This window comes from Paraburkholderia sp. JPY419 (genome assembly GCF_050435705.1).
GTDB lineage: Bacteria > Pseudomonadota > Gammaproteobacteria > Burkholderiales > Burkholderiaceae > Paraburkholderia > Paraburkholderia youngii.
The window spans coordinates 3033898-3091568 of record NZ_JBNDKV010000002.1 but is presented as its reverse complement, the minus strand read 5'-3'; the positions used below and the strand labels follow the sequence as shown (position 1 = coordinate 3091568).

Here is a 57671-nt window from a genome sequence, read left to right as displayed (position 1 = left end):
TGAAGCACTTCATGCCGTCGTCGGTGCTCGTCACCGGCTTCGACATCATCTTCTTCTGGGTCGCGCGCATGGTCATGATGACCACGCACTTCACGGGCAAAGTGCCGTTCGACACGGTCTACGTGCACGGCCTCGTGCGCGACGCCGAAGGCCAGAAGATGTCGAAGAGCAAGGGCAACACGCTCGACCCGATCGACATCGTCGATGGCATCGACCTCGACGCGCTCGTCGCTAAACGCACCACCGGCCTGATGAATCCGAAGCAGGCCGCGTCGATCGAGAAGAAGACCCGCAAGGAGTTTCCGGACGGCATTCCGGCGTTCGGCACCGACGCGCTGCGCTTCACGATGGCGTCGATGGCCACGCTCGGCCGCAACGTCAATTTCGACCTTGCGCGCTGCGAAGGCTATCGCAACTTCTGCAACAAGCTGTGGAACGCCACCCGCTTCGTGCTGATGAACTGCGAAGGCCATGACTGCGGTTTCGGCCAACCGGCGCAATGTGGTGAATGCGGGCCAGAAGGCCAGTTGCATTTCTCGCAGGCCGACCGCTGGATCGTGTCGCAGCTTCAGCGCGTCGAAGCGGAAGTCACCAAGGGCTTTTCGGACTATCGTTTTGATAATGTGGCCAACGCCATATACAAGTTCGTCTGGGACGAATATTGTGACTGGTACGTCGAGCTCGCCAAGGTGCAGATCCAGACGGGGCAGCCGAACCAGCAGCGTGCCACGCGTCGCACGCTTTTGCGTGTGCTCGAAACGGTGCTGCGCCTCGCGCATCCGGTGATCCCGTTCATCACCGAAGCGCTGTGGCAGAAAGTGGCGCCGCTCGCGGGACGCTACCCGGAAGGCAAGGCCGAGGGCGAGGCGTCCATCATGGTGCAGCAGTACCCCATCGCGGAGCCTTCGAAGCTCGATGAAGACGCCGAGAAGTGGGCGAGCGACCTCAAAGCGGTGATCGATGCATGCCGGAATCTGCGCGGCGAAATGAATTTGTCGCCGGCGGTGAAGGTGCCGTTGCTCGCCACCGGCAACGCGGAGTGTCTTCGTACTTTCGCGCCTTATGCTCAGGCGCTTGCGCGTCTGTCCGAAGTGCAGATCATCGCCGACGAGGCCGCGCTCGATGCTCAGGCGGATGGCGCGCCAATTGCTATCGTAGGAACGGACAAGCTCGTTTTGAAGGTCGAAATCGATGCGGCGGTCGAACGCGAACGCCTGTCGAAGGAGATCACGCGGTTGAGCGCCGAAATCGTGAAATGCAACGGTAAGCTGCAAAATCAGGCGTTCGTCGCGAAGGCGCCGGCGGCGGTCGTGGAACAGGAGCAGAAGCGGCTGGCCGATTTCGAAGCCACCGTCGGCAAACTGAAAGCCCAACTGGCTCGCTTGCCGGCCTGATCGACGCGCCCGCCGTCCTCAACGGCGGGCAAGGATTTAAACCAGAGGACTCAGGGTATTCACATGCTAAAAGTTACGAAGGCGGTTTTTCCGGTAGCAGGACTTGGCACCCGCTTCCTCCCCGCCACGAAGGCTAGCCCGAAGGAGATGTTGCCGATCGTCGACAAGCCGCTGATTCAGTACGCGGTCGAAGAAGCCATGGCGGCCGGCATCACCGAAATGATCTTCGTCACGGGCCGCAGCAAGCGCGCGATCGAAGACCATTTCGACAAGTCCTATGAGATCGAGGCCGAACTCGAAGCACGCGGCAAGGACAAGCTGCTCGAACTCGTGCGCAGCATCAAGCCGAGCCACGTCGACTGCTTCTACGTGCGCCAGGCCGAAGCGCTGGGCCTCGGCCACGCGGTGCTGTGCGCGGAGAAGCTGGTCGGCGACAACCCGTTTGCCGTGATTCTCGCGGACGACCTGTTGTACGGCACGCCGCCCGTGATGACGCAGATGATCGAGGTGTTCGATCACTATCACAGCTCGGTGATCGGCGTCGAAGAGATCCCGCCGCAAGACACGAAGTCGTACGGCATCGTCGATGGCAAGGAATGGGAAGATTCGATCATCAAGATGTCGGGCATCGTCGAAAAGCCGGAGCCGAGCGTGGCGCCGTCGAACCTCGGCGTGGTCGGCCGCTATGTGCTGAAGCCGCGCATCTTCGATCACCTGCGCTCGATCAAACCGGGCGCCGGCGGTGAATTGCAACTGACGGACGCGATCCAGTCGCTGCTCGCCGATGAACAGGTGCTCGCGTACAAGTATCACGGCACGCGTTTCGACTGCGGCAGCAAGCTCGGCTACCTGAAGGCGACCGTCGAGTTCGCGCTGCGTCACCCGGAAGTGGCCTCCGATTTCGAAGAGTACCTGCGTACCCGCTCGCCGGTGCTCGAAGGCTGACGCCAAGGTCAGGCTGAAACGAAGAAGGCGCTGTACCCCGAATAATGGGGACAGCGCCTTCTTTTTTACATCGGACGGACAGTTTTACCGGATGCCGCTCAACGGCGCCGCATCAGAAACGTAAATACCTTGTCGTGCGCCGAGCTTTCGACGATCTCGTTGCCCGTCTGCTTCGCGAATGCGGCGAAATCGCGCTGCGAGCCCGGATCGGTGGCGAGCACCTTGAGAATCTGGCCGCTTTCCATGTCGGCGAGCGCTTTTTTGGCGCGCAGGATGGGCAGCGGGCACATGAGCCCGCGCGCATCGACTTCCTTGTGAATCTGAATTTGCATCGACGATGACCTTCGGGACGAGGCGTCGCTGACGACGCCGGACAGAGGGTCAAATTCTACAGCAGGCGGCGCGGCGGCGCCGGGCAGCACACACCGCTACAGCGTCACCGCCCCGCCGCTTTGCAGCGACTCGCGCAGCGCGACGCCGATACGCGTCGCTTCGAGCGCATCGGCGAGCGTCGCGCCACTCCGTGCCGCATCACCGTTCCCCGGCCCTTTCTGCACCGATGCGACGAACGCGCGTGCCTCGTGCAGAAACGCGTCCTCGAAGCGGTCGAAAAAGTTCGGCGTGCATTCGTTGCGGATGCCGGTCGCGTCATAGATCTCGACGCGGTTCGCGCGCGGATTGCGGCCGATCGTCAATGCGCCCGCGGTGCCGAGCACTTCGCTATGCGTATCGTTGCCGTGCGCCTGCGTGCGCGACGCGTAGAACATCGCGAGCTTGCCGCCCTCGAATTCGCAGATCGCAACGCCGTTGTCGACGTCGCCGAATTCGCGCAGACCCTCGTGCAACGCAATCGTGCCCGCCGCGAACACGCGCGTCGCGCGCGGCTTGCCGAGCAGCCAGCGGGCGACGTCGATGTCGTGCACCGTGCAGTCGAGAAAGATGCCGCCCGAGGTGGCCGCGAAGCGCACGAAAAAACCGTCGTTGTCGTTTTTATCGGTGGTCTGCGAACGCACGAGGAACGGCCGGCCGATCTGGCCGGCGGCGATTTTATCGAACGCGTCGCGGTAGCTCGGATCGAAGCGGCGCATGAAGCCGAGCGTCGCTTGCAGATGCGGATAGCGCGCCGCTTCGGCCAGCACGCGCTCGCATTCGGCGACATCAAGCGACAGCGGCTTTTCGCAGAACACGTGCTTGCCGGCGCGCAATGCGTCGACGATCTGCTGCGCGTGCAGCGACGACGGTGTGACGAGCCATACCGCGTCGAGCTGCGGATCGGCGAGCAGTTCCGCGTAATCGGCGTAAAGACGCGGCTCGGGCAGCGCATCGCGCGCCCACGCGAGTTCCTCTTCGAGCGGACTGCACGCGGCCGCGAGCGTCGCACCCGGCACACGATACGCGAGATTCTCCGCATGCCGCTTGCCAAGCCGCCCAAGGCCCACCATGCCGATCCGCAAGCGCTCCGTGGCGGGCTTCATCACGCGGCCTCGCCGAGTCTGACCGCGCGGCCCTCGCGCCATGAACGCGTCGCGGCTTCCGCGAGTTCGAGCGCTTTCAGGCCATCGGCGACGGTCGTGCGCACCGGCTTGCCGTGCGTGACCGCGTCGAAGAAATGCGCGATCTCGAGCGCGTACGCCGCGCGATAGCGTTCGAGAAAGAACGCCTCGGGCACGTCGGTCGATACCTTCGTTTCCGAGTACGCGGTGACTTCGGTCGGCCGGATGTTGCCCGCTTGCAGCATGCCGGTGCTGCCGAGCACTTCGAAGCGCTGGTCGTAGCCGTATGCGGCGCGCCGCGTGGTGTTGATCTGGCACAGGTGGCCGCGCTTCGTGCGGATCGTCACCGCGGTCGAATCGATGTCGCCTGCGTCGGCGATCGCGGGGTCGGTGAGGCAACTGCCGGTCGCGTGCAGCGTGTCGGCTTCGTCGTCGAGAATCCAGCGGCAGATGTCGAAGTCGTGAATCAGCATGTCCTTGAAGATGCCGCCGGAGCGCCGGATGTAGTCGACCGGCGGCGCGCCAGGATCGCGGCTCGTGACGACGAGCATCTCGGGTGTGCCGATCTCGCCCGCGTCGAGGCGCGCTTTCAATGCGGCAAACGTCGGATCGAAGCGCCGCTGAAAGCCGATCATGCACACCACACCCGCGCGCTCCACGGCTTGCGCGCACATCCGCGCGCGCTCCAGCGTGAGATCGACCGGCTTCTCGCAGAACACGTGCTTGTTCTGCGCGGCCGATTTGACGATCAGGTCCGCATGCGTGTCGGTGCTTGAACAGATCACGGTCGCGCCAATCGAAGCGTCGCCGATCGCGCCGTCGATGTCCGCGACCTGCGCGCCATGCTGCGCGGCGAGCGCGGCGGCCGCTTCGCGATTCACGTCGACCACGTATTTGAGCCGCACGCCGGGCTGCCGCGCGAGATTCGCCGCATGGATCTTGCCGATGCGTCCCGCGCCGAATACCGCGACGTCGATCGTGCTTACCGCGTCAGTCATCGTAGCCTCCAGGGTCGTTGGATTCTTCAACGTTCAGTTCGAGCTTGTACGCGAGCGCGATGAAGAGCGCCTGGCACAGGCAGATCGTGCTGGTCAGCGAGCGAAACGCGAACGCGCTGCCCTCTTTCACGTAGAGTTGCGTGCTCGCGTAGCGCGCGAGCGGCGATAGCTGGCTATCCGTAATGACGAGCGTCTTCGCCTGATGATGATGCGCGACGCGCAGACAGTACTGCGTCTCCTTGCCGTACGGCGCAAAGCTGATCGCAATCACCACGTCGCCCTTCCTGACGCTGCGAATCTGCTCGCGATACATGCCGCCGAAGCCGGACACCAGATGCACGCGCTTGTGCGTGTGCTGCAACGCATAGACGATATAACTCGCGACCGGAAACGAGCGCCGCACGCCGATCACGTAGATGTTGTCGGCCTGCTGCAGCATCTTCACGGCGGCGTCGAACTGCTTGTCGTCGAGGCCCGCTTCGAGTTCTTCGAGGCCGCCGCGCGACGCGGCGATGAACTCGCGCGCGACCGCGCCGCCCGACAGCGTGCCGGGCTTCTCGTCGATCAGCTTGCGGATGCGCTGCTGATAGCTCGACGACGATACGCCCTGCCCCGTATACGCCTGACGAAACACCGCCTGCAGATCGGAAAACCCGGAAAAGCCGAACCGCTGCGCAAAGCGCACGACCGCCGACGGATGCACGCCGCAACTCGCGGCGATATCGCTGGTGCGATCCATCATCACGCTCGAGCGATGCTGCTCGATATACGTCGCCACGCTCTTCAACTGCCGCGGCAGCGACTCGTAGGTATCCGCGATGCGCTGCATCAATTCGTCGACGCTCGGCAACGCTTCTTCGGTGATCTGTTCCGCCATGACTGCCTCTCGGGGTTTCCTGCAATGCGACAGACGCGCCCGCGGCCCGCCGCAACGCGCATCCGACGTTGCCGAGTATAGGCGGCCGCCCGATCAAATGGAACGTATTTTCCATTTTTATTTGTCATGAAATTTTCTTTGCAAGGCTTCGGAAGATGACCTACTCTTGGTCGTGAGCGATGGCGCTTCGGCCTCGTTGTGTGGGTCATCGGAATGGCAAGCCACTCGCCAGGCGCTCCCTCAATAACGAACGACAGACCGAGAAAGGTGGAGACAATGAGACTTTGCAGAGGCAAGGCAACGCTCAGGATTCTGGTGACGGCGTTGACGTTGGCGACGGGATTTGGTGCGGCCTCGGCCGCCCGCGCGGCGGACGCTCACTTCGTGCTGGTCAGCCACGCGCCGGATTCGGACTCGTGGTGGAACACGATCAAGAACGCGATCAAGCAGGCCGACGAAGACTTCAACGTTCAGACCGACTACCGCAACCCGCCGAACGGCGACATCGCCGACATGGCGCGTCTCGTCGAGCAGGCGGCCGCACGCAATTACGACGGCGTGATCGTATCGATCGCCGACTTCGACGTGCTGAAAAGTTCGATCGGGAAGGTCACCGAGAAACACATTCCGCTCGTCACCATCAATTCGGGCACCGAGGAGCAAAGCGCGAAGCTCGGCGCGATCATGCACGTAGGCCAGCCCGAATTCGCGGCCGGCAAAGCCGCCGGCGAAAAGGCCAAGGCCGCCGGTATCAAGTCGTTCCTGTGCGTGAACCACTACGCGACGAACCCGGCTTCGTTCGAACGCTGCCGCGGTTTCGCCGAAGCGATCGGCGCCAACTTCAAGACCTCGACGCTCGACGTGGGCCAGGACCCGACCGGCGTGCAGTCGAAGGTCAGCGCGTTCCTGCGCAATCATCCGGATACCCAGGCGGTGCTGACGCTCGGTCCGCTGTCGGCCGACCCGACCTTGAAGGCGCTGCAGCAGATGGGCGTCGCCGGCAAGATCTGGTTCGCGACCTTCGACTTCGATAGCGACATCGCGAAGGGCATCCAGGACGGCACGATCCAGTTCGCGATCGACCAGCAACCGTACTTGCAGGGCTATATCCCGGTCGCCGTGCTGGCGATCGCGAAGAAGAACAACACCACCGATCCCGTGAAGATCCGCGAGGTCCTGCAGGCGAATCCGAAGTTCAAGGAGCGTCTCGCGACCTATGGGCTCGCACCGTCGTATGGGCCGCGCAATATCGGCTCGGGTCCGGGCTTCATTACCAAAGAAAATGTCGACAAGGTGCTGAAGTACGCGGGTCAGTACCGCTGAACGCGCGGCATCGCATCGCGCGATCAAGCCGCCGCGCCAGCGGCAAGGTTGAAAAGGCAGTGACCGGTGGGACGCATTGCGTCTTGCCGGCACTCGCCCGCTCAGCGGATATGCCGCTCAGCGGATATGCCGCCTAGCGGATATGCCGCCCAACGGATTCGCAAACGCCCAAGGCATTGCGCCGACTCGCCGGTCGCGGGCGTATCAGTATCAAGGAGAGCTTCAATGGGTGTCGCCGACCTGTTTCATCCCCATCACCGCAAGCAACCGCCGTCCGATCCTCAGGACCCGGCGCAGTCTGCCGCGATGAGCGCCTCGCAAGCCGCTGCCGTCGACGAACGCGTGCGCGAGGAATCCTGGTTCCGCCATCTGCTCGGCCGACCGGAATTCGCGGCGCTCGCCGGCACCGTGATGGTGTTCATCGTGTTCGGCCTGGCCGCCGGCAACTCGGGGATGTTCAACCTCGACGGCGTGATGAACTGGTCGCAGGTCGCCGCCTATCTCGGTCTGATCTCGGTCGGCGCATGCCTGCTGATGATCGCCGGCGAGTTCGATCTGTCGATCGGCTCGATGATCGGTTTTGCCGGCATGATGGTCGCGCTGCCGACCATGTACTTCCACTGGCCGATCTGGCTTGCGATCGTGTTCGCGTTCGTCGGCTCGATGTTGCTCGGCGCGCTCAACGGCTATCTGGTGATGCGCACGCGCCTGCCGTCGTTCATCGTCACGCTCGCGTTTCTGTTCATTCTGCGCGGCCTCACGCTCGCGCTGTCGGTGATGTTCGCCGATCGCACGATCATCTCCGGTGTCGGCGACGTCGCGCGTCAGGACTGGTTCGCGCACACGTTCTTCCAGGGTGTCGCGTTCCGAGGTCTGTTCGTATGGCTCGGCCACCTCGGTCTCGTGAAGATGCTCGACAACGGCGCGCCGCTCGTGCCGGGCATTCCCAAGGTGCTGCTGTGGTGGTTCGTGCTCGCCGTGGTCTGCGCGTTCACGCTCGCGAAGACGCGCTTCGGCAACTGGATTTTCGCGGTCGGCGGCGATGCCAACGCGGCCAAGAACGTCGGCGTGCCGGTGCGTCGCGTGAAGATCTCGCTGTTCGTGCTGACCGCGTTCTGCTCGGCCCTGTATGCGGTGCTGCAGGTGTGCGATATCGGTTCGGCCGCGGCCGACCGTGGTTTGCAGGCGGAGTTCGAGGCGATCATCGCCGCGGTGATCGGCGGTACGCTGCTGACGGGCGGCTACGGCTCGGTGGTCGGCGCCTGCTTCGGCGCGCTGATCTTCGGCGTCGTGCAGATCGGCATCACGTACACCAACGTCGATTCCGACTGGTTCCGCGTGTTCCTCGGCGTGATGCTGCTGTTCGCCGTGCTGTTCAACCACTACGTGCGCGGCCGCGTCGCGGCATCGCGCTAGACGGAGGTTCACGATGAGCACCCCCGAACAGAACCCGGACGACATCATCTTGTCGCTCGAAAATGTCAGCCGCTATTTCGGCAACATCATCGCGCTGAACGACATCACGCTGCGGCTCAAACGCGGTGAAGTGCATTGCCTGCTCGGCGACAACGGCGCCGGCAAATCGACGCTGATCAAGACGCTCGCGGGCGTGTATCAGCCGAGCAAAGGCACCTACCGGGTGGACGGCAAACCGGTGCATTTCACGTCGCCGAAAGACGCGCTCGATCTCGGCATCGCAACCGTCTATCAGGATCTCGCGCTGGTGCCGCTGCTGTCGGTCGCGCGCAATTTCTTCATGGGCCGCGAACCGCAGAAAAAGCTGTTCGGCTTTCTGAACGTAATGGACCTCGAAACCTGCGCCACCACCGCGCGCGACAAGCTCGCCGAAATGGGCATCAACGTGCGCGACCCGCATCAGCCGATCGGCACGATGTCGGGCGGTGAGCGTCAATGCCTGGCCATCGCGCGTGCGATTCACTTCGGCGCGCGCGTGCTGATTCTCGACGAACCGACGGCCGCGCTCGGCGTCAAGCAGAGCTTCAACGTGCTGAAGCTGATCCATAAGGCGCGCGCCAAAGGCATCTCGGTGATCTTCATTACCCACAACGTGCACCACGCGTATCCGATCGGCGATTCGTTCACGCTCCTCAATCGCGGCCGCTCGCTCGGCACCTTCACCAAACAGACGATCAGCAAGGACGAAGTGCTCGACATGATGGCCGGCGGCGCCGAGATGCAGAAGATGATCGGCGAACTCGAAGGCGCGACGATCTGACCGATTCGCGCGGTGCGACCGGCCCCGACGGGTTTCGCCAGGCCGGCTGCCGCGCACTCACCGCGCACTGTTACTCAGGACTATTCATGGCTCACTCCAGCACCTCCAGCGCTAACGCAGCGGGCAGCCGGTTCCCGCCGGGGCGCGCCCGCGACATCGTGTGCCTCGGCCGGCTGGCCGTCGATCTGTACGCGCAGCAGGTCGGCGCGCGGCTCGAAGACGTGTCGAGCTTCGCGAAGTATCTCGGCGGCTCGTCGGCGAACATCGCGTTCGGCTGCGCGCGGCTCGGGCTTGACGCAGCCATGCTCGCGCGCGTCGGCAACGATCACATGGGACGTTTCCTGACCGAGACGCTCGCGAAGGAAGGCTGCGACGTGAGCCACGTGCGCGTCGATCACGAACGGCTGACCGCGCTCGTACTGCTCGGCCTGAAGGACCGCGACACGTTCCCGCTGATCTTCTACCGGGAGAACTGCGCGGACATGGCGATCGACGAGGCCGATTTCGACGAGGCGTTCATCGCGTCGTCGAAAGCGCTGTTGATCACCGGCACGCACTTTTCCACCGCACAGGTCGATCGCACGAGCCGCCGCGCGCTCGAATACGCGCGCCGCAACGACGTGCGCACCGTGCTCGACATCGACTACCGCCCGGTGCTGTGGGGACTGACGGGCAAGGCCGACGGGGAGACGCGTTTCGTCGCGAGCGAGGGGGTCAGCGCGCATTTGCAGCGGATTCTGCCGCTGTTCGATCTGGTGATCGGCACCGAGGAAGAGATTCGCATCGCCGGCGGCAAGACCGACCTGCGCGATGCGCTCGCGATGGTGCGCGCCGTGACGCCGGCGACACTGGTGCTGAAGCGCGGGCCGCTCGGCTGTCAGATCATCGACGGCGAGGTGCCTGCATCGCTCGACGCTGCGCCGATTCATGGCGGCGTCGAAGTCGAAGTGCTGAACGTGCTCGGCGCAGGCGACGCATTCGCTTCCGGCTTCCTCTCAGGCTGGCTGCGCGATCAGCCGCTCGAGGCCTGCGCGCGCGCCGCGAATGCGAGCGGCGCGCTGGTCGTATCACGCCACGGCTGCGCCCCCGCGATGCCGACCCCGGCCGAGCTCGATTACTTCCTGCGTGAAGCGCAGGCCGATCCGCAGCGCATGCGCCGGCCGGATCGCGATGCGAAGCTCGCAAGACTGCATCGCGTGTCGCCGGCGCGTAAAGCGTGGCACGAAGTGCTCGGTTTCGCATTCGATCATCGCAACCCGTTCTTCGAACTCGCGCAGCAGACCGGCGCCGACGAAGCGCGGATTGCCTCGTTGAAGGGCCTGTTCGTCGAAGCGGTCGCGCAGACCGAGCGCGCATTGAACCTGCAGGGACGCATCGGCGTATTGATCGACGACCGCTATGGTCAGGACGCGCTGAATGCCGCGACCGGCCGCGGCTGGTGGATCGGCCGTCCGGTCGAGCTGCCCGGCTCCGTGCCGCTCGTGTTCGATCATGGCCGCTCGATCGGCACCACGCTGATCGCGTGGCCGCAGGAGCACATCGTCAAATGCCTCGTGCAGTTTCATCCGGATGAGCCGATCGAGCAGCGGCTCGAACAGGAGGCGCAACTGCGCGCGCTGTATGACGCGACCCAGGCCAGCGGCCACGAACTGCTGCTCGAAGTGATTCCGCCGAAGCATGCGTCGCTGCCGCAGGGGCCGGACATCGTGTATCGCGCGTTGAAGCGCCTGTACAACCTCGGCATCTACCCCGAGTGGTGGAAGCTCGAACCGATGGACGCCGCGCAATGGCAGGCCATCGACGCGCTGATCGCCGAGCGAGATCCATATTGCCGCGGCGTCGTGCTGCTCGGCTTGTCGGCGGCGGTCGAGCAGTTGAGCGAAGGCTTTCGTGCGGCCGCACAAGCGGCGACGTGCCGCGGCTTCACGGTCGGCCGCACGATCTTTCACGAACCGAGCCATGCGTGGCTCGCCGGCGAAATCGGCGATGACGAACTGATCGCGCGCGTGCGCCACACGTTCGAAACGCTGATCGCCGCGTGGCGCAGTGCGCGCGGCGAACCGGCGGCGCATGGCACACCTCATCACGCTCATCAGGAGCAGGCCGCATGAACGAGGGCATCATGCATGACGACAGTCCATCCACCAGCGGCGCACCGCAAGCGCCCGTCCGCACCGGCGGCACGATTCGCCTGACGATGGCACAGGCGCTGGTGCGCTATCTGGCCGCGCAACGCGTCGCCAGCGAAGACGGCACCAGCGTCGAACCGCTGTTCGCCGGCGTGTTCGCGATCTTCGGCCACGGCAACGTCGCGGGCATCGGCGAGGCGCTGTATCAGCATCGCGACGCGCTGCCCACGTTCCGGGCGCACAACGAACAGGCGATGGCGCATAGTGCGATCGCCTATGCGAAGGCCCACTTTCGCCGCCGCATGATGGCCGTGACGACGTCGATCGGCCCCGGTGCGACCAATCTGCTGACCGCGGCCGCGCTCGCGCACGTGAACCGTCTGCCGGTACTGCTGCTGCCCGGCGATATCTTCGTGTCGCGTGCGCCCGATCCGGTACTGCAGCAACTCGAGGATTTCAACGACGGCGGCGTATCCGCGAACGACGCGTTCAAGCCCCTATCGCGCTACTTCGATCGCATCGTTCAGCCCGCGCAATTGCTGAGCGCGCTGCCGCGCGCGATCCGCGTGCTGACCGATGCCGCGTCGTGTGGCCCCGTCACGCTCGCGTTGCCGCAGGACGTGCAGGCGCAGGCATGGGACTTTCCGGAGGACTTTTTCACGCCGCGCGTCGTGCGTACTCATGCACCCGCGCCGCGTAGCGACGATCTCGACGCCGCGTGCGCGCGCTTGCGGCACGCGAAGCGGCCGCTGATCGTCGCGGGCGGCGGCGTGCTGTACAGCCGCGCGGCCGATGCGCTGCACCGCTTCGCGAGCGCGCATGGCGTGCCGGTCGCGGAAACGCAGGCCGGCAAAAGCTCGCTCGCGTGGACCGATCCGCTGAATGCGGGCGCGCTCGGCGTGACCGGGTCGCCCGCCGCCAATGCGCTCGCGCATGACGCCGATTGCGTGCTCGCGCTCGGCACGCGGCTGCAGGACTTCACGACCGGCTCGAACACGCTGTTCACGCAAGCCGACGTGATCGCGATCAACGCGAATGGCTTCGACGCGCTCAAGCATCGCGGCTTCGTCGTCGAAGCCGATGTGAAGCTCGCGCTCGATGCGCTCGCCGGGCCGCTGCAAGGCTGGCACGCCGAGCGCGCGTGGACCGCGCGCGCGCACAAGCTCGCGGCCAGTTGGCGCGACACCGTGCAAACGCTCACGCATGCGCCGCAACGCGACGCGGTGCTGCCCTACGAGGGCGACGTGATCGGCGCGGTGCAGCGTTCGAGCGCCCGCTCGCCGGCCGACGACATCGTCGTCTGCGCGGCCGGCACGCTGCCCGCCGAGCTGCACAAACTGTGGCGCGCGGGCCGGCCCGGCGCGTATCACGTCGAATATGGCTACTCGTGCATGGGCTATGAGATCGCGGGCGGCCTCGGCGTGAAGCTCGCGCGGCCCGAGCGCGAGGTGATCGTGATTCTCGGCGACGGCAGCTATCTGATGATGAACAGCGAGATCGCGAGCTCGGTGATGCTCGGCGCGAAGCTGATCGTCATCGTGCTCGACAATCGCGGCTTCGGCTGCATCAATCGACTGCAACAGGCTTGCGGCGGCGCACCGTTCAACAATCTGCTCGACGATTGCGCGCACGGCCCGGAAGGCGTGCCGCGCATCGACTTCGCCGCGCATGCGCGCGCGCTCGGCGCGCAAGCCGAACATGCGCGCAATCTCGCCGAACTCGAAGTGGCGCTGCAACGCGCACGCGCGGCCAAGGGCACGTACGTGATCAGCATCGACACCGACCCGGCTCGCACCACCGAAGACGGCGGCTGGTGGTGGGAAGTCGCGGTGCCCGAAGTATCGACGCGCATCGAAGTGCGCGACGCCCGCGCGAAGTACGACGCGCAGCTCGCCGCGCGCGCGGCGCCATCCGCACCGTCTTCGCCGCCACAGGGCGCCGATCAGGACTGAGAACCATGAGGACTTCGGCATGACTGCTTTCGACGTACGCATCGGCATCAATCCGCTATCGTGGATGAACGACGACCTGCCGTCGCTCGGCGGCGAGACGCCGCTCGAAGTCGCACTGACCGAGGGTCGCCAGATCGGCTATCAGGGCTTCGAGCTCGGCAACAAGTTTCCCCGCGAGCCGCAAGCGCTGAAAACGCTGCTCGCACAATACGACCTCACGCTCGTGTCCGGCTGGTATTCGGGACAACTGGCCAAACGCAGCGTCGCGGAAGAAATCGACGCGGTCGGCCCGCATCTGGAATTGCTCGCGCAAAACGGCGCGACCGTGATGGTGTATGGCGAAGTCGCCGATTCGATCCAAGGCGCGCCGCGCCCGCTGTATCAACGGCCGCGCTTTTTCAGCGACGCGCAATGGGCCGATTACGCGGCACGCGTCGATGAATTCGCGCGCTATACGCTGAGCCGCGGCGTTCGGCTCGCCTATCATCATCACATGGGCGCGTATGTAGAAACGCCAGCCGACGTCGATCAGTTGATGGCGCGCACCAGCGACGCGGTCGGCCTGCTGTTCGACGCCGGGCACATCACGTTCGCGGGCGGCGATCCGGTGGCCGTGCTCGACAAGCACATCGCGCGCGTTTGTCACGTGCACTGCAAGGACGTGCGCCCCGCCGTGATGAAGCTCGCGCGCAATCGCAACTGGAGCTTTCTCGATGCGGTGATCGCCGGTGCGTTCACGGTGCCCGGCGACGGCGCGGTCAATTTTCCGGCGCTGATCGACCGGCTGAAGCGGCATGGTTATTGCGGCTGGCTCGTCGTCGAGGCGGAGCAGGACCCAGTGGTCGCGCCGTCGTTCGATTATGCGCAGAAGGGGTACGGAACTTTGCGGGCGCTCGTCGATGCGCCGCTCGGCAAGGAGGCAGCATGAGCTTATTGGTAAAGGCAGAGCGCGAAGGCCAGACGATCGCGCGCGTCACGCCGCAGTCGGCCTGCTGGCGCTATGTAGGATTCGCCGCGTACCGGGTCGGCGCGAAAGAGCTCGTGTACGTGTTCGAGCCGGCGCGCGAAACGTGCATCGTCGTGCTGAGCGGCGCGGTCGATATCGAAACGCCGGATACGACGTGGAGTTCGCTCGGTTCGCGCGACAGCGTGTTCGAAGACGCGGCGCCGTACGCGGTGTATCTGCCGCCGAACGTGCGCGCGACGGTGCGCGCGAACCGCGACGCGGAAATTGGTGTCGCTAGCGCGCCGGCCAAGGGCGAATATCCGGCGCGGCTGATCGAGCCGGCGTCGATGAAGCGCTCGACGCGGGGCAAGTCGCTGAATACGCGCTACGTGTGCGACATTCTTCCGCAGACCGAACCGGCCGAGTCGTTGCTGGTGGTCGAAGTGAGAACGCCGGGCGGTCACGCGTCGAGCTATCCGCCGCACAAGCACGACACCGACAACATTCCGCACGAAAGCTCGCTCGAAGAAACCTATTACCACCGGCTCGATCCGCCGCAAGGCTTCGCATTTCAGCGCGTCTACACCGACTCGCGCGATATCGACGAATCGATGGCCGTCGAGGATCACGACGTCGTGATGGTGCCGCGCGGCTATCACCCGGTCATCGTGCCGTATGGCTACGACTCGTATTATCTGAACGTGATGGCCGGTAGCCAGCGGGTCTGGCACTTCCATAATGATCCGGCGCACGAATGGATCATCCATAAGGATGCTTGACCATTCGTGACTCGACGCGGTCGGCCTCGACGCGGCGGGCCCGTCAGGGCCCTGCCCGTCACACCGCCAGGTTGGCGGGTTCACCGCGCACGAAGCGTTCGATATTGCCCATCAGCTGATCCGCGAGGCTTTGCTGCGCCTCATCCGAAGCCCACGCCACATGCGGCGACACGATCACATTCGGCCGCCCGGCGATCCGCATCAATGGATTGTCGGCCGCGGGCGGCTCGCCTGACAGCACGTCGAAGCGTATCCCGCTGATCAGCGCATCATCGAGCGCGCGCACGAGCGGCCCGAGTCCGTCGCGGTCCTTGTGGGCGGCGAACAGCGACCGCATGCCGAACGCTTTCGCGATCTCGGCCACCCGCTGCCTCTGTCTTGAGAGCCTGCTGCTCGCTCAACGCGATCTGTAAACCGGGACACTCGTCGCACCGTTGGGGCTCGATGGGTTGAAGGTAAACGGCTACACGCTGAACCCTGCTCAGATCGTGCGCGGATCTGCCCCGAGCTGTAAAGCTTTCAGGAGTGGCTATTCGGGGGCTTCGGGCGGGCTGAAGCGTCTGCCGGGATTCTTTGCTCAATCAAACGCAATGCCCCTTTTGGCCGTCGTGCCGACGGAATATCTGACGTCGCGCGCTTCCCCGCATTAACAAGCAGTTCTGTCGACATACCAACCCCTCATCTCAGACTCGGCTTATTTTGTTTCTATCTCAAAAATCTAAACTGAACTCAGTTTCAGAGATCTGGCAGAAGACGCGGAAGACGCTTCAGGTTGATCCGGGCATTGCAGGTTGTTTCTGTTGCCTCAAGCCTGCTAGCACGTTATTGCCCCTGTTTCCATAGCTGATATTAGAGGGCCAAATAGGGGCGACGACAATCTTCGATTACTTCGCAGACCTACCGTTATATCTAACTCCGATAGGAATCACATCATGAACAAGTCCTACATCAGCATCTGGAATGAAGCGCTCGGTTCGTGGATAGCAGCTTCCGAGAAAATGTCGGCGCGCGGTAAGCGAAGCAAGTCACGGACTGTGGCCGGAGCGATCGCCACTGCGGTTGTGCTTGCAGGAGTGTCGGGGACCGCCGCATCAGCCGTGATCGGCACGCCGGTTGAGGCGACCAACGGGACCTACTCCGGAACGGACACGGATTCCGCCTCTGCCACAGCCCCGGACTCCGTCGCGGTGGGTGCCGGAGCGACTGCATCGGCGCAGGGGACAACAGCGGTCGGCGGGGCTAGCCTTGCGGACGCGCTGAATGCAACTGCGATTGGCATTCAGGCGACCGCGTCCGGGGAGGCTTCGAATGCTATTGGCTGGCACTCGATTGCTTCCGGAAGTGGCAGCAATGCAATCGGCCAATACGCGAACGCCGCTGGCGACTGGAGCATGGCGCTTGGTTACGAAGCGGACGCGACGAATTACATGTCGACAGCCATCGGCACGTTGGCGGCCGCGAATGCGGATAATTCCGTGGCGTTGGGCGCGTACTCGGTCGCCGATCGCGCGGATGTGGTGTCGGTTGGCAACGCAGGGGCCATGCGGCAGATCACGAATGTGGCGGCCGGCACGCAAGACTCGGACGCGGTCGTCGTGTCGCAGCTCAGGAACGTGAGCACGGCGCTCGGTGGCGGTGCAGCGGTCAATGCAGATGGTTCCATCGCGGCGCCTGCCTACAACGTGGGTGGTACGGCGGTCGACAACGTCGGCGATGCGATCATCAACCTCGATGGCCGCACCACGCAGAACACGTCGCAGATCACGAGCCTGTTGAATGGCTCGGCCGGTCTGGTGCAGCAGGATGCGAGCACCCGTGCCATCACGGTGGCGAAGGACATGGACGGCACGGTGATGAACGTGGCGGGCACCGCGGGCAACCGTACGGTGACGGGGGTGGCTGCGGGCGCAGTGCGGGCATCGAGCGTGGATGCGGTGAACGGTGGCCAGCTGTACGGCACGGCGTGGAGCACGGCCCGGGCGCTGGGCGGTGGTTCGATCGTGCTTGCGGATGGCTCGATCAGCGCGCCGAGGTTCAGCGTGGGTGGCTCGACGGTGTATAGCGTGGGCGAAGCCGTCACCAACCTCGACGGTCGCACGACGCAGAACACGGAGGACATCGCACAGAACACGACCAGCATCACGCACGTGCAGAACCAGCTTGCTGACGGCACGGTGGGTCTGGTACAGCAGGACGCGAACACGCGCGACATCACGGTAGCGAAGGACATGGACGGCACGGTGGTGAACGTGGCGGGCGCGGCGGGTAACCGCACGGTGACGGGCGTGGCGAATGGCGCAGTGAACGCATCGAGCGTGGATGCGATCAATGGCAGCCAGCTGTACGGCGCGGCATCGAGCACGGCCGAGGCACTGGGCGGCGGTTCGACCGTGAACGCGGACGGTACGCTCAGCGCACCGAGCTACAGCGTAGGCGGCACGACGGTGCACAGCGTGGGCGATGCCGTCACGAACCTCGACGGTCGCACGACGCAGAACACGGAGGACATCACGAAGCTGCAGACCCAGGTGGGCGATGTCGGCACCCAGTTGTCGGCCGCGGTGCAGTACGACCGTCGCGCTGACGGCTCGGTGAACCTCGGTGCCGTGACGCTGGGTGGAGGCCAGAGCACGGGTCCGGTGATCCTGACCAACGTGGCCAACGGCACGAGCCAGTACGACGCGGTGAACTTCGGCCAGTTGTCGGCGTTGCAGGATCAGGTGACGGATCTTAACGGGCAGGTGTGGAATCTGGGCAGCCAGCTGTCCAACGTCCAGCCGGGCAGCTCGAATTCTGATGCCTCGAATGGTTCGTCTTCGGGCGGCGGCAACGACGCGGTGGTCAACGCAGCAGCGCCGGGTATCGGTGCGGCCAGCACGGTGGCTGGAGCGGGCGCGGCAGCCTCGGGCGACAACGCGACGGCAGTCGGCGCCAACGCAGCGGCAAGCGGCGTCAACTCGACGGCGATCGGCACGGGCTCGCAGGCCGCCAATGCGAGCTCGGTGGCGTTGGGTCAGGGTTCGTCGACGGACCGCGACAACTCGGTGTCGGTGGGTTCGGCCACGCAGCAGCGTCAGATCACCAACGTTGCAGCGGGTACGGCGGACACGGATGCGGTCAATGTCGGTCAGATGAACAGCTCGGTTGCCCAGGGCGTGCAGCAGGCCAACAACTACACCGATCAGCGTATCAACGCCACCAACCAGGCAATCAACGACGTCGCGAAGAACGCTTATGCAGGCATCGCAGCGGCAATGGCAATGCCGAACATGACGCCGTCGGGTCCGGGCAAAACGATCGTCGCGGCGGGAGGCGCGACTTATAAGGGTGGTAGCGCAGCAGCGGTAGGCGCCACGTATCGCTCGAGAAATAACAAGTGGCTCGTCAACGCTGCGATGTCGGTCACTTCAACTGGCGATGCAGGTGTACGTGCGCAGGTTGGCTACGAGTTCTGATAACCATGTAACGAAAAAAGCAGCAGACCGGTCAGTCGAATAGTTGTTGAGCGAGTGTGTGGAAGGAGTCTTGCCGTTCCTGGCAAGACTCCTTTTTTATTTGGTGCGCCCAACATGGGCGCATTCCTGCGGATGCAAGTTCCGCCATCAGCTAGTCCGCGCTCGAAAAGTCCCGCATCAGCCCACTCCGAGCCACTCCCGCATCACATCGTCACGCGACAAAAACGACGCCAGCGCGCCGTCGAACACAATCTCCCCATGCCCCATCACCGCGACTCGGCTCGCGATGTCCTGCGCGATCACGAGCCGCTGCTCGATCAACAGGATCGCGACACTCCGTTCGCGCAACGCGCGCAGACAATCCGCGACCTGCCGCATCACGAGATTCGCGAGCCCTTCGCCGGGCTCGTCGATCAGCAGCAGATCGGGGTCTCCGAGCAGAGCCCGCGCGAGCGCCAGCATCTGTTGCTCGCCGCCCGACAGCGCGCCGGCACGCGTGCGCTTGCGCTCGGCGAGCACCGGGAACAGCGCATACGCGTCGTCGAGCGTGAAGCGCGGCGCGCGGCCGCGCGCACGCGATGCGGCAACTGGCGCAATGCCGAGCAGCAGGTTTTCATGGACACTCAGCGCGTCGAACACATCGCGATGCTCGGCCACGTAGCCGAGCCCGAGCCGCGCGATCTCGAACGTGCGCAGACCCGCGAGCGAGCACCCCGCGAAGCGCAGTTCGCCCTCGCAGCGCACGAGGCCCATGATCGCGCGTGCGAGCGTCGAGCGGCCCGAGCCGTTGCGGCCGACCAGCGCGATCACTTCGCCGGGCTCGATGCTCAGCGTGACGCCGTGCAGCGCCTGGCTCGCGCCGTACCACGCGTTCAGGTCGCGAATGTCGAGCAGCGCGCTCATCGGCCTGCCCCGTTGTCCGGTTCATCACCGGCCCGAGCGCCTGAGCCCGGATCGAAGCGCTCACCCAGATATGCGGCCCGCACCGCCGCGTCCGCGCGAATCGCGGCCGGCGACCCGCTCGCGATGATGCGCCCCTGCACCAGCACCGAAATCCGATCGGCGATCGCGAACACCGCGTCCATGTCGTGCTCGACCATCAGCAGCGTGCGGCCCGCGGTGGTGTCGCGGATCAGCTCGATCGCGCGCGCCGCCTCGGCGCGGTTCATGCCCGCCGTCGGTTCGTCGAGCAGCAGCGTATGCGCGCCGCCCGCGAGCGCGATGCCGAGGTCGAGCGCGCGCTGCTCCGCATAGCTGAGCGTGCCGGCCGCGACGTCGCGGCGCGGGCCGAGGCCGACCGCGTCGAGCACGTCGGCAGCGCGCGCATCGATCGCGGCGGCGCCGGTCAGACGCTGCCACCAGCGCGTACGATCGCGCTCGGCGAGCTGCGCCGCGCAGCGCAGATTGTCGAACACGGACAGCCGCGCGAACACGCTGGTGCTCTGGAAGCTGCGCGCGAGGCCGCGGCGCGCGATCGCGGCCGGCGCGAGCCGCGTGATGTCCGCGCCGAACAGATGGATACGCCCCGCGCTCGGCCGCGCGCCGCCGCCGATCAGGTTGAACAGCGTCGATTTGCCCGCGCCGTTCGGGCCGATCAGCGCGTGCCGCTCGCCGGCTTCGATGGCGAGATCGACGCCGCGCAGGATCGGTGTCGCGCCGAAACGCTTTTCGATGCCGTAGAGCGCGAGTGCGGGGATCATCGTGCGGCTCCAGAGGATCGTGCCGCGCGTGCGTGCGCGGTGACGCGTGCATGCGCGCGCAGCGCATGGCGTGTGGACAACGTAGCCAAGGCAGCGAGCGCAACGAGTGTCAGCGCCAGAGGAAGCGGCGACAGCGTCGGTGCGACGGTGACATCAGTACCCGCACCGGCGCCGAACAATGCGCTAAACGCCGCGCCTTCGTCCGCCCCGAACTGCGCCGCATAGGCCCACTGCACCGCGATCACGATGGCCGCGAGCCACAGCAGCCCCGCCGCCGCACTCCACAGATAGGCGGCCCGGCAACCTCGCCAGCCATAGGCCGCAATCCGCGCCACCTGCCGCGACGCAAAGCCAGCAAGCCCGTCCGGCGCGGCCATCACGACTACGACAAAGAACAGCCCGAGATAGAACAACCATGCCCGCGTGACACTCGCGACCACCACGCTGAAAAACGTCAGCACGATCGCTCCCGCGACCGGCCCGAAGAACGCCGCCGTGCCGCCGATCACGGTCGCGATCAGCACCGTGCCCGAGCGCATCATGCCGACGCTCTCGGTCGACACGAGTTCGATATTGATCAGCCCGAGCGTCCCCGCGATGCCCGCGAAAAACGCCGACAGCACGACCACGCGATAGCGAACCCGGCGCGGATAGCAGCCGATCGCCGCCGCGCGCGCCGGGTTGTCGCGCACCGCGTTCGCGAGCCGCATGAACGGCGTGCGCGAGAGCGCGAACATCGCGACACTCGCGACGACGCACCACAGCGCGATCAGCGCATAGGCCGCGCGCGCCGGACCGAAGTTCCAGCCGCCGAGGGGCGGCCCGTTCGCGCGATCGATCGCGACGCCCGCCTCGCCGCCGAACCAGCCCGGCAGCGTCCACGCGGCCGCGACGACGAGTTCGCCGAGACCGAGCGTGATCATCGCGAACGCGGTGCCGGCACGGCGCGTCGCGATAAAGCCGAACAGCACACCGCACAGCGCGCCGCCGATGCCGCCGACCAACGGCAGCAGCACGAGCGGCACGCCAGTCGCGTTGAACACGCGCGCGGCGACCAGCGCGCCGAGCCCCGCATAGGCGGCATGTCCGAACGACAGCAGCCCGGTCTCGCCGAGCAACAGGTTGTACGACAGTGCGAACACGATCATCGTCGCGCTTTGCGCAAGGTAGGCGAACAGCCAGCTGTGCGGCCAGATGAAAGGCGGCACGGCCAGAAAGGCGACGAGCGCGAGCCAAGGCACGAGCGCGCGGCCGGGCCTGCAAGGCGGCACCCTGCCTTTCACCGCATCTGACGACCCGCTCCGCCTATGCATGATCGTCACGCCGTCCGAACAGCCCGCGCGGCCTCATCGCCAGCATCGCGACGAGCAGCAGGTACGGCAGCAGCGGCGCGACTTGCGCGAGCGTCAGCGCGTCCCATTCCGGCGGCAGCACCGCGCCGACGAGCGAGACCGCGTCGCCCAGCGACAGATCGCTCGCCACCGCCAGCGTCTGCACGCACCCCACCAGCAGCGACGCGACCAGCGCCCCGCTCAGCGACCCGAGCCCGCCGATCACGACCACGACGAACACGATCGAGCCGAGCGACTCCGCCATCGCCGGCTCGATCACGAACAGCGGCGCGCCGATCACGCCGGCCAGCGCGGCGAGCGCGGTGCCGGCGGCGAACACGCCGGTGAACACGCGCGGCACGTTGTGGCCGAGCGCTTCGACGGCCTGCGCATGCGTGAGCGCGGCGCGCACGATCAAGCCCGTCTTCGACACCCGTAGCATTGCGACGAGCGCGGCGACCATCGCGAGCGACACCGCCATCATGAACGCGCGATAGCGCGTGAAAACCGCGCCGTACAGCGAGAACAGCGGACCGTCGAGCACGGCCGGAATCCTCGCCGACAGCGGACTGAGTCCCCAGCCGAGCTTGACGAGTTCGCCGAGCAGTAACGCGGCGCCGAACGTCAGCAGCAGCTCGGGAAGATGACCGTGCCCGCGCACGCGCCGCAGCAGCCAGCGCTCGAGCGCCGCGCCGAGCAGACCGACGACGAGCGGCGCGACTACCAGCGCGCTCCAGAAACCGGCGCGCGCCGCCACCGAAAAGCCGACGTACGCGCCGAGCATGTAGAAGCTCGCATGCGCGAAGTTGAGCACGCCGAGCATGCTGAAGATCAGCGTCAGCCCGGCCGACAGCATGAACAGCAACAGCCCGTAGCTCAGGCCGTTGAGCAGAGTGATGATGAACGACTGCACGCGTTTAGTCCGCCGGCCCGGCGACCCACAACGGTTCGAGCGCCGCGCGCAGTTCGGCGGGCAGGTTCACCGGCCGGCGCGTCGCGCGATCCACGTAGACGTGCACGAAATGCCCCTGCGCGGCGGGCGCGGCGTCGCCGTCGCGAAACAGCCCCACCTCGTAGCGCACGCTCGACGTGCCGAGCCGCGCAACGCGCAAGCCCGCGTCGATGCGATCGGGAAACACGAGCGGCGCGAAGTAGTTGCACTGCGTCTCGACGACGAGCCCGATCGTCGCGCCGTGCTCGAAATCGAGCACGCCCGCGCGGATCAGATACTCGTTCACGACGGTGTCGAAATAGCTGTAGTAGACGACGTTGTTCACGTGGCCGTAGACGTCGTTGTCCATCCAGCGCGTGGTGATCGACAGGAAGTGCGGATACGCGGCGCGGCCGGCGGGGGCGGGTTTGTTCATCGGACGTGGCGGTTGGTGGATGCGAGGAGGCGGGGCTCGGTCACAAAGACTCGGTCAGCATGCGGCGATAGTCGTCGGCACTCGCCTCCCGCGGATTCGTGCGATGGCAATGATCGAGCAGCGCGCCCTGCACGACCTTGTCGAACATGCTTTCGTCGACGCCCATCTGCCTGAGGCCGGTCGGCAGGCCGAGTCGCGCGGTCATGTCGAACAGCGCCTGCGCGAGATCCGCATGCTCGGGCACCCCCATCACGCGACGCATGCGCGCATAGCGACGCTCGGCCACCACGCTCGGCGCGCGCTCGTTGAAGCGCAGCACCGCGGGCAGCACGACCGCGTTCAGCGTCCCGTGATGCAGCGACGTGCGGCCGTTCACCTTCAAACCGCCCAGCGGATGCGACAGCGAATGCACACAGCCGAGGCCCTTCTGGAACGCCATCGCGCCCTGCATCGACGCGCTCATCATATTCAGGCGCGCCTCGCGATCGCTGCCGTCCGCGCACGCGCGCTCGATGCTGTGCCACGCGCGTTCGAGGCCGTCGAGCGCGATGCCGTCGGCGGGCGGATTGAAGGCCGGCGCGAGGAAAGTCTCGATGCAATGCGCGATCGCGTCCATGCCGGTCGCCGCGGTGAGCCCCGGCGGCAGGCCGAGCGTAAGACCCGGATCGCACAGCGCCGATTTCGGCAGCAGACTCCACGAATGAAACCCGAGCTTGCGGCCGTCGTTCAGGATCACGATCGCGCCGCGCGCGACTTCGCTGCCGGTGCCGGCCGTGGTCGGAATCGCGATCAGCGGCGCGACGGCGTCGGTGATCTTCGCGCTGCCGCCTTCGATCGTCGCGTACTGCGTGAGCGGCCCCGGATGCGTGGCCGCGATCGCGACGCCCTTCGCGAGATCGATCGACGAACCGCCACCCACCGCGATCAGCCCGTCGCAGCGCTCGTCGCGATACACCTGGGCCGCCGAGAGCACCTTTTCCTCGGTCGGATTCGACGGCGTGTCGTCGAACAGCGGCACGTCGCCGAGCTTCAGCGCATCGAGTGCCTGCCGCGCGATGCCGGCCGCGACGACGCCCTTGTCGCTGATCACCAGAGGCCGCTTGATGCCGATGCGCGCGCACTCAGACGACAGTTGCGACAGTGCGTCGTAGCCCAGATGAATATGGGTCAGGTAGTAGATGTAGGCCATGCCGTTGCTTCTCCCTGAGCGTGCGCTCGTTGACCGCTGATTGACGTGGATGAACGATTCGGTGATGCGTCGATGGCTGTGCCGTGGGCTGACTCTATGTTCTCTGCGTTGTCTGTGTGCTGGCCAATGTTGCGGCTCGGTGGGCGCAGCGCTTCACAACCCCGGACGCTCGACGAATTCGAACGGCAAATTGCGCCGCCGCATCCATTCGCCGAGCGCTTGCCCCGTGCCCGCGCGCCAAGGTCGCAGCTTCGCGGGCTCGACGAGCCGGTATTCGAGCAGTTCGGGCGACAGCGCGATCGTCCCATGCGCCTTCACGTGATACGCGATGATTAGCTCGTTCTTGCGGATGAATTCGTACACGCCGATCAGCTCGACCGACTCCGTATGCAGCGATGTCTCCTCCATCACTTCGCGCGCGATGCCCTGCTCCGGCGTCTCGCCGTTTTCGAGGAAGCCGGTGATCAGCGCGAACCTGCCCTCGGGCCATGCGGCATTGCGCGCAAGCAGAATCTTGCCCTCGTACTCGACGATCGCGGCGACGACCGGCAGCGGATTATTCCAATGAACGTAACCGCACTCGGTGTCGGGACAGATCTGGCGGACGCGGCCACCGTCGTGCTCGGGGTCGGTGCGTTCGGTCAGAGGCTTCGCGCAGCGGGGACAGAATCGGTACTCGGTCATGGCGGGGGACGTCTCGTTGTTTCGTGTTTTTTGGCGGGTCGTAGTGGAGCGGCTTTGCGTGTGTGCCGAGTGGTGCGTCGCGGCGCCGTTTGTTACCCGGGTTCCGGCAGCTTCACGCGTCTTCGATCACGCGACGCAAAGTTCGCGCACGTCGGCGGCGAAACGCTCGACCGTTTCGGGCTGCGTGTCCCACGCGCACATCAGCCGGCAACCGCCCGCGCCGATGAACTCGTAAAACTTCCAGCCACGCGCGCGCATCGTCTTCGCGGCATGCGGCGGCAACTGCGCGAACACCGCGTTCGATTCACTCGGAAACATGATGCTCACGCCCGGGATTTCCTGCAACCGCGTCTCCAGCAAACGCGCCATCGCGTTCGCGTGATGCGCATTGCGCAACCACACGTCGTTGTCGAGCAGGCCGAGCCATGGCGCGGAGATGAAGCGCATCTTCGATGCGAGCTGTCCCGCCTGCTTGAGCCGATAAGCGAAATCGTCGGCGAGCGCGCGGTCGAAGAACACCACCGCCTCGCCGACTGGAAGACCGTTCTTGGTGCCGCCGAAGCACAGCACGTCGACACCCGCGCGCCACGTGATTTCCGACGGATGCACGTCGAGCGCGGCAACCGCATTCGCGAAACGCGCGCCGTCCATGTGCACCTTCAGATGACGGCGCTTCGCGATCGCCGCGATCGCGCGCACTTCCTCGACGCTGTAGACGGTGCCGACCTCGGTCGACTGCGTCAGCGTGACGACCTTCGGCTTCGGATAGTGGATATCGGCGCGCCGCGTGACGATGGACTCGATCGCATCGGGCGTGAGCTTGCCGCCGATGCCCGGCGCCGTGAGCAGTTTCGAGCCACCTGAAAAGAACTCGGGACCGCCGCATTCGTCGGTCTCGATGTGTGCCAGGTCGTGGCAGATCACCGAGTGATACGACTGGCACAACGACGCGAGCGCGAGCGAATTGGCCGCCGTGCCGTTGAACACGAAGAACACTTCGCAATCGGTCTGAAACAGGTCGCGCAGACGGTCGCAGACCTGGTTGGTCCAGGAGTCGTCGCCGTAGGCCGGTTCGTGCCCGCTGTTGTTGGCGGCGATCAGCGCGTCGAGCGCTTCGGGACAGATGCCGGCATAGTTGTCGGACGCGAAATGTTGCATGGTCGAGCGACGCGCCCGGCGACAGGCGCAAGGGAATGACGGAAAGCGGTCATTTTAGTGCGCTCGTGCGAGATTTGTTTTCGGTGCTAGTTGCAACCGCAATCCGGCATACGACCACGGCGCGGGCCGTGCGGCACGCGCATCACTGCGATCAGCCCTGCCGCCCCCGCCATCAACGCGCCCGCGGCGAGCCACAGCGCCAGCGCAAACGATCCCGTGTGGGCGGCGATCGGCGCGGCCACCAACGGACCCGCGATCTGTCCGATGCCGTAGGCGGCCGTCGCGTAACCCATCAGCCCGGCCGCGTCGTCGCCGCGCAGCCGCCGCGCCTCGCGCATCGCGAATAGCGTGATCGCGGTAAACGGCAGGCCGATCAGGATGCTGCCGAGCGAAAAACCGCCCGCCGTCGGCCACACGATGCCCAACGCGATGCCGATTGCCTGGAGCACATACGAGCCCGCGAGCAGCGTGCGGTTGTCCCAATGCAAGGGCAAACGCGCGGCGAGCAACGCGCCGACGATCAGCGCGGCACCGAACATCGGCCAGAACAGGTCCGGCCACGCCGAGCCCGGCAACGCGTGGCGCGCGATGACCGGCAAAAAGGTCGCGGTGATGATGTAGCCGAAGCCCGGGATACCGTAGAGCAGCACCAGCCAGAATGCGTCGCTGCGGTGGACGGCATGACTCGTCCGAACGCCGGCCGTACGGGGCTGCGGGTTTGCGCCTGCGCGTGATCCGGTGGCGGATTTTGCGGTCGAGGAGCTCGCAACGGCAGGCTTCGCCGCCCCCATGCGCCGCGTCTCCCCGAACACCGGCCACACCAGCACGGTCAGCACCGCGCCGATCAACGCAAAGCCGATCCATCCGACCACTGCGCCATAGCCGCCCGCGACGCTGACCAGCAGGCCGGTCCCGACGATGCCCACGCCCGGCCCGGTGTAGATGACCCCGCTCCACGCATTTGCGCCGAGTTCGGCGAGCCGCCGCAAGCCCCACTGCGACGCGAACACGAAGGTCCACGCGCTGACCGCGCCGGCGACGAAGCGCACCAGCGCCCACACCCAGAACTGGCCGGTGACGCCCATCGCGAGCGTCAGCAGCACGGTCGCGGCGAGTCCGACGCGCACCATGCGCGCGGGCTCGGCCCGCAGCGCCGCGCACGTCATTGCGCCGACGAAATAGCCTGCGTAATTGAACGACGCGAGCCAGCCGCCATGCTGGATATCGAGGTGCGGCTGGCCGAGCGCGGCGCCGTGCAGCATCAGCGGCAACAGCGGCGTAAAAGCAAAGCGCCCGATCCCGAGCGCGACGGCCAGCGCGGCCATGCAGGCGAGCGCCGCGCGCCGGGCCGCGTGCGGTTCGTGGAAGCGCGAGTACGCGTGGGAAACAAGGTCGTTCATGATCGGACGGTCAGGCAGCGATGGGGTGAATCCATCTTAGCTTGACCTTTCGATCACGAAAAATGAATAATTAGGATGTCATTCATCGCCGGGAGAGAATCATGGATCTGGCCGCTCTGACCATTTTTCGCGCGGTCGTACGCGAAAACGGCGTGACGCGCGCCGCGGCGAAGCTCAATCGCGTGCAATCGAACGTGACCACGCGCATCAAGCAACTCGAGGAGCAGCTCGGCACCGAGCTGTTCATCCGCGACGGCCGCCGGCTCGTGCTGACGCCGGCCGGCGAGACCCTGCTGCCCTACGCCGAACGGCTGCTCGCGCTCGCCGACGAGGCGCGTCACGCGGTGCGCGAGGATCGCCCGAGCGGGCGTCTGCGCCTCGGCACGATGGAAAGCGTCGCGGCGACGCGTCTGCCGGCCCTGCTCGCGCAATATCACCAGCAATGGCCGGCCGTCGAACTGGAGCTGGAGACCGGCACGACCGGCAGGCTGATCGAGCGCGTGCGCGAATTCGAGGTCGATGCGGCGCTGGTCGCAACGCCGCTCGATCCCGCCACGCTCGGCGATGTGTTCGAGACCGTGGCGATCTTCCGCGAGGAACTCGTGATGCTGACGCCGCGCGGCCATCGGCCGATCCGCGAAGTGCGCGACATCGCGCTATCGACGCTGATCGCGTTCGAGCGCGGCTGCGCGTATCGCGCGTATATCGAGAAGTGGTATCTGGAGCATGGGGTGCGGCCGGCGCGCGTGCTGGAGCTCGGCTCGTATCACGCGATCGTCGCGTGCGTGGCGGCCGGCGCGGGCGTCGCGGTCGCACCGCGCTCAGTGCTCGATCTGCAGCCCGACACGAGCAATATCGCGGTGCACGAGTTGCCCGATATCGGCATCATCGACACGCTGCTGGTGTGGCGACGCGGGCATTTTTCGTCGGCGCTCAATGCGTTGCGGCGCGCGCTGGTCGCGTCGCAGGAAGGGACGGCCGACGCGGATGCCGCGGCGCCCGTGGATACGAATGTGGTTTGATCGTTGAATCCGCTGCGCCGGCAAAGAGGTTCGACGCAAGCCGAACGGCTTCGGCAAAAACGAAGGGGCCACGCAACGCGCCGACTCTGCTGGCGCGCCGCGTAGCCCCTTTGTCGAACCCGGCTCGACTTCGCGTCAAGCCGGACTCAACCGACCATCAGATTCAAAGCTGTGCTTCGACCCAGCCCTTGACGCCCGCGAGCGCCGCCGGCAGGTTGGCCGGCTCGGTACCGCCAGCCTGCGCCATGTCCGGACGGCCACCGCCCTTGCCGCCCACCTGCTGGGCCACGAAGTTGACCAGTTCGCCCGCCTTGACCTTCTTGCTGGCGTCGGCGGTCACACCGGCGATCAGGCTGACCTTGCCGCCTTCGACCGACGCGAGCACGATCGCCGCGCTCTTCAGCTTGTCCTTGAGCTTGTCGACCGTTTCGCGCAGCGTCTTCACGTCCGCGCCTTCGAGCGTTGCCGCGAGCACATGCACGCCGCCCACTTCGATCGCCTGGCCGGCGAGTTCGTCGCCCTGGCTCGACGCCATCTTCGACTTCAGCGCGCTCAGTTCCTTCTCGAGCGCCTTTACCTGGTCCTGCACCTGGCCGATGCGCTGCGTGAGTTCCGCCGGTTGCGCCTTCAGCACGGCCGCTGCCGCGTTGACGCGCGCTTCGAGCTCCTGCACATAGCGCACCGCGTTGTCACCGGTGATCGCTTCGACGCGACGGATACCGGCCGCGACGCCGCCTTCCATCACGATCTTGAAGAAGCCGATGTCGCCCGAGCGATTCACGTGCGTACCGCCGCACAGCTCACGCGAGAAGCCGAGGTCGAGCACGCGCACTTCGTCGCCGTACTTTTCGCCGAACAGCGCCATGGCGCCGCCCTTCACCGCATCGTCGTACGACATCAAACGCACGATACCGGGCGCGTTCGCCAGCACTTCCGCGTTGACGATTTCCTCGACGCGGCGGATCTGTTCGTCCGTCATCGGCGCGTTGTGCGCGAAGTCGAAGCGGGTCTTGTCGGCGTCGACGAGCGAGCCCTTTTGCTGCACGTGCGAACCGAGCACCTCGCGCAGCGCCTTGTGCATCAGGTGCGTGGCCGAGTGGTTGCGCGCCGTGCGAGCGCGGCGCACCGCGTCGATTTCCGCCTTGACGACGTCGCCAACCTTCAGCGTGCCCTGCTCGAGCGTGCCGTGATGGCCGACCACGTCGGCCTGCACCTTCAGCGTATCCGCAACGGCAAAGCGCGTGCTGGCGTTCGCGAGCACGCCCTGGTCGCCGACCTGGCCGCCCGACTCCGCGTAGAACGGCGTGTGATCGAGCACGACGACCGCCGGCTGGCCGGCTTGCACCTGCCGCACCGACGCGCCGTCCACATACAGCGCGACGACCTTCGCGTCGTCGAAGACGATTTCTTCGTAGCCGTGGAACGTGGTCTTCGCGCCCGAGTATTCGAGGCCCTGGGCCATCTTGAACTTGCCCGCCGCGCGCGCCTGCTCGCGCTGACGTGCCATCGCATCGTCGAATGCGGCTTCGTCGACCGTCACTTCGCGCTCGCGGCAGACGTCCGCGGTCAGGTCGAGCGGGAAGCCGTAGGTGTCGTGCAGCTTGAACGCGAGTTCGCCGTCGAGCGTCTTGCCACCCTTGGCGTCGAGATCGGCCAAGGCGGCTTCGAGAATCGACATGCCGTGCTCGATCGTCTCGAAGAAGCGCTCTTCTTCCTGACGCAGCACGTCGGTCACGCGCTGCTCGGCCTGCGCCAGTTCCGGATAGGCTTCGCCCATCTGCGCCACGAGGTCGGCGACGAGGCGATGGAAGAACGAACCCTTCTTGCCGAGCTTGTAGCCGTGGCGGATCGCGCGGCGCACGATGCGGCGCAGCACGTAGCCGCGGCCTTCGTTGCCCGGAATCACGCCGTCGACGATCAGGAACGAGCACGCGCGGATGTGATCGGCGATCACCTTCAGCGAGTTGTTGGTCAGATCGGTCACGCCGGTTTCGCGGCCGGCGGCCTGGATGAGCGCCTGGAACAGGTCGATCTCGTAGTTGCTGTGCACGTGCTGCAGCACTGCGGCGATACGCTCGAGGCCCATGCCGGTGTCCACGCATTGCTTCGGCAGCGGTGTCATGTTGCCCTGCGCGTCGCGGTTGAACTGCATGAACACGAGGTTCCAGATTTCGATGTAGCGGTCGCCGTCTTCCTCGGGCGATCCCGGCGGGCCACCCCACACGTCCGGGCCGTGGTCGTAGAAGATTTCCGAACACGGGCCGCACGGGCCGGTGTCGGCCATCTGCCAGAAGTTATCCGACGCGTAGCGCGCGCCCTTGTTGTCGCCGATGCGGATGATGCGCTCGACCGGCACGCCCACTTCCTTCGCCCAGATGTCGTGCGCTTCGTCGTCTTCCTGGTAGACGGTGACCCACAGCTTGTCTTTCGGCAGCTTGTAGACTTCGGTCAGCAGTTCCCACGCGTAGTGGATCGCGTCGCGCTTGAAGTAGTCGCCAAACGAGAAGTTGCCGAGCATCTCGAAGAACGTATGGTGACGCGCGGTGTAGCCGACGTTCTCGAGATCGTTGTGCTTGCCGCCGGCGCGCACGCTGCGCTGCGCGGTCGTGGCGCGCGAATACGGACGCGATTCCGCGCCGAGGAACACATCTTTGAACTGCACCATCCCCGAATTGGTGAAGAGCAGCGTCGGGTCGTTGCCGGGCACGAGGCTCGACGAACGGACGATCGTATGGCCCTTCGATTCGAAGAACTTGAGGAATTTCTCGCGGATATCAGCGGCTTTCATAGCGTGCGGGGGACGGTCCTGACGGTTCCTGACGAAGACTGGCGGTCGATGGGATGCGCCAACTGTCTGTTTCTTTAAACGACTGATTATACGGGATCGGCACGCGTGCGCGGCACTGCGCGCCGGCGTGCTGGCCATCCGGCCAGCACGGCATGCGCCCGCTGCGACGCTCGCGTGTCCGATCGTCCGAACGGCGCTATGACGTTCGGCTGACTGCGCCCGCGAGCGGGAATCGCTTAAGATGACTTCCACGAAACTTCGCGCGAAATGGCGCATGGCGGCTCGCCGCGCGGCCCGCAACCATCAGGAGACATTCAGGAATATGGGCGCTCTCAGTCACATCCGCGTGCTGGATCTCACCCGCGTGCTCGCCGGTCCGTGGTGCGCGCAGACGCTCGCCGATTTCGGCGCCGACGTCATCAAGATCGAACGCCCCGAGGTCGGCGACGACACGCGCCACTGGGGGCCGCCGTATCTGCGGACGCCGGACGGCGCGGACACGCGCGAAGCCGCCTACTATCTCGCGGCGAACCGCAACAAGCGCTCGGTCACGCTCGACATCGCGTCGCCCGAGGGCCAGAGGATCGTGCGCGAACTGGCAGCGCAAAGCGACGTCGTGCTCGAAAACTACAAGGTTGGCCAGTTGAAGAAATACGGCCTCGACTACGAATCGCTCAAAGCGGTGAAGCCCGACCTGATCTACTGCTCGGTCACGGGCTTCGGGCAAACCGGGCCGTATGCGCAGCGCGCCGGTTATGACTTCATCGTGCAGGGCATCGGCGGCTTCATGAGCATTACCGGTGAGCGCGACGGCCAGCCGGGCGGCGGCCCGCAAAAGGCCGGCGTCGCGATCGCCGACCTGATGACCGGCATGTACTCGACGATCGCCGTGCTGACCGCGCTCACGCACCGCGACCGCACGGGCGAAGGCCAGTACATCGACATGGCGCTGCTCGACGTGCAGGTCGCGATGCTCGCCAACATGAACTCGAACTACCTCGCGAGCGGCCAGCCGCCGGTGCGCTGGGGCAACGCGCATCCGAACATCGTGCCCTACCAGACCTTCCAGACGAGCGATGGCTGGATCATCGTCGCGGTCGGCAATGACGGACAGTTCCGCAAGTTCGTCGAGGTGGGCGGCCGCCCTGAACTCGCCGACGACGACCGTTTCGCAACCAACCCCGCGCGCGTGCGCAACCGCGAACTGCTCGTGCCGATGCTCGCGGACATGGTCCGTCTGCAGGGCAAGCTGCAATGGATCGCGACGCTCGAAGCGGCCGGCGTGCCGTGCGGGCCGATCAATAACCTCGACGAAGTGTTCGACAACGAGCAGGTGGTCGCGCGCGGTCTTCAAGTGGCTCTGCCGCATCCGTCGGGCGGCACGGTCAAGCTCGTGCGCAATCCGATCAACATGACCGGCACGCCGCCGCAGGCGCTGAGCCATCCGCCGCTGCTCGGCGAGCATACCGAGCGCGTGCTGCGCGACCTGCTCGGATACGACGCGCAGACGATTGCCGAGTTGAAGCGAAAAGCGGTGATCTGATCAACGAGGCGGCGAGACTCAGCGCGCACGCGCTAGCGAAGCCAGCCAGCCCCGCCCCTCGTTCCAATCGCCGAGGCCGCTATCGGCGTTGATGTGGCCGCGCGCGCCGATGCCGATCCAGCGGCTGCCCCACGCGCTCGCGCAGGTTTGTGAAAAAGGCACGCCGCCATACGGATCGTCGCTGCTCGCCACGACAATCGTCGCAAACGGCAGGCGCTCGAGCGGCACCGGCGCAAAGCCGGTCGCGTCCCGCGGGAAATGCGCTTCGGCCGGATCGGGCACGGCGACCAGCAGCGCGCCGGCCACTTTCGCGAGTTGCGCCGCGCTCGCGTACTGCGAGGCCCAGAACGCCGTGGTCAGACAGCCGAGACTGTGAGCGGCCAACACGACCGGCGCGTCCAGGGAATCGAGCGTGGCGACCAGCGTGCGGCACCAGGCGTCGCGCGAAGGGTGGTCCCAGTCCGGCATCCGCACGCGGACGAACGCGGGATCGAGCGCTTGCCAGCGCGTTTGCCAGTGGCCTGGGCCGGAGTCCAGATAGCCCGGCAGTACTAGTTTGGTTGGTTCTTGTTCGGTCATCGTGCTTCCCCGTGTTCGGCTTATGGCCCGCTCGCGGGATAGCGCGGCGGGGCGTCTACCGTATCACGCGTGCCACGCCGGCACCACGGGGATCGCTCGCTGGCTCGGGCGTCGCGCCGTTCACGCGGATCATCTGCACGTCGCCGTTGAACGGCTGCTGCTCGACTGTATAGCCGAGCTCCTTCAATTGCGTGGCGAGCTCATGCGGCGCGGGATGGTACGGCTCGAAGTAGATCGTCTTTTGCGGCAGCAGCTGATGATGGAAACGCATGGCGGCGAGCGCGTCCGTCGGCGACATCTCGAAGTCGGACAGATTCGTCATCACCTGGAAGATCGTCGTCAGGATGCGCGAGCCGCCGGGCGTGCCGATCGCCAGCGCGATCTTGCCGTCCTTCAGCAGCAGCGTGGGCGTCATCGACGAAATCGGGCGGCGGCCCGGCGCGATCATGTTCGGCTCGGCATCGGCATCGGCAGCGCCGGGTGCCGAGGCCGCGCCCGACGCGCCCGTCGCCCCGGCGCCGGCCGGCTTGATCAGGAAATCGTCCATCGCATCGTTGAGCAGGAACCCGCCGCCGTCCACCACGACGCCCGAGCCGAAATCGCCGTTCAGCGTGTAGCTGTTCGACACCGCGTTGCCCCACTTGTCGACCACCGAGAAATGCGTGGTTTGCGCCTTCTCCGTCGCCGCGGCGCCGTCGACTCCAGCCTTCTCCGGGGCCGCTCCGGGCGCTTCGCCGGCTTTGACTTCGGCCGCGCGCTGCGCGAGGTAGGCGTCGTCGATCAGCTTCGCGAGCGGTACCGGCGATGCGTCCGGGTCGCCGATATAGCGCTGCCGGTCGGCGAATACCCGATCCTCGATCTGCGCGATCAGATGGATGTACGGCGCCGAATTCAACGCGAGACCGTCGAACGCCGGCTGCAGAGCGGCCCGCATTTTCAGCAACTGGATCAGCCCGATGCCGCCCGAGCTCGGCGGCGGCGCGGTGATCACGCGGTAGCCGTGCCAGTCGGCCGCCAGCGGCTCGCGCCAGAGTGCCTTGTACTGGCTCAGATCCTGGCTCGTGATCAGGCCGTGGCCGTACATCTGCGCGGCGATCATTTGAGCGGTGCGGCCCTCGTAGAACTCGCGGCCGCCGTCGCTCGCGATTCGCCCAAGCGTCTGCGCGAGTTCCGGCTGGCGCAGCGTCGCGCCCGCTTTCAGGTTGCCGAAATAGGCGTCGAAATTGGTCTTGCCGGCGAAACTTTTCGCGGCCGCGTCGCGTCGCTGCTGCAGGCGCGGGCCGACCTGGAAGCCGTCGGTCGCGTAATGGACCGCGGGCGCGAGCACCTGCTTCCATTTGAGCTTGCCAAAGCGCCGCTGCGCTTGCCACATACCATCGACAGTGCCCGGCACGGCCGCCGCGCGATGACCGACCGTGCTCATGCCTGGCACCACGTTGCCCTTGTCGTCGAGGTACATGTCGCGGTTCGCCTGCTGCGGCGCGCGCTCGCGATAATCGAGAAAATACGGCTTGCCGTCGACCAGCAGCGTCATGAAACCGCCGCCGCCGAGGTTGCCCGCATCGGGCCGCGTGACGGCGAGCGTGAAGGCCATCGCGACCGCGGCATCGACCGCGTTGCCGCCTTCGGCGAAGATCTGCTGCGCGGTGTCGGCGCTGTAGCCGTCCGGCGCGGCGACGGCCGACCCATCGAGGGCCGGCTTCGGCGGCGGTGTTTTCGCGGCGGCGGACAGCGGCGCGGCCACGTTCACGGCCAGCGCGGCAAACCACGCCGAAGCGAGCACGCGACGAGTACGGCAAGAAAATCGGGCGCTAGCCAAAGCGCGGGCAAATGGCGCGCGAAACGCACCGTGCATCGGGATAGACATCCGAGAGAACTCCGGCAACGAGGCGAGCATGGCGCACGAGCAGAGGAGCCTCGTGCAAGCGATGAAGAACAGCGTGGACAGCTCAGGCAGCCCGTCCCGCGCGAAGGCCCAGCGCGGGTGCGCGGGCCGCGCGCAGCAGCGCATCCTAAGTCGGCGCGGCGCGCGTCGCCAACCCGTTTTACCTCCTGTTACAGCCCCGCGCGCCTGCCTCGGTGACTGCGGCATCCGCGCCAGACCCGCCCCGCCGTTGGCTGCACGCCGCAAGCGCCTGCCGCGAGCGGGCTCGTCAGGTAGAATTGACGGCTAAGCGGGCGCATCACGCGCCCCCACGGACTCTCATCTTCTCGCATGAATACCGAACGCAAAGACGCTGACCGCAACGACGCGCCCGCGGCATCCAATTTCATCCGCAACATCATCGACGACGACAACCGCACCGGCAAATGGAGCCAGCGCGTCGAAACGCGCTTCCCGCCGGAGCCGAACGGCTATCTGCACATCGGTCACGCGAAGAGCATCTGCCTGAACTTCGGCGTCGCGCGCAGCTACGGCGGCGTGTGCCATCTGCGCTTCGACGACACCAATCCGGAGAAGGAAAGCGTCGAGTACGTCGAATCGATCATCGACTCGGTGCGCTGGCTCGGCTTCGAATGGGAAAAGGACCGCACCGAGCATCTGTACTACGCGAGCGACTACTACGACAAGCTGTACGAGTTCGCCGAGCTGCTGATCCAGCGCGGCAAGGCGTACGTGGATAGTCAGTCGGCCGAGGAAATGCGCGCGAACCGCGGCTCGGCCACCGAAGTCGGCACGCCGTCGCGTTTCCGCGAGCGTTCGGTCGAGGAAAACCTCGACCTGTTCCGCCGCATGAAGGCGGGCGAGTTCAAGGAAGGCGAGCACGTGCTGCGCGCGAAGATCGACATGTCGTCGCCGAACTTCAACATGCGCGACCCGGTCATCTATCGCATCCGCTTCGCGCATCACTACCGTACCGGCGACACCTGGTGCGTGTACCCGATGTACGACTACACGCACTGCATCTCGGACGCGCTCGAAAACATCACGCATTCGCTGTGCACGCTCGAATTCGAAGATCACCGTCCGCTGTACGACTGGATCCTGAACGAGCTCGCCGAAGCCGGCATCTTCAAGCGTCCGTTGCCGCAGCAAATCGAGTTTTCGCGCCTGAACCTGACCTATGCGATCACCAGCAAGCGCAAGCTGCTGCAACTCGTCAACGAAGGCCATGTGGAAGGCTGGGACGACCCGCGCATGCCGACCATCGTCGGCGTGCGCCGGCGCGGTTTCACGCCCGAATCGATCCAGCTGTTCTGCGAGCGCATCGGCGTGACCAAGGTCGACTCGTGGATCGACATGAGCGTCTTTGAAGGCGCGCTGCGCGACGATCTCGACGAGAAGGCGCCGCGCATCGCCGCCGTGCTCGATCCGGTCAAGCTGATCATCGACAATTTCCCCGAACGCCTCACCGAGCCGTGCCACGCACCGGTGCATCCGCATCATCCGGAACAGGGCGTGCGCGAGTTTCCGATTTCTCGCGAGCTGTGGATCGAGCGCGAGGATTTCACGGAAACGCCGCCGAAGGGCTACTTCCGCCTGTTCCCGGGCAACAAGGTGCGCCTGCGCTACGGCTACGTGATCGAATGCACGCACGCGGACAAGGACGAGAACGGCAACATCGTCGCGGTGCACTGCAACTACTTCCCGGACAGCAAATCGGGCACCGAAGGCGCGAACAATTACAAGGTCAAGGGCAACATCCATTGGGTCAGCGCGGCGGCCGCGTGCCCGGCCGAAGTGCGCATCTACGACCGGCTCTTCAAGGAAGCGCAACCGGACGCCGGCGGGCGCGATTTCCTCGAAGCGCTGAATCCGGACTCGAAGCGCGTGGTCCAGGCCTACCTCGAAACCGGCGCGCGCCACGCGCTGCCGGAGCAGCGCTACCAGTTCGAGCGGCACGGCTACTTCGTTGCCGATCGCGTCGATTCGAAGCCGGGTAAGCCCGTATTCAACCGCATCGTCAGTCTGCGCGACAGTTGGGGCAAGCCGGCCTAAGCTCGCGTCAGCGACGGCCCGGCGCTGACGGGCCATCCGGGTTGCAGGATGTTAGATCGATAATCACAGCGCGCTCGCCTGGGCGCGCCGGTCCGGGAGGCCCGATGAAGGTTGCAGGCCGCTGCGGGGAAGGGTCTGAAGGTATGGTTCGGGGCGGACGGGGCCCGCGCGGCTCAGGCATGCCGCATCTCGTGCGCGGCATGCACCGCGTGCTGCTTGCGCTGGCCGCCTGCGGCGTGGTCGCGTTCGCCGGCCCCGCACGCGCGGATGAACTGACCGGCACGCTGAGAAAGATCCACGACGACGGCGTCGTCGTGCTTGGCGTGCGCGAGGCATCGATCCCGTTCTCGTACTTCGACGGCAAGCGCACGGTCGGCTACTCGCAGGCGATCGCGATGCAGATCGTCGATGAAATCAGGAAGACGCTCGGCATGGCGCAGTTGCGGGTTCACGAAATCACGGTGACTTCGTCGAACCGCACGCCGATGCTGCTGAACAATCAGATCGATCTCGAATGCGGCTCGACCACGCACACGGTCGAGCGCGAAAACGTCGCCGCGTTTTCGGACAGCCTGTTTCAGTACGCGGTGCGCATGATCACGCGCAAGAACAGCGGCATCACCGACTTCCCCGATCTGGCCGGCAAGCCGGTCGTGACGACCGCGGGCACGTCCGACGAGCGCCTGCTGCGCAGCCTCAACACCGAGAAGCAGCTGAACATGCGCATCATGAGCGTGCGCGACCATCAGGAAGCCTTCAACGCGATGAAGGACGGCCGCGCGGTGGCGTTCGTGATGGACGAGCCGATCGTCTACGGTTTCAAGGCGACCGACCCGCATCCCGACGATTTCATCGTGACGGGTACGCCGCTCGGCTACGAGGTGTATGCGTGCATGTTCCGCAAGGGCGACGAGCCGTTCCGGGCGCTCGTGAATCGCGTGATCGCGCGCTCGCAGACGTCCGGCGACGCGGAGCGTCTGTACCGGCAGTGGTTCACGCAGCCGATTCCGCCGCGCGGCATCAATGTCAATTTCCCGCTGTCGGAGCAAAACCGCGCATTGTTCGCGCGTCCTAACGACCACGCGCTCGATTGAACGCGGCGCGCGCCGTCTATAGCGACCGGTGCAGTTCCGCGAGCGACAGCGTCGTCTGGAAGAGCCGCGTCAGACTACGGCTCGCATAGTGCGGGACCTCTTCGATCGACGCCCAGCGGTAGTCGTCCATCTCCGGGATCAGCGTGCCGTCCGAGCGGCGCGGAAATAGCGACGTGCAGGTGCACGTGCTCAGATCGAGTTCGCCGGCACTCGCGCGCGCCGCGAACAAGATGCAGGTCCTTGTCGCGCCGATAGACGAACAGGCCGAGATCCTTCAGGCGGCCAGCCTCGAGCGCGATGCCGGTCTCCTCGACCATCTCGCGCAGCGCGGTGACGTGCGGCGCCTCGCCGTCCTCGCCCTGCCCTTTTGGAATATCCCAGTGCGTCGTTTCGGTGGCGTGCGCGAGCAGCACGCGCCCGTCGGGATCGAGCAGCACGACCCCGCACGAGACGATTCGCGGGCTCATCGCTTCTGCAGTTGCCAGGCGCCGCCTATCTTGCAGAAGTTCGGACGCAGGTTCATCGATTGCCCTTTCGCATTGAGTACGACGCCGAGGATACGGCAAGTGCGCCCGCCGTCGGTCGAGGTGCTGTCCATCGTGATGGTCGCGTCGATCTTCACGCTATTGCCGGTGCCGTCGTTGACCCACGTAAAGCTGTCGCCGTCCTTTCTGTCATTGAGCGCGCTCATGACCGCGTGCTTGATCGAGTCGTTGTCGCGCTGCTTCATGTAGGTGATCGGCGTGTCGTTCAGAAAGGCCAGGTTCGCCCCTTGCGCGCCGATCGCCGCGCCGAGCAGCAGGCCTGCGGCACCAAGGCGGAACAGCACACGGGTTCGCGTCGACATGTGGGACTCTCCTTGAAGTGCCCACGGCGCGCACGGGCGCACGCGGTTTTTGGGCTTTTGATCCTGACCTCAAAAGCATAGCATGCGCACTTCTGGAGGCAGCGCGACATCGACGCGGCCATCAACGCGCGGCGGCCGCCGCCTTCAGGCGGAACGTGCTGACGACGTCGCGCAGCATCTGCGCCTGCTCCTGCATCGACTGCGCGGCGGCCGCCGCCTGCTCGACCATCGCCGCGTTCTGCTGGGTGGTCTCGTCCATCTGCGCGATCGCGAGGTTGACCTGCTCGATGCCGCGGCTCTGCTCGTCCGACGCGGCGGAAATCTCGCTGATGATGTCGGTCACGCGCTTCACCGCATCGACGAGCGAATCCATCGTGCCGCCCGCTTTCTCGACGAGCGCCTTGCCGCTGCCGACGCGCGCGACCGAATCCTCGATCAGCGTCTTGATCTCCTTGGCCGCGTCGGCGCTGCGGCGCGCGAGATTGCGCACCTCGCCCGCGACGACCGCGAAGCCGCGACCCTCCTCACCGGCGCGCGCGGCTTCGACGGCCGCGTTCAGCGCGAGGATGTTGGTCTGAAACGCGATGCTCTCGATCACGCCGATGATATCGACGACGCGCGCCGAACTCGCCGCGATGCTCTGCATATTCGCGACGACGTGCTGCACGGCCTCGCCGCCCTCGCCCGCGAGCTGCGACGCCGAGTGCGCCATGCGGTTGGCCTGCAGCGCGTTGTCGGCGTTCTGCTTGACGGTCGCCGTCAGCTGCTCCATGCTCGCGGCCGTTTCGCCGAGCGACGACGCCTGCTGTTCCGTGCGTGCCGACAGATCGAAATTGCCCGCGGCGATCTCTTCCGCCGCGACCGTGATCGTTTCGGTGCCGCCGCGAATACGCCTGATCGCGTCGGCGAGGCGGCTTTGCATGCGCTGCATCGCGAACAGCATGCTTTCCTGATCGTTGCCGGCCAGTGTGACGGGGCACGATAGATCGCCGTCGGCGATCGTCTCCGCGACGCTCGCCGCGTAGGCGGGCTCGCCGCCGAGACTGCGCTTGACGTTGCGAATGATCAGCACGAGCGCGATGGTGCTGACGCTGCCGATCATGAGGATCGTCAGCAGATAGCGCAGCAGGTCGGCGCGGAACGCCGCGTCGATGTCGTTCACGTAGACGCCCGAAATCAGATACCAGTCCCACGCGGCAAAGCGCTTGACGAAGCTGATCTTCGGCACGTGCTCGTTGTGGCCGGCAAGGCGTCCCATGTAATCGACGAAGCCCTGCCCCTGCGCCTGCGCAACCTTGACCATCTCGACGAACAGCAGCTTGCCGTCGGTGTCCGCGTAGTGCGACACGTCCTTGTTGCGCAGATCGGCGAGCACTGGATGCATGATCACGACCGGCGTCGCGGTCGTCACGATCATGTAGCCGCTGCCGGGGTAGCGCATCGTGGACAGGCGGGCGAGCGCCTGCTGGCGCGCCTCATCGGGCGTCAGCTCGTGTTGGTCGGCGCGCTGCGCGTAGTCGGCGACGATGCCGTACGCGCTCTCGACGACGTTCTGCACCGCCGACTTGCGCTCGGCGAGCATCGTCGCGCGCGACTGCCACGCGGCCCAGCCGCCGAGGCCGAGCAGGCCGAGCCACGTGATCAGCAACGCGAGCCAGAGTTTGGTGTTGAGGCTGAGTCGGTTCACGCTGATTCCTCCATCGCGGCGCGTCAAACGGTTCTGTCGAACTAACGGCGTCGCGCGCGATTTCCTGAGTCGGGAAACACCCGAAGCAAGCTCGGCGTCGCGTTCAATGATCCGCGCGAGGGGCGAAAAGACAGCAAAAAGACAAAAAGGGTTACAGGCGCGAGGCCTGTAACCCTTCGATGATTCTGGTACGGCAGGAGGGGCTCGAACCCCCGACCCTCGGCTTAGAAGGCCGATGCTCTATCCAGCTGAGCTACTGCCGTATGGATCGCTATTCGCATGAAACCGGTACTCGCGGCGAGCCGCCCGATTTCGCACAAACTAAAATTTTAACTGACCCGCAAGCAACCGGGCCCGGATTATAACCGATCGCCCGCCGCCCTCAGACCGGCTGCGGATGCAGCATGAACCAGCCGAGGAACACGATTCCCGCGATCGCGCAGTACAAACCGAACGACGCGAGACGCCCGCGGCCCTCGAAGTAGCGCATCAGGAAACGCACGCTCAGGTACGCGGCGATCGCGGTCAGCACGCCGCCGAGCGCCGCGTCGGCGAGCTGGCTCGGCGCGTGGAGCAGCTTGGGCAGTTCGAGTACGCCAGCCGCGAAAATGATCGGCGTGCCGAGCAAAAATGAAAACTCGGCGGCTTTCTCGGTGGTGAGGCCGGCCGCATTGCCGGCGATCATCGTCAGGCCGCTGCGCGAGAAGCCCGGAATCAGCGCGCCGATCTGCGCGAGGCCGACGAAGAACGCCTGGCGGAACGTCAGCTTTTCCGGCGCCCGATGCGCGCGCGCGCGTTGCAGGCGATCGCCGAACCACAGCAGCACGCCGTTCACGATCAACGCAAACGCGACGATTCGCAGATCGTGAAAAATCGCCTCGAGGCGCTTTTCCAGCACGAGACCGACGAGACCCGCCGGAATCGTACCGATGATCAGCGCCCACATCATGTGACCGTCGTCGTTGCGGCGGCCGCCGAGCGACGCGAAGAAACCGCGCACCAGCGCGTACCAGCGCGCGCGGAAGTACCACAGCAGCGCGAACGCGGTGCCTAGATGCAGAGCGACGAGGAACGGCAGCAACTGCGGCGCATGCTTGTCGATGTGCATGTCGAACAGGGCGGGCACGAGCAGCGTGTGGCCAAGGCTGCTCACCGGAAACAGTTCGGTCACGCCTTGCAGCACGCTCAGAAAAATCAGAAACGACAGGTTCACGCGGCGGTCCTTGTAAGGAAAATGTCGGGGAACTGCGCCGCACAAAAGGAAAGCCGGCGCGTCAAAAGGCGCACCGATTATGCCTGGCTGCACAGTCAGCGCCAAGCGGTTAGGCCACATTCGGATAGATATTGACGCGCTGCGTCACAACTCGACACGGTTGTTACGCGAGGGCAAGGAAGCGAGCAGCGGGATTCGCCGCGCGCGTAGTGCGAACGCCGAGGAATGAACCCAGCGGGATCAGCGCTTGAGCGAGTGGAAGAAGTAGTACGTGCTAGCCGTGAATATGCCGAACAAAGAAACGGCCATTGCCATTGCGAGATCCATGGTGCCTCCTGGGCCGATTCGCCCGGGAGTCGAATAGACCGGACGCTCAGACGGATTATCAATAGGATTCGCCCTTTTCCGACACCCGCAATTTCCCGGGAAGGGTTTCCCCGTAGCGCAAAGCAGCGCAAAATCGCGGTTTCACCGCGCGTGACGCAGTCGCGGCGAGTGGCGCAAAACGCCGCTTCAATGCGGATTGCGTCGGCCGACGCAGCCGACCGCTTTGCACGACCCTCAACCTCTATCTGGCTACCTACTGACCATGCCCCTCTCCCCGGAACAGGACATTCTCGAGATCGCCCAGGACGCCTCCGTGCTCCGCTTTTCGCCGCAAGCCGGCGGCCGCCTGCTGTCGTGGACGATCGACGGCGAAGAGGTGATCCACTGGCCCGAGCACGCCGACTGGAGCGTGCCCGCGCGGATTCGCGGCGGCAATCCGCTGCTGTTTCCGTTTCTCGGCCGTCACTTCGTCGACGGCAAGATCGGCTATTGGCGTGACGCGCATGGCACTGTTCGCGAGATGCCAATGCACGGTTTCGCGCGCGACCTGCCGTTCGAGCCCCACGCCGACGTGCACGGCGCGGGCCTGCGCATGGTTCTGACCGACAGCAAAGCGACCCGCGCCGTCTATCCGTTCGGCTTTCGCTTCGAGGCCGCTTACGAGCTGATCGATCCGCGCACGCTCGACGTGACGCTGACCACCACCAATACAGGCCACACGCGCCTGCCCTACTACGCCGGCCATCACTTCTACTTCACGCTGCCGCACACGCAGCGCGCGCAGACGACGCTCGAGCTGCCGCGCACTGAACGCTGCCGCCAGCTCGGGGATGGCTCGATCAGCCCCGCCGAGCCTGGCGAAGCGAGCTACACGCTCCACGAAGACCGCATCTACGACCGCTTCCATTGCCTGAGCGGCACGCCCGATCGACCGGTGCGGGTCGAGGCGCCGGGCATCAATCGCGTGATTACGATCGATCTGCAGCGGCCCGGCTCGGTGCCTTGGTACTCGGTCACGACGTGGACTGAAACGCCGCAGTCGGACTTCTACTGCGTGGAGCCGTGGCTCGGGCTGCCGGATGCGATCCATAACGGCCGCGGTTTGCGCTGGCTCGAGCCGGGACAAACCGAGACGGCGGCCCTGCGCATTAGCGTCGAGAAGACCAGCTGATACGCCGACGGCGGCGGCGAGCCGCTCGAAGCGGCCGCCCGCCCCCTCGCCCCCTCGCCCCCTCGCCGGGGGGCGCAACACAAAACCGTTAGAATCGAACGCTTTGTCTGTCTGTGCCGCGTGATCGGGATCGGCGCGCGGCAGCGCTTTGCGAGGTCCAATGCTGGAAACGACAAGAATCAAACGACTCGGTTGCGCGGCGTTGTTCGCGCTGCTCGCCGCGTGCGGGTCAGCGCCAGTGGCGCCGGGCTACTACCGGGTCGAACGGGGCGACACGCTGTCCAAAATCGCGCGCGGCAACCGGCAGTCGGTGCAGAACATCGCGCGCTGGAACAACCTGACCAACCCGGACAACATCGAGGTCGGCCAGGTGCTGCGTGTCGCGCCACCGAGCGGAACGGCGTCGACGAGCGGCGCAATCCGTAGCGGCGGCGGTGGTGGTGGCAGCAGCAGCGGCAGCGCGAGCGCGTCGGCCGCGCCGCGTCCCGCGCCGGCGGACACTGCGCCGGCCACCGCGCCCGCGCCCATTTCGCTGGTCTGGCCGGCCGACGGCACCGTATTCCGCCGTTTCGACGGCGGCAACTCGAAGGGGATCGATATTTCCGCGGCCGCCGGCACACCGATCGTCGCGGCGGCACCCGGCACCGTGGTCTATGCGGGCAACGGTCTGCGCGGCTACGGCAATCTTTTGATCCTCAAGCACAACGCCGACTATCTGACCGCTTACGCGCATAACCGCGCTCTGTTCGTGAAGGAAGGCGAATCGGTCAAGCGCGGCCAGAAAATCGCCGAAATGGGTGACACCGATACCGATCGCGTGATGCTGCATTTCGAACTGCGCTACCAGGGCCGCTCGATCGATCCGTCGAAGGAACTGCCGCCGCGCTAGGCGGCGGCGGGCGCGGGAACCCCACCGTGCTATAAACGCTCAATTCGAAGCGGCGTGGCTGCGCGCCACGCCCTTCCGTTATTTGCAAGGAATCTGACATGAAAAGCCCATTGGCGCGCGTCGCGACGGCCGCAACGATCAGTCTCGGCCTCCTGACGCTCGGCGGCCTCGGCGGCTGCTCGACCACGACCACGATGACCTATCTGCCGAGCGGCGACACGGGTTTCGCGATCAACTGCAGCGGCAGCGACGCAAGCACGAGCTGGGCCGAGTGCTACAAGCGTGCGGGCGAAACCTGCGGCAACTACGGATACGACGTGGTGTCGAAAGACGTCGATAACGGCGCGACGTCCGGCGGCACGATCGGCGGGATTTTCGGCGCGAATGTGAAAAACCGTTCGATGGTCATTCGCTGCAAGCAGTAAAGGAGGCACACCATGCGGTGGGCGGCCGCCCAGCGAGATAGAGTCACCGCTTAGCGGCGTCGCCGGCGTCCCGAGAGCGGATCGATGCGAGCGGCGAAACGCAGCGGCAACGCGAGCGCGATCATCCATACGCCGACAAAGATGATCACCCCGGTCATGAGCCTCGCGCCGCAAAAAATAATCGGCCATCAGCGGCCATGTGTGTGACTTCGCGGTGAAGATCGCCGCAGTGGTTAAACACCCGCGTAAATCCGTTCAAAAAAAAGCCCGGCACGAAGCCGGGCTAACGGGGGTTCGGCGCATATCGGCAAAGGACCGGTTCACCATGCGCCAGAACGAAATCTAACAATCTGCATTTACCAGCGCAATCCAATAATTTTGCGGTCAATGTTACACGGCGTACGGATTACGCAATCCGTGAATCGGAAATGTCGGAATGAGACCGGCTAAATGCGCCGCAGCCAGATACGCAACCCGCCAGGTTATTCAAACTGGATGCCCCGAGGCTCGCATCAGTCAATGTTCCTGGCCGATCGAAGAAAATCGCTGCAAAACAGCAGAGGAAAGACATCTGTCCGAATAACACTAACTCGTTCTCCAATAAACCGTTTTCGCTTGCGAATATAAACTTGGTGCGGAAACGCACGTAACGCATCGATTAGTCGCGCCAACACTTTCGAATAATCCTCGATATTTCCTCACAACAAATTCGCGAATAGCGAAAGATTTAACATCAACAATTCCACCGACAATCGTGAAAACGCATTCAAGCTCGCGTTTCAAGTTTGAATATTCGGACGATTAATCGGACGCTGATTGGCGGCAAGGCTCGTGCGCCGTCGTCGTTGAATCCGCCGGCATCCAGGTTCAGAATCCGACTCAGTCCCGCGATGCATTAAAAGACCGCTCGGCGCGTTGCGGAAGCCCGCTACGAGGCGCGACGGTCTGCGCCAATAGTTTATAGTGACGGCCCCGTCCGACCCCGCCTACGATGACTCCCAACGACGCCCCCCAAAGCCCCCTGTACGCGAAGCTGCTGGGCGAAACCGCCAAGATCGGCTGGAGCGAACTCGAACGTTTCTTTGCGCGCGGCATCCTGCTGCACGTCGCGCGCGACCTTGATCTCGTGAGCGTCGCCGAAGCGATCGCCAACGACGACACCACCCAGGTCGCCCAATGGTTGTCTTCCGGCCTCGTCGAGCGCGTGCAGTCGGAGACGGCCGCCGATTTCGCCGCGCGCGACCCCGAGCTGTGGGCGGTCGTGGTCTCGCCGTGGGTGTGCGTGCAGGAGCGCTCTTGAGCGACGCGAGGACGTCCGACGCCGGGACGCCCGACGCCGGGAGCCCCGACGCCGGCATGCCCCCCGCCGAGCCTTCCAAAACCGCCGCGCATTCGGCCAGCGCGCCTGCGCTGCCGGTGCGCTGGCATCGCCGGGCGCTCGCGCTCGCGTTCCCGATCGTCCTCGCAAATCTGACGCAGCCAATCCTCGGCGCGGTCGATACCGCCGTCGCTGGTCATCTGGACAGCGCCTCGTATCTCGGCGGCGTCGCGCTCGGCGGCCTCTTCTTCAACTTCGTGTTCTGGGGCTTCGGCTTCCTGCGCATGGGCACCACCGGCCTCGTCGCGCAGGCGCACGGCGCGGGCCACGGCGACGAGCTGCGCAACAGCGTCGTGCGCGCGCTGCTGATGGCGGCTGCGATCGGCGCGCTGGTGCTGCTCGTGCAGCAACCGCTGATCGACTACGCGCTGCGAGCGCTCGGCGGCAGCGACGCCGTGCAGCGTCACGCGCAGGCTTATTGCCACGCGCGGATCTGGGCCGCGCCGCTCGCGCTCGGCAACTACGTAGTGCTGGGCTGGCTGCTCGGCACGCAGCGGGTGCGGCTCGCGTTGCTGTCGCAGGTGTTCATTAACAGCGTAAACATCGTCGCGGTGCTGCTGTACGTGTACGCGTTTCATTGGGGCGTGGCTGGCATCGGCGCGGCTACCGCGACTGCCGACGCGCTCGGCTTCGTGCTCGGCCTCGCGCTGCTATGGCACGGCAGGCCGCGCGGCCTGCCCGCGCTGAATCGCGCCGCCTTGTTCGACGCCGCCGCGCTGAAGCGGCTCGTCGTGCTGAATCGCGACATTTTCGTGCGCACGCTGTGCCTGCTGTCGTCGTTCGGCTGGTTTGCGCATCTCGGCGCGCGGCAAGGCGACGCGACGCTCGCCGCGAACGCATTGCTGCTCAATTTCCAGACCTTCATGGCGTACGGGCTTGACGGTTTCGCGCATGCGGCCGAGGCGCTGGTAGGCGCGGCGATCGGCGCGCGCGATCGTCACGCGTTCGCGCAGGCGGTCAAGGTCACCGCGCTATGGTCGGCGCTCGGCGCGATCGGCTTTTCGTTCGTGTACTGGGGCGCGGGCGCATGGATCATCGAGCGGCTCACCGATCAGGCCGCCGTGCGCGCCGCGGCCGAAACCTATCTGCCGTGGGCGGCGCTGTCGCCGGTCATTTCGGTGTGGGGCTTCCTGCTCGACGGCGTGTTCATCGGCGCGACGCGCACGCGCGAACTGATGATGGCGATGGTGGTGTCGCTCGGGGTGTTCGTCGCGGCATCGTGGGCATTGCTCGCGTGGCACGGCAATCACGGGCTGTGGATCGCGCTGCTGATCTTCATGGCCACGCGCGGCGCGACGCTCGCGCGTTACCTGCCGGGCGTGTCGCGAGGGATCGCGGCGGCGTAGTAGCGCCGTGCGCCGCTCTTCGTTGGCTGTTCAGCGGACGACGGAACGTTACGGCTTGAAACAAGCGCATACATATCGCATAACGAGCGCGTCCTAGAATGTTTTCAGCCCGTGCTCTCCGCGCGAACAGTCGGCACGGGTCAGAAGTGCCGGCGTGCCCGCGCCGGCGCTTCGCTTTTCCCACCCCGCCCTTTCCCAATCGTTTTCACTTCGACGCGCGCTCACTGTGCGACGGGCGCGGGCACCATCGCGGGCGGCCGATCGTCGGTGGGCACGCCGTGGTAGTCGGCGGGATCATGTGGCGGGCTGCCGCGATGCGCGGACGGATTGTCCGCACAGCCGGCGACGCCGGCGCACAACAGCAAGGCAACAGTCAGAACGCGGGTCATTTTGCAATCTTCTCCGGGACAAATGGGATGGCGGACGTCCGCCGGCGCGCCGAGAGTCTACCCGCAAAGCGCGTTCCGCGACGCCATCACGCCGGCTCCTGCCGCGGGCGTTCCATTTCGTGAGATTTCGCCAGACCTGCGCTACTATGGGTTCATGGCTGAACCTACCGGGAGACTGCCATGGACGGTGAATCGATCGCGGGCCTGATCGGGCTCGCCATAGGCCTGATCGTGCTGGTGGCGTTGTCGATTTTCGAATCGCGGGCCTACCGGCGAGAACACGACGGCGAGGGCATGCTGCATCACTGGACCCATCAGCATCTGCATATGCCGCATTGGAGGCGTCCACGGCATTGACGCGGGTGATCTTCGAACCCGGATCGAGTCGCCCTAACCGGGGCACCGGCATATCGCAGTGCCTCATTTGTGCGTCCGCTCGGTGATGCGATGACCGGCGTTGCGGCGCATGCATGCGCCGCGCGCGTCGTCGTCCGCTGCACGTGCGCAATCCCTTGTCAGTTCCTTGGACATACCTACATCGAACGGTGACGCTACGCGCGCCGCTCCCTCCTTTTTTCACCTTCGTCCAAGGCCTCGCCGCATCGATCTTCATCGGTGATTGGCACATGCCTTGCGGGTTCCGATCCAACCACAGGCGCGCGATACGCGCGTCGATTGTCGCGGCGCGCATGCGCCAAACCAGCGTGACGATGCGGCCAGCGATTTCGCGGCCCCTCGAAAAGGAGAACGCCATGACCGTCGGAACCATCCTGCTAATCGTGCTCATCCTGCTGTTGATCGGCGCATTGCCAAGCTGGCCGTATAGCAGCGGCTGGGGCTATCGACCGACTGGGCTCGTCGGCGTCGTGCTGATCGTCGTGATCATTCTGCTGTTGATGGGGCGTATATAGCTCACCGCCGAGCCGGCGCAAGCCAAGGCATTGACGCTCCTGTCCGTACCCCCTATACTCTCGGATTCGTCGGAGCGTAGCGCAGCCTGGTAGCGCATCTGATTTGGGATCAGAGGGTCGAAGGTTCGAATCCTTTCGCTCCGACCACGAAAAGCAAGTCGAAACCCGCGAAGCCTCCGGCTTCGCGGGTTTTTGCTTTTTTGGCCCGCGTTCACCTTGACGCCGACAGCCGATCCATCAGGCACTCGCCTTGCAAACCATCATCCGTGCATGCGACAGTGCTTGCGCGCGTGCCTCGTTGCGAAGCCGCGCAAACCCGCCGCAACGCCATCCCAAGCCGCTCAAAAGGAGACTCCCATGGACCTGATCCTCTGGCGTCATGCCGAAGCAGAAGATGTCGCCGCGAGCGATCTCTCGCGCGCGCTCACCACGCGCGGCCGCAAGCAGGCGCAGAACGCCGCGAAATGGCTGCGCGCCCGCCTACCCGAGGACGCGGTCGTCCTCGCGAGCCCCGCCGTGCGCACGATCCAGACCGCCGAGACGTTGAGCGACCAGTATCGCGTCGTGCGCGAACTCGCGCCGAACGCGAGCGCGAACGATGTCCTCGAAGCGGCCGGCTGGCCCGGCGGCATCGCGCAGACCGTGGTGATCGTCGGCCATCAACCGACGCTCGGCCACGTCGCCGCGCAACTGCTCGGCGACAGCCGCGCGAGCTGGCCGCTGAAAAAAGGGGGCATCTGGTGGATCGAGAGCCGCGAGCGCCACGGCGAAGAGGAGGCAGTGTTGCGCGCCGCCATCAGTCCCGATCTGATCTGAGCGCACGCGTCGCGCGACGCGTCCGACTTGACAGGCACACACGCGAGGGCTTACGGGCAGTCATCCAATCGTCACAGCTTTGCCATGCGAGCGTCACCGCGCGTTACTACATTGGCGAAAAAAGAAATCCTCCTCTTTTCGACCAGGACAGCCAATGCGAGAACTGCCGACGCCCACCCTGCCCTTCGCCTCGCTTTTCGAACCGCGCCGTCTGCCGCGCGCCGAGGAAACGGTTACCGCGCAGCATCGCCTGCAAGTGTCGTGGGCGCGTACCGACGAAGAGCTGCGTGAAGCGCAGCGTCTACGCTATCGCGTCTTCGCCGACGAAATGGGCGCGCGCTTGAGCGGCCCCGCCGGCCTCGACGTCGATGCCTTCGATTCGTACTGCGATCATTTGCTGGTACGCGATCTCGACACGTTGAAAGTAGTCGGCACGTATCGCGCATTGCCGCCGCATCAGGCCGCGCGCATCGGCCGTCTGTATGCGGAAAGCGAGTTCGACGTGTCGCGTCTCACGCATCTGCGCGCGAAGATGGTCGAGGTCGGCCGCTCGTGCGTGCATCCCGACTACCGCAGCGGCTCGGTGATCATGTCGCTGTGGGCAGGGCTCGGCGCGTACATGAAGCACAACGGCTACGAGACGATGCTCGGCTGCGCGAGCGTCGCGATGGCCGACGGCGGCCACTATGCGGCGAACCTGTATTGCTCGCTGCGCGACAACGCGCTGACCGCGCCCGAATATCGCGCGTTCCCGCATACGCCGCTGCCGGTCGACGACCTGCAGACCGGCGCCGCCGTCGCGCCGCCGCCGCTCGTGAAGGGCTACTTGCGACTCGGCGCGAAGATTTGCGGCGCACCGGCGTGGGACCCCGACTTCAATACCGCGGACTTCCTGACGCTGTTCCGCCTGTCCGATATCAACGCCCGGTACGCGCGACACTTCCTCGGCGATGCGTTGCCGCGATAAGCCGCATCACCTGGGAAGCGAAAAAGCCCTGCATTTGCAGGGCTTTTTTGTGCGCGCGCACGCCGCGAATCGAAGCGTGCGCCGATCGGCGCCGCGTCAATCGTCCGTATAAACCACGCGATACGGAATCCCGACTTTCTCCCACTCCGCTGCTTCCTGAATCAGGCTGTAGTCCGTCAACGGATTGTTGGCAACCCACTCGTTCGGCAAACGCACCTCGTAACCGCCGTTCGCCTGAGCAACCGTGATACCCGGCAGGCCGACGTCCGCGCGTCGACGGCACAGCAACGCTGCGAGCCGCAGGCAGAACAGCAGCGGCCATTCGACGTCGCGCGTCTGCGACAGCTTGCCGAGCTTGCCCGCGTGGCCGAGCACGAGCGCGGCGAGGCGCGCCTGATCGGTGCGCGAAAAGCCCGGCATGTCGGCGTTGCTTGCGATATACGCCGAATGCTTGTGATAAGCGCTATGCGAGATCGACAGTCCGATTTCGTGCAGCGACGCCGCCCAGCCGATGAACATGCGGTTTTCCGCGCGGCGTTCTTCGTCCGGTTCGATGAACTGGTCGTAGAGGCTCGTCGACAGATCGCTGATACGCCCGGCCTGCGCACGATCGACGCCATAGCGGCGCATGAAGCCCCCGACCGTCACCGTACGCATGTCCTCGTGCTGCGAACGGCCGAGCAGGTCGTACATGACGCCGAGACGCAGCGCGCCGTCGGTGGTGTCGACATAGTCGACGCCCAGTTCGTCGAACACCGCGATCATGATCGACAGGCCGCCCGCGAGCACTGGCACGCGGTCGCTCTTCAGCGCGATCAGTTTCAGCCGGTTGACGTTTTCGGCCTTGATCAGCGCGCGCTTGAGCCGCTCGAGGCCGCCGCGCGAAATGCCGTGCGTGACGCCGGCATCGTTGAAATTGTTCGCCTCGACCAGCTCGGCCAGCGCGCGGGCGGTGCCCGACGAGCCGATCGCCTGCTCCCAGCCGGTCTTCTTGTATTCGGCGGAAATGATCTGGATTTCGCGGCGCGCGGCGAGCTCGGCCTGGCGCATCGTGTATTCGTCGACGTTGCCGGCCGGAAAAAACGTGCGGCTATGGCTCACGCAGCCGATATACAGGCTCTCCATCTTGATCGGCGTGTAGTGCGAGCCGATGATGAATTCCGTCGAACCGCCGCCGATATCGACGACGAGCCGCTTGCCCGCGCTCGCCGGCACCGAGTGCGCGGCGCCTGCATAAATCAGGCGCGCTTCCTCGCGCCCCGCGATCACTTCGATCGGAAAACCGAGCGCCGCCTGCGCTTCGCCGAGAAACTCGCCCGCATTCTTCGCGATGCGCAGCGTATTGGTCGCGACCGCGCGCACGTGGTCGGGGTGAAAATCGCGCAGACGCTCGCCGAAGCGCTTCAGCGCATCCCAGCCACGCACCTGCGAGGCGCGATCGAGCATTTTGTCGCTCGATAGCCCGGCCGCGAGCCGCACCGGCTCGCGCAAGGCGTCGACCTGATAGATCTGGCTGCCCGCGTCGGTTTCCTCGACCCGGCCCACGATGAGCCGGAAGCTGTTCGAACCGAGATCCACGGCGGCGAGGAGATGAGGGATAGTGACCATCGGGTAAGCGTACTCCATGCGCGCGAGCGCGGCGGCTGCGGCCGCGGGCGTGGCGGCGGACGCTGGCAGCGCCACGCGCCTGCCCGGCCCCTTCGACGCATGGTGCGCGTCGCGGCCGGCCGCACTGTTCAAAGACGCCATTCTAAGCGTAGCAGCCTTCACGGTGTCACCTCGCGGCGCAGGGAGTTCGGTATCGTCGCATAGGTAACGCGTCATATTGACGACAGCCGACGATTGCGGCATAAAATGTTTAAAACATCGCCGATGTCATCAGGACGTCACCAAATCGTGAGAATTTCCGAGCGTCTTTCCGTCGCCATTTCAGACATTCCAATCTCGCCACCGATGTCCGTCCGCTATCCCTTATTGAATCGCGAGCTGGGCATTCTGGGTTTCAACGAGCGCGTGTTGGCGCAAGCCGCCGATCCCGCCGTCCCCCTGCTCGAACGTCTCCGGTTTATCTGCATCACCAGTAGCAATCTCGACGAATTCTTCGAAGTCCGCATGGCCGGCCTTCAGGAACAGATGCGCGACAATCCCGGCGCATTGTCGCCGGACGGCATGTCGCTGCAACACGTGTACGACCTCGTGGTCGAGCGTGCGCAGAAGCTGGTACATCGCCAGTACACGATGCTGCACGACACGGTGCTCACCGCGCTCGAGGAGGAAGGTATTTATTTCCACGGCACCGAAGCATGGAGCGACGCGCAGACCGAATGGGCGCGCAACTACTTCTTCGACGAACTGCTGCCGGTGTTGACGCCGATCGGTCTCGATCCCGCCCATCCGTTTCCGCGCGTGCTGAACAAGAGCCTGAACTTCGTCGTCGAACTCGAAGGCAAGGATGCATTCGGCCGCCAGGCGATGATGGGCATCGTGCAGGCGCCGCGCGCGCTGCCGCGGCTCGTGCGCATGCCGCAGGAACTGTCGGGCTATCCGCATGGCTTCGTGCTGCTGAGCTCGCTGTTGCAACGCTTCGTCGGCGAACTGTTTCCGAACCTCGTCGTGCGCAGCTGCAATCAGTTTCGCATCACCCGCAATAGCGAACTGTTCGTCGACGAAGACGAAATCACCAATCTGCGCGTCGCGTTGCAGGGCGAACTGCCGGCGCGGCATCTAGGCAATGCGGTGCGGCTCGAAGTGTCGGCGGACACGCCCGCGCACGTGGTGCGGCGCCTGCTCGACGAAAGCGGTCTGTCGAACAAGGACTGTTACTACGTGAACGGCCCCGTCAATCTGGTGCGGCTGATGCAGCTGCCCGAGATGGTCGACCGGCCGGATCTGAAGTTCGTGCCGCATATTCCGTCGACGCCGACGCAGATCGCCAACAGCGCGAGCATGTTCGACGTGATCGATCAGGGCGACGTGCTGCTGCATCATCCGTACGAGAGCTTCCAGCCGGTGCTCGAGCTGCTGCTGCAGGCGGCCAAGGACCCGAACGTGGTCGCGATCAAGCAGACCATCTATCGCACCGGCACCGACTCGCCGCTGATGGACGCGCTGATGCAGGCCGCGCGCAACGGCAAGGAAGTCACGGTGGTCGTCGAGCTGCTCGCGCGCTTCGACGAAGAAACCAACATCAACTGGGCCTCGCAGCTCGAAGCGGTCGGCGCGCACGTGGTCTACGGCGTGGTCGGCCACAAGTGCCACGCGAAAATGATGCTGATCGTGCGACGCGTATTGGCGGGCGGCAAGTCGACCCTGAAGCGCTACGCGCACCTCGGCACCGGCAACTATCACCCGCGCACCGCGCGCCTCTATACCGACTTCGGTCTGATGACCGCCGATCAGAAGATCTGCGAGGACGTGCACCATGTATTCCAGCAGCTGACCGGCATCGGCGGCGAGCTGAAGCTGCACGAATTGTGGCAGTCGCCGTTCACGCTGCACCCGAAGCTCGTCGAAGCGATCCGCATGGAAGCCGAGCACGCACGGGCGGGCAGGAAGGCCCGCATCGTCGCGAAGATGAACGCGCTGCTCGAGCCGACGGTGATCGCCGAGCTGTATGAAGCAGCGCAGGCGGGCGTGAAGATCGATCTGATCGTGCGCGGCGTGTGCTCGCTGCAGCCGGGCGTGCAAGGACTCTCCGAGAACATCACGGTGCGCTCGATCGTCGGGCGCTTTCTCGAACATCATCGCATCTACTACTTCTACGACGGCGGCAAGGAGCAGGTCTATCTGTCGAGCGCCGACTGGATGGATCGCAATCTGTTCCGGCGCGTCGAAGTCGCATTCCCGGTCAACAACCGGCGGCTGAAACGGCGCGTGATCGCGGAAGGGCTATCGGCGTTTCTCGGCGACAACCAGTCGGCCTGGTTGATGCAAAGCGATGGTCACTATCGCCGGCGCCGGCCGGGCAAGGCGTCGCGCAATGCGCAGATGAGCCTGCTCGGCAAGTTCTGTTCGTAGTCGCCCGCGTCGCGGGTGCTCGCCGCGACGGTGGGCGCCTGATAATCCGCGCGCAAAAAAAACCGCCTGTTTCAGGCGGTTTTTTTGTTGGATCGACCCGTCGGACGACTGCCGTGCTCAAACCTGCGCGGTTTGACAGCGCGCGGTCCGATACACCGGAAAGCGCACCGTGAACGTGCTGCCGCGCCCTTCTTCGCTCTTCACTTCAAGTTGCGCATCGTGCCGTTGCAATACGTGCTTGACGATGGCAAGACCGAGCCCGGTGCCGCCCGTGTCGCGCGAACGGCTGCGATCGACGCGATAGAAGCGCTCGGTGAGCCGCGGAATATCGGCGGCCGGAATGCCGAGGCCGCTATCGATGACCGAGAACACCGCATGGCCACCCTGCGCACGCCAGTTGACCTTGATCGAGCCGCCGTCGGGCGTATAGCGGATCGCGTTCGTCACCAGGTTGCCGAACGCACTGAGAATCTCGGTTTCGACGCCGGTGACGGTCAAAGCTTCGTCGGCTTCGAAGACGATCTTGTGATGATCGCCGGACAGGCTCTGCGCATCGTCGTGCAGATGCCGCAATACCGCCTGCATGTCGATCATCTGATCGCTCGGCGGCTTGTTGTCACCTTCGAGCGTCGCGAGCACCAGCAGATCGCTGACGATATGACGCATGCGCGAAGCCTGCTGCTCCATCAGGTCGAGATAGCGCGCGCGCTCGGCCTCGCCCAACGGCAGCTCGCGCATCGTCTCGAGAAAACCGGACAGCACGGTAAGCGGCGTTTTCAGTTCGTGCGACACGTTGGCGACGAAGTCACGCCGCATCGCATCGGTGCGCTCGAGTTCGGTGATGTCCTGCGACAGCACCAGTTTGCGATTGTCGCCATACGGAAACACCTGCACCGACAGCACGTTCTGGCGCTTGTCGCCCATGCCGCGCATGATCAGCATTTCCTCGTACCGATGCGAATTCAGATAGCGCACGAAATCCGGATGGCGCACCAGATGCGTGATGTGCTGGCGCAGATCGCGCTTCGCATCGAGCCCGAAGTGGCTTTCGGAAATCGCGTTGCACCACTCGATCTGATCGTGATCGTCGAGCATCGCGACGCCGTTCGGCGACGCCTGGATCGCCTGGATGAAACGCGAATGCTGCTGCTCGACCTGGCGCACCTGGGCGTGCCAGCGCTTCGCGAGCTTGTGCAGACGGTAGTAGATTTCGCCCCAGATGCCGGGGGCGCTCGGCACTTCGCCGTACACCGGCGCATCGAGCAGACGCCACAGACGCTGCTTATGGAAGGTACTGAAGACGCTCTGTGCGAGCAGCATGACGATGGCGAGAGCGAGCCCTGCCTTGACGTTCACGAGTGCGCCGACCACCGCGCACAGAACAGCAAGCAGCACGACCGACACGATGGAGCGCGCCCAGATGATGTTCATGGTCTAGCGATCGAAGAGAAAATACAGCGCAGGAAGGAGGTGCGGCGGCGCAACAGCTACGCAGTGCAGTGCGCCGCCGACGACGGCTATCAGGCGCTCTTCGCCAGCCGGTAGCCGCTGCCGCGTACCGTTTCAATCATAGCATCGCACCCGGCCGGCTTGAGTGCCGCACGCAGACGCTTGATATGCACGTCGACGGTACGCTCTTCGACGAACACGTGATCGCCCCACACCTGGTCGAGCAGTTGCGTGCGGCTGTGCACGCGCTCCGGGTGAGTCATGAAGAAATGCAGCAGACGGAATTCAGTCGGGCCGAGATCGAGCTTGATCTCGCTGCCTTCCGCATGCGCCGCGACGCGGTGCGTGGCCGGATCGAGCTTCAGGCCGTTGATCGCGACCACGTCTTCGGTCAGCTGCGGCGCGCGGCGGCGTAGCACCGCCTTGATGCGCGCCATCAGTTCCTTCGGCGAGAACGGCTTCGTCACGTAGTCGTCGGCGCCGATCTCGAGACCGAGCACCTTGTCCTGCTCGTCGCCGCGCGCGGTCAGCATGATGATCGGGATATGCTTCGTGCGCTCGTTGTTGCGCAGATCGCGCGCGAACGAAATGCCCGATTTGCCCGGCAACATCCAGTCGAGCAGCACGAGATCGGGCAGCACGTCGCTGATCAGGTTGTGCGCCTGCTCCGCGTTGTACGCGCGAATCGGGCAGTGTCCGGCGTGTTGAAGATTGACCGAAATCAATTCGGAAATGGCGGGCTCATCTTCAATGACGAGAATGCTGCTGGGCATCGGCACCTCTGTTCCTTATCTCTGGATTAGCTGAGCGCTTCGCGTTCGAGCGCGTCGCGCGACTGGTGCCGCACGTCGGTACCCTTGACGATGTAGATGATGAATTCGGCGATGTTCTTCGCGTGGTCGCCGATCCGCTCGATCGCCTTGGCGATGAACAGGAAGTCGAGGCCCACCGAGATCGAACGCGGATCTTCGGTCATATACGAAATCAGCTTGCGCACGAACGCGCGGAATTCCTCGTCGATCGCCTTGTCGTCGCGCACGATCTGCGCGGCGGCGACCGTGTCCAGACGCGCGAACGCGTCGAGCGCGCGGCGCAGGATCGACACGGCCATCTCGCCGGACAGCTTGATCTCGGCGATGTTGATGGTGCGCGAGGCGCCGTCTTCCATCAGACGCTTGGTGCGCTTCGCGATCTTCTCGGCTTCGTCGCCGGCGCGCTCGAGGTTCGTGATGGTCTTCGAGATCGCGATCAGCAGGCGCAGATCGCGCGCGGCCGGCTGACGGCGCGCGATGATGTTGCTGCACTCCTCGTCGATCTCGACTTCCATCTTGTTCAGACGGTCTTCGGCGGCGATGACCTGCTCGGCGATACCGAGGTCGAATTCGTTGAGCGCCTGCATCGCGTTGACGATCTGCGATTCGACGAGGCCGCCCATTTCGAGCACTTTCGACGAAACGAGGTTCAGGTCGGCGTCGAACTGGCTGGACAGATGTTTATCGGACATGTCGTACTCCGTT

The 57671-nt window shown here is 65.2% G+C and carries 49 protein-coding genes, 2 tRNA genes and 1 pseudogene (1 of these 52 running past the window's edge); 25 read left to right on the top strand and 27 right to left on the bottom strand.

The annotated features are described in order from the left end of the window. Both QFZ91_RS20430 and galU read left to right on the top strand, forming a co-directional pair. Nucleotides 1-1394, top strand: partial view of a valine--tRNA ligase gene (locus QFZ91_RS20430; protein WP_429568229.1) — the 3' end only. It extends 1486 nt beyond the left edge of the window; the window shows 1394 of its 2880 coding nt (coding positions 1487-2880); its start codon lies off the left edge, out of view; its stop codon occupies nt 1392-1394. A gap of 63 nt (nt 1395-1457) precedes the next feature. Further along, on the top strand, nt 1458-2339 hold the full coding sequence (gene galU, locus QFZ91_RS20425; RefSeq protein WP_013089956.1) for a UTP--glucose-1-phosphate uridylyltransferase GalU: 882 nt from the start codon (nt 1458-1460) through the stop codon (nt 2337-2339). A gap of 98 nt (nt 2340-2437) precedes the next feature. On the opposite strand, the gene QFZ91_RS20420 is transcribed toward galU, so the two are convergent. The 4 genes from QFZ91_RS20420 to QFZ91_RS20405 all read right to left on the bottom strand — a co-directional run bounded on the left by QFZ91_RS20420 (nt 2438) and on the right by QFZ91_RS20405 (nt 5707). Next, nucleotides 2438-2665, bottom strand: coding sequence for a sulfurtransferase TusA family protein (locus QFZ91_RS20420; RefSeq protein ID WP_026225937.1), 228 nt, complete (start codon nt 2663-2665; stop codon nt 2438-2440). 102 nt (nt 2666-2767) lie between these two features. Next, a complete protein-coding gene (locus tag QFZ91_RS20415) occupies nt 2768-3814 on the bottom strand; it encodes a Gfo/Idh/MocA family oxidoreductase (RefSeq protein ID WP_429568228.1) in 1047 nt (348 codons plus the stop codon). Beyond that, entirely contained in the window at nt 3814-4830 is a 1017-nt protein-coding gene (gene iolG, locus QFZ91_RS20410; RefSeq protein WP_429568227.1) for an inositol 2-dehydrogenase, read from the bottom strand. The genes QFZ91_RS20415 and iolG overlap by 1 nt, the downstream gene beginning before the upstream one ends. After that, nucleotides 4823-5707 (bottom strand): MurR/RpiR family transcriptional regulator, encoded by an 885-nt coding sequence (locus tag QFZ91_RS20405; RefSeq protein WP_176124000.1) that lies wholly within the window; start codon nt 5705-5707, stop codon nt 4823-4825. The genes iolG and QFZ91_RS20405 overlap by 8 nt, the downstream gene beginning before the upstream one ends. Nucleotides 5708-5983: 276 nt before the next feature. Between QFZ91_RS20405 and QFZ91_RS20400 the strand changes: the two genes are divergently transcribed. From QFZ91_RS20400 to iolB, 7 genes are all read left to right on the top strand, one after another. Next, the gene (locus tag QFZ91_RS20400; protein ID WP_176123999.1) at nt 5984-7030 is read left to right on the top strand and encodes a sugar ABC transporter substrate-binding protein; all 1047 of its coding nucleotides are present in this window, start codon (nt 5984-5986) and stop codon (nt 7028-7030) included. Nucleotides 7031-7255: 225 nt separating this feature from the next. Further along, nucleotides 7256-8446 (top strand): ABC transporter permease, encoded by a 1191-nt coding sequence (locus QFZ91_RS20395; protein WP_429568226.1) that lies wholly within the window; start codon nt 7256-7258, stop codon nt 8444-8446. A 13-nt stretch (nt 8447-8459) separates the two neighbouring features. Then, complete coding sequence (locus tag QFZ91_RS20390; protein WP_176108003.1) at nt 8460-9266, top strand: ATP-binding cassette domain-containing protein; 807 nt, start codon at nt 8460-8462, stop codon at nt 9264-9266. 86 nt (nt 9267-9352) lie between these two features. Beyond that, entirely contained in the window at nt 9353-11377 is a 2025-nt protein-coding gene (locus tag QFZ91_RS20385; protein ID WP_429568225.1) for a bifunctional 5-dehydro-2-deoxygluconokinase/5-dehydro-2-deoxyphosphogluconate aldolase, read from the top strand. Then, nucleotides 11374-13347: a 3D-(3,5/4)-trihydroxycyclohexane-1,2-dione acylhydrolase (decyclizing) gene (gene iolD, locus QFZ91_RS20380; RefSeq protein ID WP_429568224.1), complete on the top strand. Its 1974-nt coding sequence runs from the start codon at nt 11374-11376 to the stop codon at nt 13345-13347. The genes QFZ91_RS20385 and iolD overlap by 4 nt, the downstream gene beginning before the upstream one ends. A gap of 19 nt (nt 13348-13366) precedes the next feature. Then, nucleotides 13367-14275, top strand: coding sequence for a myo-inosose-2 dehydratase (gene iolE, locus QFZ91_RS20375; protein WP_429568223.1), 909 nt, complete (start codon nt 13367-13369; stop codon nt 14273-14275). Next, nucleotides 14272-15072, top strand: coding sequence for a 5-deoxy-glucuronate isomerase (gene iolB / locus QFZ91_RS20370; RefSeq protein ID WP_429568222.1), 801 nt, complete (start codon nt 14272-14274; stop codon nt 15070-15072). The genes iolE and iolB overlap by 4 nt, the downstream gene beginning before the upstream one ends. A 58-nt stretch (nt 15073-15130) precedes the next feature. On the opposite strand, the gene QFZ91_RS20365 is transcribed toward iolB, so the two are convergent. Then, the gene (locus tag QFZ91_RS20365; RefSeq protein WP_429568221.1) at nt 15131-15436 is read right to left on the bottom strand and encodes an NAD(P)-dependent oxidoreductase; all 306 of its coding nucleotides are present in this window, start codon (nt 15434-15436) and stop codon (nt 15131-15133) included. Between the two features lie 568 nt (nt 15437-16004). On the opposite strand from QFZ91_RS20365, the gene QFZ91_RS20360 reads away from it, so the two are divergent. Beyond that, the gene (locus QFZ91_RS20360) at nt 16005-18527 is read left to right on the top strand and encodes a YadA-like family protein (protein WP_429568220.1); all 2523 of its coding nucleotides are present in this window, start codon (nt 16005-16007) and stop codon (nt 18525-18527) included. 177 nt (nt 18528-18704) lie between these two features. Here QFZ91_RS20360 and QFZ91_RS20355 read toward each other — a convergent pair whose 3' ends face one another. The 9 genes from QFZ91_RS20355 to QFZ91_RS20315 form a co-directional block, all read right to left on the bottom strand. Beyond that, on the bottom strand, nt 18705-19430 hold the full coding sequence (locus tag QFZ91_RS20355) for an ABC transporter ATP-binding protein (protein WP_429568219.1): 726 nt from the start codon (nt 19428-19430) through the stop codon (nt 18705-18707). Beyond that, the gene (locus tag QFZ91_RS20350; protein WP_429568218.1) at nt 19427-20227 is read right to left on the bottom strand and encodes an ABC transporter ATP-binding protein; all 801 of its coding nucleotides are present in this window, start codon (nt 20225-20227) and stop codon (nt 19427-19429) included. Before QFZ91_RS20350 ends, QFZ91_RS20355 begins: the two co-directional genes overlap by 4 nt. Beyond that, nucleotides 20224-21540 carry a branched-chain amino acid ABC transporter permease gene (locus tag QFZ91_RS20345; RefSeq protein ID WP_429568217.1) on the bottom strand — a complete coding sequence of 439 codons (1317 nt, stop codon included), beginning with the start codon at nt 21538-21540 and terminating at the stop codon, nt 20224-20226. Before QFZ91_RS20345 ends, QFZ91_RS20350 begins: the two co-directional genes overlap by 4 nt. Then, a complete protein-coding gene (locus QFZ91_RS20340; RefSeq protein ID WP_429568216.1) occupies nt 21533-22471 on the bottom strand; it encodes a branched-chain amino acid ABC transporter permease in 939 nt (312 codons plus the stop codon). The genes QFZ91_RS20345 and QFZ91_RS20340 overlap by 8 nt, the downstream gene beginning before the upstream one ends. Nucleotides 22472-22475: 4 nt before the next feature. Next, a complete protein-coding gene (locus tag QFZ91_RS20335; protein WP_429568215.1) occupies nt 22476-22925 on the bottom strand; it encodes an acyl-CoA thioesterase in 450 nt (149 codons plus the stop codon). 40 nt (nt 22926-22965) lie between these two features. Then, nucleotides 22966-24114: an iron-containing alcohol dehydrogenase gene (locus QFZ91_RS20330; RefSeq protein WP_429568214.1), complete on the bottom strand. Its 1149-nt coding sequence runs from the start codon at nt 24112-24114 to the stop codon at nt 22966-22968. A gap of 153 nt (nt 24115-24267) precedes the next feature. Continuing rightward, nucleotides 24268-24798 (bottom strand): NUDIX domain-containing protein, encoded by a 531-nt coding sequence (locus QFZ91_RS20325; RefSeq protein WP_176107984.1) that lies wholly within the window; start codon nt 24796-24798, stop codon nt 24268-24270. Nucleotides 24799-24924: 126 nt separating this feature from the next. Next, nucleotides 24925-25956 carry a threonine aldolase family protein gene (locus QFZ91_RS20320; protein ID WP_429568213.1) on the bottom strand — a complete coding sequence of 344 codons (1032 nt, stop codon included), beginning with the start codon at nt 25954-25956 and terminating at the stop codon, nt 24925-24927. A gap of 86 nt (nt 25957-26042) precedes the next feature. Beyond that, nucleotides 26043-27356: a YbfB/YjiJ family MFS transporter gene (locus QFZ91_RS20315; protein ID WP_429568212.1), complete on the bottom strand. Its 1314-nt coding sequence runs from the start codon at nt 27354-27356 to the stop codon at nt 26043-26045. A gap of 101 nt (nt 27357-27457) precedes the next feature. On the opposite strand from QFZ91_RS20315, the gene QFZ91_RS20310 reads away from it, so the two are divergent. Continuing rightward, entirely contained in the window at nt 27458-28378 is a 921-nt protein-coding gene (locus QFZ91_RS20310) for a LysR family transcriptional regulator (RefSeq protein ID WP_429568211.1), read from the top strand. A 163-nt stretch (nt 28379-28541) separates the two neighbouring features. On the opposite strand, the gene alaS is transcribed toward QFZ91_RS20310, so the two are convergent. Continuing rightward, nucleotides 28542-31166, bottom strand: coding sequence for an alanine--tRNA ligase (gene alaS, locus QFZ91_RS20305; protein WP_429568210.1), 2625 nt, complete (start codon nt 31164-31166; stop codon nt 28542-28544). Between the two features lie 322 nt (nt 31167-31488). Between alaS and QFZ91_RS20300 the strand changes: the two genes are divergently transcribed. After that, on the top strand, nt 31489-32709 hold the full coding sequence (locus tag QFZ91_RS20300; RefSeq protein ID WP_429568667.1) for a CaiB/BaiF CoA transferase family protein: 1221 nt from the start codon (nt 31489-31491) through the stop codon (nt 32707-32709). A gap of 18 nt (nt 32710-32727) precedes the next feature. Here QFZ91_RS20300 and QFZ91_RS20295 read toward each other — a convergent pair whose 3' ends face one another. Next, complete coding sequence (locus tag QFZ91_RS20295) at nt 32728-33288, bottom strand: RBBP9/YdeN family alpha/beta hydrolase (protein WP_429568209.1); 561 nt, start codon at nt 33286-33288, stop codon at nt 32728-32730. A 55-nt stretch (nt 33289-33343) separates the two neighbouring features. Then, a complete protein-coding gene (ggt, locus tag QFZ91_RS20290) occupies nt 33344-35155 on the bottom strand; it encodes a gamma-glutamyltransferase (protein WP_429568208.1) in 1812 nt (603 codons plus the stop codon). A gap of 348 nt (nt 35156-35503) precedes the next feature. Here ggt and QFZ91_RS20285 point away from each other — a divergent pair, with 348 nt between their 5' ends. Together QFZ91_RS20285 and QFZ91_RS20280 are read left to right on the top strand one after the other, a co-directional pair. Then, a complete protein-coding gene (locus tag QFZ91_RS20285) occupies nt 35504-37228 on the top strand; it encodes a glutamine--tRNA ligase/YqeY domain fusion protein (protein ID WP_176366067.1) in 1725 nt (574 codons plus the stop codon). 179 nt (nt 37229-37407) lie between these two features. Continuing rightward, nucleotides 37408-38322: a transporter substrate-binding domain-containing protein gene (locus tag QFZ91_RS20280; protein ID WP_429568207.1), complete on the top strand. Its 915-nt coding sequence runs from the start codon at nt 37408-37410 to the stop codon at nt 38320-38322. Nucleotides 38323-38338: 16 nt separating this feature from the next. On the opposite strand, the pseudogene QFZ91_RS20275 reads toward QFZ91_RS20280, so the two are convergent. The 5 genes and pseudogenes from QFZ91_RS20275 to QFZ91_RS20255 form a co-directional block, all read right to left on the bottom strand. Continuing rightward, nucleotides 38339-38789, bottom strand: a pseudogene (locus QFZ91_RS20275) (NUDIX hydrolase). Beyond that, complete coding sequence (locus QFZ91_RS20270) at nt 38786-39169, bottom strand: hypothetical protein (RefSeq protein WP_368716235.1); 384 nt, start codon at nt 39167-39169, stop codon at nt 38786-38788. Before QFZ91_RS20270 ends, QFZ91_RS20275 begins: the two are co-directional and overlap by 4 nt. 121 nt (nt 39170-39290) lie before the next feature. Continuing rightward, complete coding sequence (locus QFZ91_RS20265; RefSeq protein ID WP_429568206.1) at nt 39291-40856, bottom strand: methyl-accepting chemotaxis protein; 1566 nt, start codon at nt 40854-40856, stop codon at nt 39291-39293. Nucleotides 40857-41042: 186 nt separating this feature from the next. Next, nucleotides 41043-41119, bottom strand: a tRNA-Arg gene (locus QFZ91_RS20260). 119 nt (nt 41120-41238) lie between these two features. Further along, nucleotides 41239-42069, bottom strand: coding sequence for an undecaprenyl-diphosphate phosphatase (locus tag QFZ91_RS20255; RefSeq protein ID WP_176105554.1), 831 nt, complete (start codon nt 42067-42069; stop codon nt 41239-41241). A 589-nt stretch (nt 42070-42658) separates the two neighbouring features. Here QFZ91_RS20255 and QFZ91_RS20250 point away from each other — a divergent pair. From QFZ91_RS20250 to QFZ91_RS20230, 5 genes are all read left to right on the top strand, one after another. Continuing rightward, nucleotides 42659-43567, top strand: coding sequence for an aldose epimerase (locus QFZ91_RS20250; protein WP_429568205.1), 909 nt, complete (start codon nt 42659-42661; stop codon nt 43565-43567). Between the two features lie 160 nt (nt 43568-43727). Continuing rightward, a complete protein-coding gene (locus tag QFZ91_RS20245) occupies nt 43728-44456 on the top strand; it encodes a peptidoglycan DD-metalloendopeptidase family protein (RefSeq protein ID WP_176124132.1) in 729 nt (242 codons plus the stop codon). Between the two features lie 98 nt (nt 44457-44554). Then, on the top strand, nt 44555-44881 hold the full coding sequence (locus QFZ91_RS20240; RefSeq protein ID WP_018433468.1) for a hypothetical protein: 327 nt from the start codon (nt 44555-44557) through the stop codon (nt 44879-44881). Between the two features lie 991 nt (nt 44882-45872). After that, on the top strand, nt 45873-46181 hold the full coding sequence (locus QFZ91_RS20235) for a DUF2288 domain-containing protein (protein ID WP_429568204.1): 309 nt from the start codon (nt 45873-45875) through the stop codon (nt 46179-46181). Between the two features lie 56 nt (nt 46182-46237). Further along, complete coding sequence (locus QFZ91_RS20230; protein ID WP_429568666.1) at nt 46238-47605, top strand: MATE family efflux transporter; 1368 nt, start codon at nt 46238-46240, stop codon at nt 47603-47605. Between the two features lie 221 nt (nt 47606-47826). On the opposite strand, the gene QFZ91_RS20225 is transcribed toward QFZ91_RS20230, so the two are convergent. After that, nucleotides 47827-47994 carry a hypothetical protein gene (locus tag QFZ91_RS20225; RefSeq protein WP_368590595.1) on the bottom strand — a complete coding sequence of 56 codons (168 nt, stop codon included), beginning with the start codon at nt 47992-47994 and terminating at the stop codon, nt 47827-47829. A gap of 180 nt (nt 47995-48174) precedes the next feature. Here QFZ91_RS20225 and QFZ91_RS20220 point away from each other — a divergent pair, with 180 nt between their 5' ends. The 5 genes from QFZ91_RS20220 to QFZ91_RS20200 all read left to right on the top strand — a co-directional run bounded on the left by QFZ91_RS20220 (nt 48175) and on the right by QFZ91_RS20200 (nt 50688). Next, nucleotides 48175-48351, top strand: a complete 177-nt coding sequence (locus QFZ91_RS20220; RefSeq protein ID WP_018421224.1) for a hypothetical protein — start codon at nt 48175-48177, stop codon at nt 48349-48351. 395 nt (nt 48352-48746) lie between these two features. Further along, on the top strand, nt 48747-48905 hold the full coding sequence (locus QFZ91_RS20215; RefSeq protein ID WP_176105549.1) for a DUF3309 family protein: 159 nt from the start codon (nt 48747-48749) through the stop codon (nt 48903-48905). Between the two features lie 70 nt (nt 48906-48975). After that, a tRNA-Pro gene (locus QFZ91_RS20210) sits at nt 48976-49052 on the top strand. A 210-nt stretch (nt 49053-49262) separates the two neighbouring features. After that, on the top strand, nt 49263-49721 hold the full coding sequence (locus QFZ91_RS20205; protein ID WP_176380386.1) for a SixA phosphatase family protein: 459 nt from the start codon (nt 49263-49265) through the stop codon (nt 49719-49721). A 154-nt stretch (nt 49722-49875) separates the two neighbouring features. Continuing rightward, nucleotides 49876-50688, top strand: coding sequence for a GNAT family N-acetyltransferase (locus QFZ91_RS20200; RefSeq protein ID WP_013089997.1), 813 nt, complete (start codon nt 49876-49878; stop codon nt 50686-50688). A gap of 96 nt (nt 50689-50784) precedes the next feature. On the opposite strand, the gene ppx is transcribed toward QFZ91_RS20200, so the two are convergent. Then, nucleotides 50785-52437, bottom strand: a complete 1653-nt coding sequence (ppx, locus tag QFZ91_RS20195; RefSeq protein WP_176105546.1) for an exopolyphosphatase — start codon at nt 52435-52437, stop codon at nt 50785-50787. Between the two features lie 204 nt (nt 52438-52641). Here ppx and ppk1 point away from each other — a divergent pair, with 204 nt between their 5' ends. Continuing rightward, complete coding sequence (gene ppk1, locus QFZ91_RS20190) at nt 52642-54705, top strand: polyphosphate kinase 1 (protein WP_429568203.1); 2064 nt, start codon at nt 52642-52644, stop codon at nt 54703-54705. Nucleotides 54706-54822: 117 nt separating this feature from the next. Here the strand turns inward: ppk1 and phoR are convergent, their stop codons facing one another. The 3 genes from phoR to phoU form a co-directional block, all read right to left on the bottom strand. Further along, a complete protein-coding gene (gene phoR, locus QFZ91_RS20185) occupies nt 54823-56136 on the bottom strand; it encodes a phosphate regulon sensor histidine kinase PhoR (RefSeq protein WP_368590591.1) in 1314 nt (437 codons plus the stop codon). 89 nt (nt 56137-56225) lie between these two features. After that, nucleotides 56226-56927, bottom strand: a complete 702-nt coding sequence (phoB, locus tag QFZ91_RS20180) for a phosphate regulon transcriptional regulator PhoB (RefSeq protein ID WP_008922879.1) — start codon at nt 56925-56927, stop codon at nt 56226-56228. Nucleotides 56928-56953: 26 nt separating this feature from the next. Beyond that, nucleotides 56954-57658 (bottom strand): phosphate signaling complex protein PhoU, encoded by a 705-nt coding sequence (phoU, locus tag QFZ91_RS20175; RefSeq protein WP_429568202.1) that lies wholly within the window; start codon nt 57656-57658, stop codon nt 56954-56956. Between the last annotated feature and the right edge of the window lie 13 nt (nt 57659-57671).

Bases quoted from the DNA above. Each gene is read 5' to 3' on its own strand.
- galU (WP_013089956.1), top strand. From the start codon at position 1,458: ATGCTAAAAGTTACGAAGGCGGTTTTTCCGGTAGCAGGACTTGGCACC.
- QFZ91_RS20415 (WP_429568228.1), bottom strand. From the start codon at position 3,814: ATGAAGCCCGCCACGGAGCGCTTGCGGATCGGCATGGTGGGCCTTGGG.
- iolG (WP_429568227.1), bottom strand. From the start codon at position 4,830: ATGACTGACGCGGTAAGCACGATCGACGTCGCGGTATTCGGCGCGGGA.
- QFZ91_RS20405 (WP_176124000.1), bottom strand. From the start codon at position 5,707: ATGGCGGAACAGATCACCGAAGAAGCGTTGCCGAGCGTCGACGAATTG.
- QFZ91_RS20400 (WP_176123999.1), top strand. From the start codon at position 5,984: ATGAGACTTTGCAGAGGCAAGGCAACGCTCAGGATTCTGGTGACGGCG.
- QFZ91_RS20395 (WP_429568226.1), top strand. From the start codon at position 7,256: ATGGGTGTCGCCGACCTGTTTCATCCCCATCACCGCAAGCAACCGCCG.
- QFZ91_RS20390 (WP_176108003.1), top strand. From the start codon at position 8,460: ATGAGCACCCCCGAACAGAACCCGGACGACATCATCTTGTCGCTCGAA.
- QFZ91_RS20385 (WP_429568225.1), top strand. From the start codon at position 9,353: ATGGCTCACTCCAGCACCTCCAGCGCTAACGCAGCGGGCAGCCGGTTC.
- iolD (WP_429568224.1), top strand. From the start codon at position 11,374: ATGAACGAGGGCATCATGCATGACGACAGTCCATCCACCAGCGGCGCA.
- iolE (WP_429568223.1), top strand. From the start codon at position 13,367: ATGACTGCTTTCGACGTACGCATCGGCATCAATCCGCTATCGTGGATG.
- iolB (WP_429568222.1), top strand. From the start codon at position 14,272: ATGAGCTTATTGGTAAAGGCAGAGCGCGAAGGCCAGACGATCGCGCGC.
- QFZ91_RS20360 (WP_429568220.1), top strand. From the start codon at position 16,005: ATGAACAAGTCCTACATCAGCATCTGGAATGAAGCGCTCGGTTCGTGG.
- QFZ91_RS20355 (WP_429568219.1), bottom strand. From the start codon at position 19,430: ATGAGCGCGCTGCTCGACATTCGCGACCTGAACGCGTGGTACGGCGCG.
- QFZ91_RS20350 (WP_429568218.1), bottom strand. From the start codon at position 20,227: ATGATCCCCGCACTCGCGCTCTACGGCATCGAAAAGCGTTTCGGCGCG.
- QFZ91_RS20345 (WP_429568217.1), bottom strand. From the start codon at position 21,540: ATGCATAGGCGGAGCGGGTCGTCAGATGCGGTGAAAGGCAGGGTGCCG.
- QFZ91_RS20335 (WP_429568215.1), bottom strand. From the start codon at position 22,925: ATGAACAAACCCGCCCCCGCCGGCCGCGCCGCGTATCCGCACTTCCTG.
- QFZ91_RS20330 (WP_429568214.1), bottom strand. From the start codon at position 24,114: ATGGCCTACATCTACTACCTGACCCATATTCATCTGGGCTACGACGCA.
- QFZ91_RS20325 (WP_176107984.1), bottom strand. From the start codon at position 24,798: ATGACCGAGTACCGATTCTGTCCCCGCTGCGCGAAGCCTCTGACCGAA.
- QFZ91_RS20320 (WP_429568213.1), bottom strand. From the start codon at position 25,956: ATGCAACATTTCGCGTCCGACAACTATGCCGGCATCTGTCCCGAAGCG.
- QFZ91_RS20315 (WP_429568212.1), bottom strand. From the start codon at position 27,356: ATGAACGACCTTGTTTCCCACGCGTACTCGCGCTTCCACGAACCGCAC.
- QFZ91_RS20310 (WP_429568211.1), top strand. From the start codon at position 27,458: ATGGATCTGGCCGCTCTGACCATTTTTCGCGCGGTCGTACGCGAAAAC.
- alaS (WP_429568210.1), bottom strand. From the start codon at position 31,166: ATGAAAGCCGCTGATATCCGCGAGAAATTCCTCAAGTTCTTCGAATCG.
- QFZ91_RS20300 (WP_429568667.1), top strand. From the start codon at position 31,489: ATGGGCGCTCTCAGTCACATCCGCGTGCTGGATCTCACCCGCGTGCTC.
- QFZ91_RS20295 (WP_429568209.1), bottom strand. From the start codon at position 33,288: ATGACCGAACAAGAACCAACCAAACTAGTACTGCCGGGCTATCTGGAC.
- ggt (WP_429568208.1), bottom strand. From the start codon at position 35,155: ATGTCTATCCCGATGCACGGTGCGTTTCGCGCGCCATTTGCCCGCGCT.
- QFZ91_RS20285 (WP_176366067.1), top strand. From the start codon at position 35,504: ATGAATACCGAACGCAAAGACGCTGACCGCAACGACGCGCCCGCGGCA.
- QFZ91_RS20280 (WP_429568207.1), top strand. From the start codon at position 37,408: ATGCCGCATCTCGTGCGCGGCATGCACCGCGTGCTGCTTGCGCTGGCC.
- QFZ91_RS20270 (WP_368716235.1), bottom strand. From the start codon at position 39,169: ATGTCGACGCGAACCCGTGTGCTGTTCCGCCTTGGTGCCGCAGGCCTG.
- QFZ91_RS20250 (WP_429568205.1), top strand. From the start codon at position 42,659: ATGCCCCTCTCCCCGGAACAGGACATTCTCGAGATCGCCCAGGACGCC.
- QFZ91_RS20245 (WP_176124132.1), top strand. From the start codon at position 43,728: ATGCTGGAAACGACAAGAATCAAACGACTCGGTTGCGCGGCGTTGTTC.
- QFZ91_RS20240 (WP_018433468.1), top strand. From the start codon at position 44,555: ATGAAAAGCCCATTGGCGCGCGTCGCGACGGCCGCAACGATCAGTCTC.
- QFZ91_RS20235 (WP_429568204.1), top strand. From the start codon at position 45,873: ATGACTCCCAACGACGCCCCCCAAAGCCCCCTGTACGCGAAGCTGCTG.
- QFZ91_RS20230 (WP_429568666.1), top strand. From the start codon at position 46,238: ATGCCCCCCGCCGAGCCTTCCAAAACCGCCGCGCATTCGGCCAGCGCG.
- QFZ91_RS20225 (WP_368590595.1), bottom strand. From the start codon at position 47,994: ATGACCCGCGTTCTGACTGTTGCCTTGCTGTTGTGCGCCGGCGTCGCC.
- QFZ91_RS20220 (WP_018421224.1), top strand. From the start codon at position 48,175: ATGGACGGTGAATCGATCGCGGGCCTGATCGGGCTCGCCATAGGCCTG.
- QFZ91_RS20215 (WP_176105549.1), top strand. From the start codon at position 48,747: ATGACCGTCGGAACCATCCTGCTAATCGTGCTCATCCTGCTGTTGATC.
- QFZ91_RS20205 (WP_176380386.1), top strand. From the start codon at position 49,263: ATGGACCTGATCCTCTGGCGTCATGCCGAAGCAGAAGATGTCGCCGCG.
- QFZ91_RS20200 (WP_013089997.1), top strand. From the start codon at position 49,876: ATGCGAGAACTGCCGACGCCCACCCTGCCCTTCGCCTCGCTTTTCGAA.
- ppx (WP_176105546.1), bottom strand. From the start codon at position 52,437: ATGGCGTCTTTGAACAGTGCGGCCGGCCGCGACGCGCACCATGCGTCG.
- ppk1 (WP_429568203.1), top strand. From the start codon at position 52,642: ATGTCCGTCCGCTATCCCTTATTGAATCGCGAGCTGGGCATTCTGGGT.
- phoR (WP_368590591.1), bottom strand. From the start codon at position 56,136: ATGAACATCATCTGGGCGCGCTCCATCGTGTCGGTCGTGCTGCTTGCT.
- phoB (WP_008922879.1), bottom strand. From the start codon at position 56,927: ATGCCCAGCAGCATTCTCGTCATTGAAGATGAGCCCGCCATTTCCGAA.
- phoU (WP_429568202.1), bottom strand. From the start codon at position 57,658: ATGTCCGATAAACATCTGTCCAGCCAGTTCGACGCCGACCTGAACCTC.